At 71.8% G+C, this 54,978-nt stretch carries 42 protein-coding genes and 1 pseudogene; 28 read left to right on the top strand and 15 right to left on the bottom strand.

Going from position 1 to position 54,978, the window contains the following annotated elements:
* The first annotated feature begins 111 nt into the window (after nucleotides 1-111).
* The 3 genes from thiE (at nucleotide 112) to ACZ5ID_RS14825 (ending at nucleotide 2,728) form a co-directional block, all read left to right on the top strand.
* Entirely contained in the window at nucleotides 112-768 is a 657-nt protein-coding gene (thiE, locus tag ACZ5ID_RS14835) for a thiamine phosphate synthase (RefSeq protein ID WP_468897399.1), read from the top strand.
* 96 nt (nucleotides 769-864) lie between these two features.
* The gene (metF, locus tag ACZ5ID_RS14830) at nucleotides 865-1,782 is read left to right on the top strand and encodes a methylenetetrahydrofolate reductase [NAD(P)H] (RefSeq protein ID WP_468897397.1); all 918 of its coding nucleotides are present in this window, start codon (nucleotides 865-867) and stop codon (nucleotides 1,780-1,782) included.
* Between the two features lie 70 nt (nucleotides 1,783-1,852).
* The gene (locus tag ACZ5ID_RS14825) at nucleotides 1,853-2,728 is read left to right on the top strand and encodes a hypothetical protein (RefSeq protein ID WP_468897395.1); all 876 of its coding nucleotides are present in this window, start codon (nucleotides 1,853-1,855) and stop codon (nucleotides 2,726-2,728) included.
* A 42-nt stretch (nucleotides 2,729-2,770) separates the two neighbouring features.
* Here ACZ5ID_RS14825 and ACZ5ID_RS14820 read toward each other — a convergent pair whose 3' ends face one another.
* The 5 genes and pseudogenes from ACZ5ID_RS14820 to ACZ5ID_RS14800 all read right to left on the bottom strand — a co-directional run bounded on the left by ACZ5ID_RS14820 (nucleotide 2,771) and on the right by ACZ5ID_RS14800 (nucleotide 8,797).
* A complete protein-coding gene (locus tag ACZ5ID_RS14820) occupies nucleotides 2,771-4,285 on the bottom strand; it encodes a phytoene desaturase family protein (protein WP_468897393.1) in 1,515 nt (504 codons plus the stop codon).
* Between the two features lie 54 nt (nucleotides 4,286-4,339).
* Nucleotides 4,340-4,958 (bottom strand): annotated as a pseudogene (locus ACZ5ID_RS14815) (DUF4126 domain-containing protein).
* Between the two features lie 345 nt (nucleotides 4,959-5,303).
* A complete protein-coding gene (locus ACZ5ID_RS14810) occupies nucleotides 5,304-5,909 on the bottom strand; it encodes a TetR/AcrR family transcriptional regulator (RefSeq protein ID WP_358837143.1) in 606 nt (201 codons plus the stop codon).
* A 28-nt stretch (nucleotides 5,910-5,937) separates the two neighbouring features.
* A complete protein-coding gene (locus tag ACZ5ID_RS14805) occupies nucleotides 5,938-8,022 on the bottom strand; it encodes a YhgE/Pip family protein (RefSeq protein ID WP_468897391.1) in 2,085 nt (694 codons plus the stop codon).
* The gene (locus tag ACZ5ID_RS14800; RefSeq protein ID WP_468897389.1) at nucleotides 7,994-8,797 is read right to left on the bottom strand and encodes an ATP-binding cassette domain-containing protein; all 804 of its coding nucleotides are present in this window, start codon (nucleotides 8,795-8,797) and stop codon (nucleotides 7,994-7,996) included. Before ACZ5ID_RS14800 ends, ACZ5ID_RS14805 begins: the two co-directional genes overlap by 29 nt.
* A gap of 193 nt (nucleotides 8,798-8,990) precedes the next feature.
* On the opposite strand from ACZ5ID_RS14800, the gene ACZ5ID_RS14795 reads away from it, so the two are divergent.
* The 3 genes from ACZ5ID_RS14795 (at nucleotide 8,991) to ACZ5ID_RS14785 (ending at nucleotide 11,346) form a co-directional block, all read left to right on the top strand.
* Nucleotides 8,991-9,518 carry an SAV_6107 family HEPN domain-containing protein gene (locus ACZ5ID_RS14795; RefSeq protein WP_406553373.1) on the top strand — a complete coding sequence of 176 codons (528 nt, stop codon included), beginning with the start codon at nucleotides 8,991-8,993 and terminating at the stop codon, nucleotides 9,516-9,518.
* Nucleotides 9,519-9,647: 129 nt separating this feature from the next.
* Nucleotides 9,648-10,406 carry a class I SAM-dependent methyltransferase gene (locus ACZ5ID_RS14790; protein WP_468897387.1) on the top strand — a complete coding sequence of 253 codons (759 nt, stop codon included), beginning with the start codon at nucleotides 9,648-9,650 and terminating at the stop codon, nucleotides 10,404-10,406.
* A gap of 541 nt (nucleotides 10,407-10,947) precedes the next feature.
* Nucleotides 10,948-11,346, top strand: a complete 399-nt coding sequence (locus tag ACZ5ID_RS14785; RefSeq protein ID WP_406557367.1) for a DUF3040 domain-containing protein — start codon at nucleotides 10,948-10,950, stop codon at nucleotides 11,344-11,346.
* A gap of 524 nt (nucleotides 11,347-11,870) precedes the next feature.
* On the opposite strand, the gene ACZ5ID_RS14780 is transcribed toward ACZ5ID_RS14785, so the two are convergent.
* The 4 genes from ACZ5ID_RS14780 to ACZ5ID_RS14765 form a co-directional block, all read right to left on the bottom strand.
* Nucleotides 11,871-14,285: a transglutaminase TgpA family protein gene (locus ACZ5ID_RS14780; RefSeq protein ID WP_468897385.1), complete on the bottom strand. Its 2,415-nt coding sequence runs from the start codon at nucleotides 14,283-14,285 to the stop codon at nucleotides 11,871-11,873.
* Nucleotides 14,282-15,700: a DUF58 domain-containing protein gene (locus ACZ5ID_RS14775; RefSeq protein ID WP_468897384.1), complete on the bottom strand. Its 1,419-nt coding sequence runs from the start codon at nucleotides 15,698-15,700 to the stop codon at nucleotides 14,282-14,284. The genes ACZ5ID_RS14780 and ACZ5ID_RS14775 overlap by 4 nt, the downstream gene beginning before the upstream one ends.
* A complete protein-coding gene (locus ACZ5ID_RS14770) occupies nucleotides 15,700-16,710 on the bottom strand; it encodes an AAA family ATPase (protein ID WP_406556672.1) in 1,011 nt (336 codons plus the stop codon). Before ACZ5ID_RS14770 ends, ACZ5ID_RS14775 begins: the two co-directional genes overlap by 1 nt.
* 326 nt (nucleotides 16,711-17,036) lie before the next feature.
* Complete coding sequence (locus ACZ5ID_RS14765) at nucleotides 17,037-17,600, bottom strand: beta-class carbonic anhydrase (RefSeq protein WP_468897381.1); 564 nt, start codon at nucleotides 17,598-17,600, stop codon at nucleotides 17,037-17,039.
* Between the two features lie 409 nt (nucleotides 17,601-18,009).
* Here ACZ5ID_RS14765 and rsmH point away from each other — a divergent pair, with 409 nt between their 5' ends.
* The 16 genes from rsmH (at nucleotide 18,010) to ACZ5ID_RS14685 (ending at nucleotide 35,924) form a co-directional block, all read left to right on the top strand.
* Nucleotides 18,010-19,014, top strand: a complete 1,005-nt coding sequence (gene rsmH / locus ACZ5ID_RS14760) for a 16S rRNA (cytosine(1402)-N(4))-methyltransferase RsmH (protein ID WP_468897380.1) — start codon at nucleotides 18,010-18,012, stop codon at nucleotides 19,012-19,014.
* The gene (gene ftsL, locus ACZ5ID_RS14755) at nucleotides 19,011-19,616 is read left to right on the top strand and encodes a cell division protein FtsL (protein WP_468897378.1); all 606 of its coding nucleotides are present in this window, start codon (nucleotides 19,011-19,013) and stop codon (nucleotides 19,614-19,616) included. The genes rsmH and ftsL overlap by 4 nt, the downstream gene beginning before the upstream one ends.
* A gap of 4 nt (nucleotides 19,617-19,620) precedes the next feature.
* Complete coding sequence (locus ACZ5ID_RS14750) at nucleotides 19,621-21,552, top strand: peptidoglycan D,D-transpeptidase FtsI family protein (protein WP_468897376.1); 1,932 nt, start codon at nucleotides 19,621-19,623, stop codon at nucleotides 21,550-21,552.
* A gap of 13 nt (nucleotides 21,553-21,565) precedes the next feature.
* Nucleotides 21,566-23,251, top strand: a complete 1,686-nt coding sequence (locus tag ACZ5ID_RS14745) for a UDP-N-acetylmuramoyl-L-alanyl-D-glutamate--2,6-diaminopimelate ligase (protein WP_468897375.1) — start codon at nucleotides 21,566-21,568, stop codon at nucleotides 23,249-23,251.
* Nucleotides 23,248-24,669: a UDP-N-acetylmuramoyl-tripeptide--D-alanyl-D-alanine ligase gene (locus tag ACZ5ID_RS14740; protein ID WP_468897373.1), complete on the top strand. Its 1,422-nt coding sequence runs from the start codon at nucleotides 23,248-23,250 to the stop codon at nucleotides 24,667-24,669. The genes ACZ5ID_RS14745 and ACZ5ID_RS14740 overlap by 4 nt, the downstream gene beginning before the upstream one ends.
* On the top strand, nucleotides 24,666-25,736 hold the full coding sequence (gene mraY, locus ACZ5ID_RS14735; RefSeq protein WP_283143831.1) for a phospho-N-acetylmuramoyl-pentapeptide-transferase: 1,071 nt from the start codon (nucleotides 24,666-24,668) through the stop codon (nucleotides 25,734-25,736). Before ACZ5ID_RS14740 ends, mraY begins: the two co-directional genes overlap by 4 nt.
* Nucleotides 25,718-27,166 carry a UDP-N-acetylmuramoyl-L-alanine--D-glutamate ligase gene (murD, locus tag ACZ5ID_RS14730; protein ID WP_468897371.1) on the top strand — a complete coding sequence of 483 codons (1,449 nt, stop codon included), beginning with the start codon at nucleotides 25,718-25,720 and terminating at the stop codon, nucleotides 27,164-27,166. The genes mraY and murD overlap by 19 nt, the downstream gene beginning before the upstream one ends.
* Before the next feature lie 60 nt (nucleotides 27,167-27,226).
* Nucleotides 27,227-28,576 carry a putative lipid II flippase FtsW gene (ftsW, locus tag ACZ5ID_RS14725; protein WP_468897370.1) on the top strand — a complete coding sequence of 450 codons (1,350 nt, stop codon included), beginning with the start codon at nucleotides 27,227-27,229 and terminating at the stop codon, nucleotides 28,574-28,576.
* Between the two features lie 6 nt (nucleotides 28,577-28,582).
* Nucleotides 28,583-29,668, top strand: coding sequence for an undecaprenyldiphospho-muramoylpentapeptide beta-N-acetylglucosaminyltransferase (gene murG, locus ACZ5ID_RS14720; protein WP_406554170.1), 1,086 nt, complete (start codon nucleotides 28,583-28,585; stop codon nucleotides 29,666-29,668).
* A 24-nt stretch (nucleotides 29,669-29,692) separates the two neighbouring features.
* Nucleotides 29,693-30,499 carry a cell division protein FtsQ/DivIB gene (locus ACZ5ID_RS14715; RefSeq protein ID WP_468897368.1) on the top strand — a complete coding sequence of 269 codons (807 nt, stop codon included), beginning with the start codon at nucleotides 29,693-29,695 and terminating at the stop codon, nucleotides 30,497-30,499.
* Nucleotides 30,500-30,775: 276 nt separating this feature from the next.
* Nucleotides 30,776-31,969, top strand: coding sequence for a cell division protein FtsZ (ftsZ, locus tag ACZ5ID_RS14710; RefSeq protein ID WP_406554168.1), 1,194 nt, complete (start codon nucleotides 30,776-30,778; stop codon nucleotides 31,967-31,969).
* Between the two features lie 17 nt (nucleotides 31,970-31,986).
* Nucleotides 31,987-32,757: a peptidoglycan editing factor PgeF gene (gene pgeF / locus ACZ5ID_RS14705; RefSeq protein ID WP_468897367.1), complete on the top strand. Its 771-nt coding sequence runs from the start codon at nucleotides 31,987-31,989 to the stop codon at nucleotides 32,755-32,757.
* The gene (locus ACZ5ID_RS14700; RefSeq protein ID WP_468897365.1) at nucleotides 32,754-33,503 is read left to right on the top strand and encodes a YggS family pyridoxal phosphate-dependent enzyme; all 750 of its coding nucleotides are present in this window, start codon (nucleotides 32,754-32,756) and stop codon (nucleotides 33,501-33,503) included. Before pgeF ends, ACZ5ID_RS14700 begins: the two co-directional genes overlap by 4 nt.
* A 142-nt stretch (nucleotides 33,504-33,645) precedes the next feature.
* On the top strand, nucleotides 33,646-34,263 hold the full coding sequence (locus ACZ5ID_RS14695; protein WP_468897364.1) for a cell division protein SepF: 618 nt from the start codon (nucleotides 33,646-33,648) through the stop codon (nucleotides 34,261-34,263).
* Nucleotides 34,264-34,333: 70 nt separating this feature from the next.
* The gene (locus tag ACZ5ID_RS14690; protein ID WP_067158122.1) at nucleotides 34,334-34,624 is read left to right on the top strand and encodes a YggT family protein; all 291 of its coding nucleotides are present in this window, start codon (nucleotides 34,334-34,336) and stop codon (nucleotides 34,622-34,624) included.
* 55 nt (nucleotides 34,625-34,679) lie between these two features.
* Nucleotides 34,680-35,924 (top strand): DivIVA domain-containing protein, encoded by a 1,245-nt coding sequence (locus ACZ5ID_RS14685; RefSeq protein ID WP_406556722.1) that lies wholly within the window; start codon nucleotides 34,680-34,682, stop codon nucleotides 35,922-35,924.
* Nucleotides 35,925-36,305: 381 nt separating this feature from the next.
* Here ACZ5ID_RS14685 and ileS read toward each other — a convergent pair whose 3' ends face one another.
* Complete coding sequence (gene ileS, locus ACZ5ID_RS14680; protein ID WP_468897363.1) at nucleotides 36,306-39,455, bottom strand: isoleucine--tRNA ligase; 3,150 nt, start codon at nucleotides 39,453-39,455, stop codon at nucleotides 36,306-36,308.
* A 575-nt stretch (nucleotides 39,456-40,030) separates the two neighbouring features.
* Between ileS and ACZ5ID_RS14675 the strand changes: the two genes are divergently transcribed.
* The 4 genes from ACZ5ID_RS14675 to ACZ5ID_RS14660 all read left to right on the top strand — a co-directional run bounded on the left by ACZ5ID_RS14675 (nucleotide 40,031) and on the right by ACZ5ID_RS14660 (nucleotide 44,722).
* Complete coding sequence (locus ACZ5ID_RS14675) at nucleotides 40,031-41,389, top strand: TraR/DksA family transcriptional regulator (RefSeq protein ID WP_468897361.1); 1,359 nt, start codon at nucleotides 40,031-40,033, stop codon at nucleotides 41,387-41,389.
* 60 nt (nucleotides 41,390-41,449) lie between these two features.
* Entirely contained in the window at nucleotides 41,450-42,016 is a 567-nt protein-coding gene (lspA, locus tag ACZ5ID_RS14670; RefSeq protein ID WP_468897360.1) for a signal peptidase II, read from the top strand.
* 52 nt (nucleotides 42,017-42,068) lie between these two features.
* Nucleotides 42,069-43,010, top strand: a complete 942-nt coding sequence (locus tag ACZ5ID_RS14665) for an RluA family pseudouridine synthase (protein ID WP_468897359.1) — start codon at nucleotides 42,069-42,071, stop codon at nucleotides 43,008-43,010.
* A 125-nt stretch (nucleotides 43,011-43,135) separates the two neighbouring features.
* Complete coding sequence (locus tag ACZ5ID_RS14660) at nucleotides 43,136-44,722, top strand: Na+/H+ antiporter (RefSeq protein WP_468897357.1); 1,587 nt, start codon at nucleotides 43,136-43,138, stop codon at nucleotides 44,720-44,722.
* A 31-nt stretch (nucleotides 44,723-44,753) separates the two neighbouring features.
* Here ACZ5ID_RS14660 and ACZ5ID_RS14655 read toward each other — a convergent pair whose 3' ends face one another.
* Nucleotides 44,754-45,785 carry a mechanosensitive ion channel family protein gene (locus ACZ5ID_RS14655; RefSeq protein ID WP_468897355.1) on the bottom strand — a complete coding sequence of 344 codons (1,032 nt, stop codon included), beginning with the start codon at nucleotides 45,783-45,785 and terminating at the stop codon, nucleotides 44,754-44,756.
* A 30-nt stretch (nucleotides 45,786-45,815) separates the two neighbouring features.
* Here ACZ5ID_RS14655 and ACZ5ID_RS14650 point away from each other — a divergent pair, with 30 nt between their 5' ends.
* Nucleotides 45,816-46,385, top strand: coding sequence for a dienelactone hydrolase family protein (locus tag ACZ5ID_RS14650; RefSeq protein WP_468897354.1), 570 nt, complete (start codon nucleotides 45,816-45,818; stop codon nucleotides 46,383-46,385).
* Nucleotides 46,386-46,395: 10 nt separating this feature from the next.
* Here ACZ5ID_RS14650 and ACZ5ID_RS14645 read toward each other — a convergent pair whose 3' ends face one another.
* From ACZ5ID_RS14645 to ACZ5ID_RS14630, 4 genes are all read right to left on the bottom strand, one after another.
* Entirely contained in the window at nucleotides 46,396-48,045 is a 1,650-nt protein-coding gene (locus ACZ5ID_RS14645) for an alkaline phosphatase D family protein (protein ID WP_468897352.1), read from the bottom strand.
* 127 nt (nucleotides 48,046-48,172) lie between these two features.
* A complete protein-coding gene (locus ACZ5ID_RS14640) occupies nucleotides 48,173-48,985 on the bottom strand; it encodes a thioredoxin domain-containing protein (RefSeq protein ID WP_468897351.1) in 813 nt (270 codons plus the stop codon).
* Between the two features lie 84 nt (nucleotides 48,986-49,069).
* Complete coding sequence (locus ACZ5ID_RS14635) at nucleotides 49,070-49,759, bottom strand: hypothetical protein (RefSeq protein ID WP_468897349.1); 690 nt, start codon at nucleotides 49,757-49,759, stop codon at nucleotides 49,070-49,072.
* 46 nt (nucleotides 49,760-49,805) lie between these two features.
* Nucleotides 49,806-51,167 (bottom strand): DUF2252 domain-containing protein, encoded by a 1,362-nt coding sequence (locus tag ACZ5ID_RS14630; protein ID WP_468897347.1) that lies wholly within the window; start codon nucleotides 51,165-51,167, stop codon nucleotides 49,806-49,808.
* A gap of 225 nt (nucleotides 51,168-51,392) precedes the next feature.
* Between ACZ5ID_RS14630 and dnaE the strand changes: the two genes are divergently transcribed.
* On the top strand, nucleotides 51,393-54,932 hold the full coding sequence (gene dnaE / locus ACZ5ID_RS14625) for a DNA polymerase III subunit alpha (protein ID WP_468897346.1): 3,540 nt from the start codon (nucleotides 51,393-51,395) through the stop codon (nucleotides 54,930-54,932).
* The last annotated feature ends 46 nt before the right edge of the window (nucleotides 54,933-54,978 follow it).

The following is a 54,978-nucleotide window of genomic DNA, read 5'->3' as shown; positions in this document are numbered from 1 at the left end:
GGGGGCCCCCCCCCTCCCCCCCCCCCCCTCCCCCCCCCCCCCCCCCCCCCCTCCGTCCCCCCCCCCCCCCCCCCCCCCCCCCCCCCCCACCGCATCCCACGGGGGACCTTCATGCCCACGGCCCGTGAGCGGCTCGCCGACGCCCGCCTGTACCTCTGCACGGACGCGCGCAGGCGCCAGGGCGATCTGCCCGCCTTCTTGGACGCGGTGCTGTCCTCGGGCGTGGACATCGTCCAGCTGCGGGACAAGGGCATGGAGGCCGCCGAGGAGCTGGAGCACCTCGCCGTCTTCGCCGACGCCTGCCGCCGGCACGGCAAGCTGCTCTCGGTCAACGACCGGGCCGACGTGGCGCACGCCATCGGCGCCGACGTGCTGCACCTGGGCCAGGGCGACCTGCCCGTTCCGGCCGCCCGGGCGATCCTCGGCGGCGAGGTCCTGATCGGCCGCTCCACCCACGCCGACGCCGAGGCCTTCGCGGCGTCCGTCGAACCCGGCGTGGACTACTTCTGCACGGGCCCCTGCTGGCCCACCCCCACCAAGCCGGGCCGCCACGCCCCGGGCCTGGACCTGGTGCGCTACACGGCCTCGCTCGCCACCGCGCGCCCCTGGTTCGCCATCGGCGGTATCGACGCCGCCAACCTCGACCAGGTGCTGGACGCGGGCGCGGAGCGGGTCGTGGTGGTCCGCGCGATCACCGAGGCCGACGACCCCGCCGAGGCGACGGCGAACCTGGCCGGGCGCATACGTGAACGTCTGGTGGCCCGCTAGCGGCCGGTTGTCCGAAGGGTGGACAAGAGTCCGACAATGAGGACAATTTACCCTCGTCTTGTTGGGGGACCGCCAAGGCCTGGCTAACCTGCGGGTATGGCCCTTGGCACTGCTTCCACCAGGACGGACCACGCACGCACCGTGCGCGAGATGCTCGCGACCGGTGAGACGACGTACTCCTTCGAGTTCTGGGCGCCCAAGACCGAGAAGGGCGAGCGCAACCTCTGGAACGCGCTGCGCCGGGTGGAGGCGGTGGCCCCGAGCTTCGTCTCCGTGACCTACGGCGCGGGCGGCTCCACCCGCTCCGGCACGGTCAAGGCCACCGAGCAGATCGCCGCCGACTCCACGCTGACCCCGGTCGCCCATCTGACCGCCGTCGGTCACTCGGTGGCCGAGCTGCGCAACATGATCGGCCAGTACGCGGACGCCGGCATCCGCAACATCCTCGCGGTCCGGGGCGACCCGCCGGGCGACCCGATGGGCGACTGGGTCAAGCACCCCGAGGGCGTCACCTACGCCGCCGACCTGGTCCGCCTCATCAAGGAGTCCGGCGATTTCTGCGTCGGCGTCGCGGCCTTCCCGGAGATGCATCCGCGCTCCACGGAATGGGACACCGACGTACGGCACTTCGTCGACAAGTGCCGGGCCGGCGCGGACTACGCCATCACCCAGATGTTCTTCCGCCCCGAGAGCTATCTGCGGCTGCGCGACAAGGCCGCCGAGGCGGGCTGCACGACCCCGATCATTCCCGAGGTCATGCCGGTGACCAGCGTGAAGCAGCTGGAGCGACTGCCCCAGCTCAGCAACGCCGAGTTCCCGCCCGAGCTGAAAGAGCGGATCCTCGCCGTCAAGGACGATCCGGCCGCTGTACGCTCCATTGGCATCGAGTTCGCCACGGAGTTCTGCGCGCGGCTGCTCGCCGATGGCGTACCCGGGTTGCACTTCATTACCCTCAACAACTCCACGGCGACACTCGAGATCTACGAGAATCTGGGTCTGCACCAGCAGCCCTGATCAGTCGCATCCGGTGTACCGGCCGGCCGTCCCGACAAGGGGGGCGGCGGCCGTTGGGAGAGGGGCGTACATGGGCTGGGCGGTCCTCTACATCGCGTTCGGCGTCGTCGCGCTCTGGCTGCTCGGCGAAGTGCTCCTGCAGTACAAGGCGCGGCTGCGCTGGCGGCTGCTGGCCTTCACGGGCTTCATGGGCGTGGTCCTGGGCGTCCTTCTGCCCTCGGTGTTCGTGATCATCCTGGGGGCGCTGGCCTTCGCGGTCGGCCAGACCTATGTGACCCTCTCCTTCCGCCGGGGCTTCTCCACGGGGTGGGCGGTCGGCGGCAGGCCGGGCGCCAGCCGCCGTCGCCGCTCGGGCGCCGCGGCCCCGCTGAAGGACCCGGTGCTCCAGGTATCCGGCGTCCGGTACGAGGACGGCGAGGGCGACGCCCCGCAGGGCGCCCCGGCGGACGAGGGCGCCGACGCGGCGACGAGCGCCGCCCGGGAGTCCGTCTACGAGCCGCAGCCGCTGCCCGACGACACCGGCCAGTACGGCGTCTACAGCGAGACCGCCCCCGCGGGCGCCCAGCAGCAGTACGCCGGATTCGACGCCGGACAGCAGCAGTTCGCCGACCCGTACGCGGGCCAGTACGACTACGGCACGGACACCGGTCAGCAGAGCTACGCCGCGTACTCCGACCCGTACATCGGCAGCGGCACCACCCAGGGCTACGGCAGCTACGACAGCTATGCCGCACCCCAGCAGGCCTACGCCGACCCCTACGCCCAGAACTACGGCATGGACACCCCGCCCGGCGGGGTCTGGGTGCCGCAGCAGCGCGACAACGAGCCCCAGCCCTACGGCGAGGAGCAGCCCGCGCCGTACCCGTACAGCGGTGAGTACGGCAACGGGACGGGCGGCGGCACCGGATCCGGTTACCTCAACGAACAGCAGCCGTACCGCTATTGAGTGATCGCCGGGGTGGGTCGGCGGCCCACCCGGCCGTGCCGCTCACTGGGAGCCGCGGAAGTCGTCGCCCTCCACGATCAGGCCGCTGACCAGCGCCCCGGACATCCCGGCGTGCGCCAGCCCGCCACCGGGGTGGGCCCAGCCGCCCGCCAGATACAGCCCCGGCAGACCCGTGCGGTTGCCCGGGTGCAGCCGGGTGGCACCGGCTCCGGCCAGCGAGGGCGCGGGGACCGAGCCGCCCTCGGAGCCGGTCTCGGCCTCGGTGTCCGCGGGCGTGCGCACCACCCGCCACAGGACGCGCTCGGCCAGTCCCGGGACGGCCGCCGCGGCGGCCTGGACCAGTGTGTCCGCGTACCCCTCGCGGGTCTGCTCGTCGGTCCAGTCGACCGGGCCCTGCGGGGGCACCGTCGCGGTCAGGGTGACCGCCTCGTGGGCGTCGTCCGGGCGGGTGGCCGGGTCGTCGGGGCGCAGCACCGTGACCGTCGGAGGCGTCGCCGGGCGGCCGGTGGTGAAGACCGCCTCCGCCTCGGCGGCCGGGTCGGGGGAGTGGACGACCGTGCGGTGCACCGCGTCGGACGGGCGCCCGCCGCTCAGGGCGAGCAGCACCGTGAACCGCCCGGGGGCCAGGTCGGCGGCCGGGCGCACATCACCGGACCGCCACGGTTCGCGCCCGCGCAGCGGGCCCGAGCCGGTGCTCGGCCGGGCGCCGAGGACCACATGGTCCGCCTCCGCCACCTCGCCCGAGGCGAGCTCCACACCCGCCGCACGGCCGTCCTTCTCGACGATCCCGGTGACCTCGGCGTCGAAGACGAAGGCGACGCGCCGCTTCAGGCACCGCTCGTACACCGCGCGCGCCAGCTCCCGCATACCGCCGCGCACATACCAACTGCCGAAGCTCTGCTCCAGGTAGGGCAGCAGGGCGGCGCTCGCCGGGGCGGTGCGCGGATCCAGGCCCTCCGCCAGCGCGTAGCTGGTCAGGAGCGCGGCCAGACGGGCATCGCCCAGCTCCCAGGCGCCGACCTCCGCCAGCGTGGACGCCTGGCGGGGGGAGCGCAGCAGCCGGCGCTGTCTGAGCGCCGGATACGGGTCGCGGGCCAGCACCTGCCAGTCGGCCCAGAGCGGCTCCTCCAGGAGCGGGCGGCGCGAGCGGTCCCAGGCGTCCCGAGCGCGGCCCAGGAAGTCGCCCCACTTCTCGCCCGCGCCCACGCCGAGCGCCCCGTCCAGCGCCGAGACGACGCCCGCGCGCGAGGCGTTGGGCAGCGAGACGTCCGTACCGTCGGCGAAGAGGTGGCGGGCGGCGGGGTCGGTCGGTGTGAGCCCGACCCGGTCCTCCAGCGGCTCCTTGCCGGTCTTGAGGAACAGGTCGCGGTAGACCGCGGGCAGGCGCAGCAGACCGGGGCCGGTGTCGAACACGAACCCGTCCCGCTCGAACCTGCCCAGCGCCCCGCCGTACGTCGAGCCGCGCTCGTACACCGTCACCCGGTGGCCTGCCACGGCCAGCCGGGCGGCAGCCGCCATGGCGCCCATCCCGGCGCCGATCACCGCAATCCGTGCCATGCCAGGGACTTTATCGGCCGCCACCGACAACGCCGCCGCCCGGGCCGGGCGGCCTCACCGGGGCGGGCCCGCCTCCCGGGCCGCGGCCAGCCGCCGCTCCTCGCGGAGCTGGGCGCGGCGGCGCCGAAAGCGGCGGATCCGGCTCCAGAGGAAGGCCAGTATCGCCACACCGAGCAGCAGCAGCGTGCCCGCGACGACGGCCGCGGCGACCGGGTGGAAGATCGCGAAACTGATGATCGCGGCGACACCGAGGTCCTCGGCGGTGCTGAGCGCGATGTTGCTGAACGGCTCCGGCGAGGTGTTCACCGCCATCCGCGTGCCGGCCTTCACCAGATGGCTCGTCAGCGCCGTCGACCCGCCGATGGCGCCCGCCGCCAGATCCGGCAGCGACCCGCTCTGCCCGGCCAGCAGCGCGCCCACCACGGCGCCCGCCACCGGCCGGATCACCGTGTGCACGGAGTCCCAGACGGAGTCGACGTACGGGATCTTGTCGGCCACGGCCTCGCAGAGGAAGAGCACCCCCGCGACGATCAGGACGTCGGGGCGCTGGAGCGCGTCGGGCACCTCGTCGGTGACCCCGGTCGCGCCGAAGACGCCGAGCAGCAGGACCACCCGAGTACGCGTTGATCCCACTGGCCCAGCCGCTGGTGAACACCAGGGGGAGTACGGACACGGACGTGATCGTAACCAGTCGCGGCTTTTCCGGGCTGGGGTTGAGCACACAGGCCTGAGTATCCGTACTCAGAGGAGGAGATGAGTAATTGCGCGGATGGGGTCCCACCTGCGCGGACGGAAGAGTGGAGGACACGGAAGGGGCAGGCGCGCCCGTACCGCCGACACGGGGCGGCGGAACGAGCGCGGCTCCCCCCGACGTACGGGGCACGGAGGGTACGGGGGTACTGAAGTGCCCAGAGCGACGTACGGGGGACGTGTTCCGAAAGAAATACGCCGGTGCGGCGGGGCCCAGGGGGGATCGGGGCCCCGCCGCACCGGTGTGTCCACGCGCGCGTGGCGGCGGTCAGCGTCCGCTGACCCGCCCGTGCAGCAGCCGCGAGAGCGCCGCGTGCACCTCGTCGAGGGAGCGCTCGCTCTGGAAGGCCTGCCAGTCGAGCGCCGCCACCAGGACCATCCCGACCAGCGCCGCCGCCGTGAGCGGGATGTCGATCTCCTCGCTCAGCTCGCCCTCCGCGACGGCCTCGCGCAGCACCGTCTCGACGACGGCGACCGCTTCCCGGCGCACCACCATCAAGGTGGACTGCCAGGCCCGGTTGGTGCGCCACAGCTCCGCCACGTACAGCTGGGTGAAGGCCGGATAGCGGTGGATGAACTCCAGACCGGCCCGGATCATGGCGTCCAGCGCCTCGACCCTGCTGCCACCGCGCGCGTGGGTGACGTCGGCGGCCTCCTGGAGCGAGGCGGTGAGCAGCCCCACGCCGTGCCGCAGCAGCTCCTCGAACAGCTCGGTCTTGCTCTTGAAGTTGTAGTAGACGGTGCCCTTGGCGACACCGGCCCGCTCCGCGATCTCGTCGACGGTGGTCGCCGAGAACCCCTGCTCGGCGATGAGCGTCACCGCCGCCTCGTAGAGCTTCTGCCGGGTCGCCTGCCGTCTGGTGCTGGACTCCATGCGGTCGATTCTCACAGGTCCGGCGCTCCTAGAGGCTCAGCTCGGGGTGGAGCCGGTCCAGCGTCCAGACCTGCTTCCGCCTGGCCGACAGGGCCGTCAGCGCCAGCGAGCCCACCGTGAACGCCGCCAGCACCGCGCACCCCTGCCACACCGGCCCGAGCCCGCCGCCCGTGATGAGCCTGCGCAGCCCCTCGACCACGTAACTCATCGGCAGATACGGGTGGATCGCGTTGAAGAACGCCGGGCTCGTCTGCACCGGATAGGTGCCGCCCGCCGAGGTCAGCTGGAGCATCAGGAGCGCCAGCACCAGGATGCGTCCGGCCGCGCCGAAGCGGGCGTTGAGCCACTGCACGATCGCCGCGAAACAGCACGACACGAGGGCGAGGAAACCGATCGTCCCCGCGGCGCGTTCCATCTCCAGGCCGAGCCCGTAGTGCAGCACCGTCATCAGCGCGCCCACCTGGAGCACCCCGACCGCCGCCACCGGCAGCCAGCCCGCCAGCGCGATCCGCCACGCCGAGGCGCCCGCCGCGAGCGCCCGCCGGTTGAGCGGCTGGATCAGCATGTAGGCGACCATCGCGCCCACCCACAGGGAGAGCGGGATGAAGTACGGGGCGAAGCCGGTGCCGTAGTTCGGCGCCTTGTGCAGCGCCTGGGAGGCCAGCCTGACCGGGTCGGCCATCACTTCGGTGCGCTTGTCGCGGTCCTGCTTGTCGTAGTCGGGGATCTTGCCGACGCCGTCGTGCAGACCGCCCGCGAGCTGCGCGGAGCCGTCGGAGAGCTTGAGCAGGCCGCCGTCGAGGGTGCCCGCGCCCTTCTTGAGCTTGCCCACGCCGCTGTCCAGGTCGGTGGCGCCGGTCTTCGCCGCGGTCAGCCCCGTGTGCAGGGTGCCGGCGCCCTTGGCGACCTCCTTGGCGCCCTTGTTGAGGGCATTGATGTCACCCACGGCCTTGTCGAGGTCCTTGGCGAGCGTCGGCGCGTTCTTGGCGACCCGGCGCGCCTGCTTCTGGAGCTCCACGAGGTTCTTGTCGAGCGTCTTGAAGTCGCTGTTCTGGTCCTGGACCACCCGGTTGAGGTCCTCGGCGAGGGTGGCGGCGGTCGCCGCGGCCTTCTTGGCGCGCTTGAGCTCCGGGCAGCCGGGGCCCGGTGTCGCGGACGACTGGCACAGCTTGGCGTACACCTTGTCGAGGTCGTCGGAGGCCTTGCGGGCGCCGGTCGCGGCGGCGGGCGCCGCCCGGATCACGTCGGCCAGGTTGTCGCGCACCGGTCCCACCGAGTCGTCGACCAGCTTGGCCGCGTCCCCGATGGTCTTGGCGTTCTCCTTCAGGAAGGGACGCGCCTCGTCCGCCGCCGTGTTGACCCTGTTGGCCAGCGTCTGGGTGCCGGCCGCGACCTTGCGGGCGCCGGTCTCCAGGTCGGCGGAGCCGCTGTTGAGCTTTCTGATGCCGCCCGCCAGCTTGCCGCTGCCCGCCTTGGCGTCGCCCAGGCCGTCCGCGAGGTCCTTGGAGCCCTGCTTCGCCTTGCCCAGGCCGCCCTTGAGGTCGGCGGCGCCCTTGGCGGCCTTCTCGGTCTGGTCGTGCAGGTCGGAGAAGGAGATGAAGATCTTGTCCAGGAAGGAGCGCGAGGCCTTGGCGGAGGCCGCCGAGCGCACCTCGGAGAAGACCGTGCGGGAGATGGACCCCACGATGTAGTTGTTGGCGTCGTTGGTGCGCACCTGGAGGGCGCCCGTCTCGGGGGAGTCGCCGGAGCTCGACGCGATCCGCCGGCTGAAGTCGGCGGGCATGGTGAGCGACAGGTAGTACTTGCCGTCCTCGACGCCCTTGCGCGCCTCCTCGCCGCTGACCTCGTGCCAGTCGAACGTCTTGCTCTTGTGCAGCCCCTCCGCGATGCCGTCGCCCGCGGTGATCTTCTGGCCGCCGGCGGTGGCGCCCTTGTCCTCGTTGACCAGCGCGACCGGAACCCGGTCGAGCCGTCCGTACGGATCCCAGAACGACCACAGGTAGAGCGCGCCGTACAGCAGCGGCAGCAGCAGCAGCGCGACCAGCGCGGCCCGCGGCAGCTTTCCCCTGCCGAAGCGCCTCAGCTCAAGCGCGGCCAGTCGTGGCGAACGCATCCCCCGCCCCCTTCTCGTCCCCGTCTTCGTCGTCCCGGTCGTCCCGGTCGTCCCGCTCGCCGTGCTCGTCCTGCGTGCCCCGCGTGGTCCCCACGGTCAGGTCCGCCTCGGCGGGAGCCTGGCTGCAGACGGCCAGCACCGTCGTACCGGCGTCGGCTATCGACCGCAGCAGCGCCCACGCCTCGGTGCGCTCGGCGTCGGAGAGCTTCATGTCGGCGTCGTCGACGCCGAGCAGCCTGGGCCGTCCCATCAGCCCCAGCGCCACGGACAGGCGCAGCGCCTCAAGCCGTTCCAGATCGCGTACGTACGTGCGCTCGTCCTTCGGGAGGGTGGTGAGGTCGAGGCCCGCGGCCTTCAGCGCCTCGTCGATGGTGGCCCTGGCCGCGGTGCGGCGCTCGGCGGGCGTACGCAGCAGCGCGCGTACGGAACCGCCGAAGCGGTGCTGGAGCAGCGCCCGTTCGCGCAGGTGCTCGGCGACGGTCAGGGCGGGGTCGAGGTCGTTCACCTCCGGGACCGGGCCGAGGGCGCTGAACCGGCGGACGGCGGTCATCCGGCCCGGAAGCCGTTCGCCGCCGACCTCGGCATGCCCCTCGGTGGGTTTCATCCGGCCGGTGAGAGCCAGAAGCAGACAGGTACGCCCGGACCCGGAGGGGCCCTCGACGGCGACCAGCGAACCGGGTGCGGCCTCCAGCCGCACACCCCGGAAGACCCAGCCGCGCGGCCCCTTGAGCCCGAAGTCCTCGGCGGTGACGCCTGCCCCGTGCGGGCTGTCCACGTTCCCCCCCATTCGTTGAGCTGACGAATTCTTTGAACTGACTGGTCAGTACAAAAGTAACCCGGACCTGCGTTCGGGGCAAAGGGGCAGGTCAGGGCCGGGGGAGGAGCGGGCGAGGCCCGATTGTCAGTGGGGGCCCTCACGATGGACACATACGGCCACAGCGCCGTCACACGACGACAGGAGGTTCGTCATGGCCAGCCATCGCGCGGCAGCCGCCCACCGGCCCCGCCCCATCGGCCCTGCCCCCTCACTGAACGGTCCCGCGAGCGACATCCACCCGGTGCTCCGCAGGGGCGGCGCGCCACCCGCCGCCCTCGACCTTCTCGCCCAGGCCCGCAGCGGTCTGGACGAGGCCGCCGTGCTCGACACCCCCAACGAGCGGTACGCGACGGCGCATCTCGCCGCGCTGCGCACCGCCGCCGCCGTCCTCGCCGCCCGGGGCCGGCCCGAGACCGGACCGCGCCGGCGGCAGCGGATCCGAAGCGCCTGGGAGGTGCTGCCGGAGATAGCGCCCGAACTGACCGAGTGGAGCGCCCTGTTCGCCTCCGGCGCCACCCGCCGGGCGCGCGCCGAGGCGGGCATCCAGGGCGCCGCCACCGCCCGCGACGCCGACGACCTCATCCGCGACGCCGCGATGTTCCTGCGGCTCGTCGAGCGTCTGCTCGTCCTGCAGCCCGCGCTGCCCCAGCCGAGGACCCGGGAGCCGGACGCGGGGTGACGGGGCGGGGAGAGGCGGTGAGGTGCGGGGATGAGCGGGCGCGGGCCCCTGAGGCAATAGGGTGGACGGGCCTTCACCGTTCTTTGCCCCGCCGTCCCGCGGCGGCGCCGCGCCGAGGAGTCAACTGCCGTGCCGGACCCCATGCGCCCCCGCGCCTCTCTCCGTACCGCCGTGGTCTGGGAGGTCCTCAAGGACGCCCTCGACCGCCGGGTCAAGGCCACCGGGCGCGAGGCGCTGGACGTCCTGGACACCGGCGGCGGCTCGGGCAACTTCGCGGTGCCCCTCGCCCGCCTCGGCCACCGCGTCACCGTGGTCGACCCCAGCCCGAACGCGCTGTTCGCCCTGGAGCGCCGGGCCGCCGAGGCCGAGGTGGCCGACCGGGTCCGCGGTGTGCAGGGCGATGTGCTCGGCCTGTTCGACGTCGTGGAGCGCGGCGGCTACGACGCGGTGCTGTGCCACGGTGTCCTGGAGTACGTGGAGGACCCGGCCGAGGGTGTGCGCAACGCGGTGGACGCGCTGCGCGCCGAAGGGGCGCTGAGCCTGCTCGCGGCCGGTCTCGGCGGCGCCGTCATCGCCCGCGCGCTCGCCGGGCACTTCACCGAGGCCCGCCGGGCCCTGAGCGACCCGGCCGGGCGCTGGGGCGACGGCGACCCGGTGCCGCGGCGGTTCACGGCCGAGCAGCTCACCGAGCTGGTCGCGGCGACCGGTGCGGAGGTCGGGGCGGTGCACGGCGTACGGGTCTTCGCCGACCTGGTGCCCGGGGTCCTGGTGGACACCGAGCCGGGGGCGCTGGACGCCCTGCTCAAGCTGGAGGCGGCGGCGGCCGAGCTGCCCGCGTTCCACTCCGTGGCGACGCAGTTGCACGTGCTGGGCGAGAAGCGGGCCTGAAGGGGGGCGGTTTCTCCCGGGCGCCCGAGGCTTGGGTGCCCGAGGCCTGGGTGCCCGGGTGTACCCGTGCCTCCGCCGGTGTTTCGCCTGGCATCCGTCCGGCGTGCACTCGGCAGCCGCCCGTCATCGGCTCGGTATCCGCTCGGTATCCGCTCGCGTGGCGGCCTTCGACCGGCCGCCGGGACGGCCGACCGCGTGCCGTGCGGACCGCCGCCCGGACGGACGCGCCGCGGATGGTCGGTAGGCGGCCGGTCCCACGCCCGGACGTCCCCGCGCTGATCAGCGAAGCTGTCCCGGACGGAGTAGCGGCATGGAGTACGCCACAGGCCCCCCGATCGGCGGCTTCGCCCCGTATGATCGGGGTACAAGGTCCGGCATGGCGGGTCGTTCGATGGGGAATCCACTCCTCACCGGGCGGGCCGCCGTGGCGGCTCGGATTGGCGAATTGGCGTAGAGGGCGGGTTTCACGGGGGCGATTCCCTGCCTATCCTGAAGGGGCCGCATCCGGTCGCCCCCCGCGACCGACGAGTAGGAGGACTCCGTGCCGCTCTCGGAGCACGAGCAGCGCATGCTCGAGCAGATGGAGCGAGCGCTGTACGCCGAAGATCCCAAGTTCGCGACAGCGCTTGAGGGAAGCGGGCTGCGTACGTACACCCGGCGACGGGTCTACCAGGCGGTCGCCGGCTTTTTGGTGGGTATCGCGCTCCTCATGATTGGTATCGGGCAGGGGATCTGGATCAGCGTGGTCGGGTTCCTCATCATGCTCGGCTGTGCCGTGCTCGCGGTCACCGGTTGGCGCAAGGCGCCACGGCGTGGTGAGCAGCCGGTGGGCGGCGGTGTGGCGGCGCGGCCCGCGGCGCGCGCACGCGGCCCGAAGCGGTCGGTGATGGACCGCATCGAGCAGCGCTGGCAGCGGCGCCGCGACGAAGGCGGTCGCTAGGCCCGGCGGGCCTGTGTTCGAACGTGACTGAGGGGCGATCACCGATGCGGTGGTCGCCCCTCAGTGGTGTCACTCGGCCTGCGGCCGTCGCTCGTCCTCAAGCGCCGGACGGCTGAATTGATCGCGCCCTCGGGGGGTGGTTCTGTGCGTCCCGCTGTTCGGGTTCGTTGCCTCGGCCTGCGGCCGTCGCTCGTCCTCAAGCGCCGGACGGGCTGGATTGATCGCGCTCTCGGGGGTGGCTCTGTGCGTGCCGCCGTGCGGGCCGTTGCCTCGGCCTGCGGCCTTCGCTCGTCCTCAGGCGCCGGACAAGCTGGAGGTGCGCCCGTCCGGTCCTCGGAGGGGTGGCCCGGTGTCGCGCCCACGGGCGCCGCCCGGCGGGCCGACGCCGGACCCTCCCGCAGGCACCGGCAGGCACCGGCAGGCACCGGCAGGCACCGGCAGGCAAGGAGCCGGAGGGCCTGGCGAGGCGCGAGGGCTTGCCTCTCGCCTCGACCGGGGCCCGCCGGCACCCGCCCCTCACCCGCTCACACCGACCGCCCCCCGGTCGGCCTCCGCAGCACCGTCTGTCCCGCCGTCCTCAGTCGCCTCGCCGCCCGGGACGTCAGTGACTCCCACTTCGCCGTCGCCGTCCAGGCGAGCCGTGCCGCCGAGCGCGGGGCCAGGTCGGCTCGGAGGCGGGGCCAGGGCCGCAGGGACGCGCGCAGGCCCGCGCGGATGTCGTGGGCTGCCTCCGAAAGGCCCGTGGGGGGCCGGGGGGTGGGGGCGTACAGGACCTGTTCCACCGCGCTCGCCGCCCGGTGCACCGACTCCGCCGCCGGGCCGTCCAGACCGCCCAGCCGCACCATGCGGGCCGCCGCCTTGCGGGGCGTCAGCGAGTCGTCGGGAGCGATGCCGTGGTCCCAGGCCGTGTCGATGACCTCCCGCCACACCGTCAGCGTGGCGGTGACCGGGTCGGCGTCCGGGTGCCCGGCCCGGGCCAGCCGCCGGGACCGGACCCGTACCCGCCACAGCCACGGCAGCAGCGGCAGCACCAGCACCGCGAGCACGCCCAGGGCCACCGCGGCGACCGTGGCCGCGGACGTCCCGCCGCCGTCGCCGCCCAGGGGAGCCGCCGGGGCCACCTCGCCGCACTCGTTCTGCTTGCGCAGTTGCGCCGGGCAGGAGGAGGACGGGGCCGGCGCCGCGGAGGGCCGCGTCGAGGGGCCGTCGGAGGGCTTCACCGGGCTGCTGGGAGCGCCCGAAGGGGTGTCGGGGCGGGTGTAGTCGGGGGCCGAACCGCGCGAGGGGGTCGGCTCGAACCGGGTCCAGCCCACACCCTCGAAGTACAGCTCGGGCCACGCGTGCGCGTCCCGCAGCCCCACCGACATCGTCCCGTCCGAACGCGGCTCGCCGGGCGTGAAGCCCACCGCCACCCGGGCCGGTATGCCCAGGGTCCGGGCCATCGCGGCCATCGTGAAGGAGAAGTGGACGCAGAAGCCCTGCTTGTCCTTGAGGAAGCGGGCGATCGCCTCCGTACCGCTGCCGGACTCGACCTGGGTGTCGTACGTGAACCCGCCCTTCACCGCGAACCAGTCCTGCAGCATCACGGCACGCTGGTAGTCCGTGGTGGCGCCCTTGGTGATCCTGCGGGCCGTCGTGCCCACGATGCGCGGCAGGGTCTGCGGGACCTTCGTGTACTCCCGCGCCAGCGCCGGGGGAGCGGGCAGGGCGGCTGCCAACTGGTCCGCCGTCGGACGCACCTGGAGGCTGCTGACCTGGTACTGGACGCCCTGGGTGGTCTGGCCCCGGTCGCCCACCAGGGTCCGGCCGACCGGCTCGAAGCGCCAGTGCCCGCCGATGTCGACCTTGGTCGCCGGGTAGGGCATCGGCAGCCAGTTCTGGGTGTACCAGCCGGCGGCCGACACGCTCGTGCGGATCTCGGCGGTGCCGATCGCCGGGCTCAGCCCCTCGGGCTGCGGCAGCACGTCCGGCACGTCCTTGATCTTGCGCTCGGACGACTTCCAGGACGCCCCGTCGAACTGGTCGAGGGCCACGATCCGCAGATACAGGTCCTGGGTGTCCTGAGCGTTGGTGCGGTAGCGCAGGACCTCGCGGTCCTCGGGCTGGTTGAGGCTGTTCTGGAGCGAGACCAGCGGGTTGACCGCGGAGATCGTGCCTCCGCCGCCGCCCTCCCCGCTGCCGCCGCCGCTCCCGCCGAGCAGCCCGGTGCCCATGGCCGGCAGCGCGGCCGGGATCACCAGGGCGATGCCCAGGGCGAGCGCCCCGATCCGGCGGCCGGTACGGACCGGCGCCAGCGGACCGCTGTCCCCCTCGAACGGCGTCTGCGGCCGGTCCGACCGGGCAGCGCCGCCGAACATCCGCCCCCACTGCGAGAGCCGGTCACGCCCCTCGGCGAGCAGGAGCAGCAGATAGCCGCCCGCCGCCAGCAGGAACCACAGCCAGCTCGCCCCGCCGTTCGAGAGCCCGGCGGCCACCGAGTACAGCGCGAGGAGCGGCAGCCCGGCCGGGGCGGCGCTGCGGAAGGTCACCGCGAGCGCGTCCACCACCAGCCCGATCACCAGCGTCCCGCCCACCACCATCAGGCGGATGCCGTCCGTGGCGGGCGCCGGGATCGTGTACCGGCTGACGTCGTCGGCCCCCTGCCCGAGCAGCCCGGAGAGGTGCTCGAAGGCCTCCGGCCCCGGCAGCAGCCCGATCAGCGCCTGCTCCCGGGCGAACACCACGGTCAGCAGCACCAGGGTCACCACGGCCTGCACCAGCACCGTCAACGGCCGGGCCAGCGGCACCCGGCGGGCGAGCGCGCCCACCCCGGCCTGGAGGGCGAGGAGGAACGCGGCCTGCACGATCCAGGTCGCCCGGTCGACGAGCGGCAGCATGGAGCACGACGTCATCACCGTGGCGGCGAAGGCGCACAGCGCCAGCCGTCCGCGCCCGCTCATGACCACGCCCCTGACATTCCCGGTATCCCCGATGTTCCCGACGGCCACGGAGCGCCGCCGGAAGCGGCCCCTGTCCCCGTCGCCGTCCCCGTCCGTTCCTGGCCCGCCTGCCGCCACAGCTCGGCGAGCGAGGCGCCCGGCGGCACGGCCAGCGCCGTCCATCCGGCCTCGCGCAGCAGCCGCAGCGTCCGCTCGGCCGGGCCGAAGCCCCCGGGCGGCGGCGAGCCGTACGTCCACAGGTCGCTGTCCAGGACGAAGGCGACCGCGGCGCCGCTGCGCCGCCGCATCTTCGCCGCGACCGCGGCCTGTTCCTCGTCGAGGTCCCCGAAGAACCCCACCAGCAGTCCTTCGTTCCCGCCGCGCAGCACGTCGTACGCGTGCGAGAGGCCGCCGCCGTCGGAGTGGTCCACGACCGCGAGGGTGTCCATCATCAGTCCCGCCGCGTCCGAGGAGTCCTGGGTGGTTCCGGCGAACCCGCCCTCCCCCTCGCCCGGCACCGAGCTTCCGGTGTCGGTGAGCAGGCGCACCGAGTAGCCGCGCTCCAGCATGTGCACCAGCGCCGAGGCGGCGCCCGACACCGCCCACTCGAAGGCCGAGTCGGGGCCCGCGCCCGCGTACGCGAGGTCACGGGTGTCCAGGAGCACCGTGCACCTGGCCCGCTGCGGCTGCTCCTCGCGGCGCACCATCAGCTCGCCGTAGCGCGCGGTGGAGCGCCAGTGCACCCGGCGCAGGTCGTCGCCGTGCCGGTACAGCCGCGGGATCACGTCGTCCTCGCCGGCCAGCGCCAGCGAGCGGTGGCGGCCGTCGCCGTACCCGGCGGCCTCGCCGGACAGGCGCACCGGCGGCAGGGGTTCGGTGCGCGGTATCACCGTGAGGGTGTCCTGGGCGCTGAACGCGCGCGTGAGCTCGCACATCCCGAACGGGTCGGTCAGCCGCAGCTGGAGCGGGCCGAGCGGATAGCGCCCGCGCAGATCCGAGCGGACCCGGTAGGACACCTCGCGCCTGCCGCCCGCCTCCACCCGGTCCAGGACGAAACGGGGGCGCGGTCCCAGCACGTACGGCACCCGGTCCTGGAGCATGAGCAGGCCCGTGGGCAGCCGGGAGACGTTGTCGACGCGCAGGTGCACCCGGGCCTCGGCGCCCGCGGGCACGCGCGCGGGCGCCAGCCGCCTGCTGCCCGCGACCCGGTAACGCGTGCGGTACAGGACGGTCGTGCAGACCAGGGGCAGCACGGCGAGCAGCAGCCCGACCCGCAGCAGGTCCTCCTGGCCCAGGACGTACGCGCAGACCGCGGCGGCGATCCCGGCGGCCAGGAACGACCGGCCGCGGGTGGTCAGTCCGGACAGGGCCGCCCGGGCCCCGCCCCTGTCGCCCTCCTCCGGCCCCGCCCCCGCCGGGGGAGCCCCGGCCGCCATCACAGCCGCCGGGTGCCGGGCTGCTGCTGGCCGTAGAGCGGGCCGCCGGCCTGCGGCACGGGGGTGTGCTGGAGGATCTCCAGGACGACCTGCTCGGCGGTGCGGCGGTTCAACTGGGCCTGGGCGGTGGGCAGCAGCCGGTGCGCGAGGACGGCGACGGCGAGCGCCTGGACATCGTCGGGCAGTGCGTACTCCCGGCCGCTCAGGGCCGCCGCGGCCTTGGCGGCGCGCAGCAGATGGAGCGTGGCGCGCGGCGAGGCCCCGAGTCTGAGGTCGGGGTGGTTGCGGGTGGCTCCGACGAGCTGCACCGCGTACCGCCGCACGGCGTCGGCGACGTGGACCTTGCGGACCGCGTCGACGAGCTTGACGATGTCGTGCGCGTGCGCCACCGGCTGGAGGTCGTCGAGCGGCGAGACCGCGCCGTGCACGTCGAGCATCTGGAGCTCCGCCTCGGCCGACGGGTAACCGATCGAGACGCGGGCCATGAAGCGGTCGCGCTGGGCCTCGGGCAGCGGGTAGGTGCCCTCCATCTCGACCGGGTTCTGGGTGGCCACCACCATGAAGGGGCTGGGCAGTTCATAGGTCTGCCCGTCGATGGTGACCTGGCGCTCCTCCATGGACTCCAGGAGCGCCGACTGGGTCTTGGGCGAGGCGCGGTTGATCTCGTCGCCGATCACGATCTGCGCGAAGATCGCGCCCGGCTTGAACTCGAAGTCCCGCCGCTGCTGGTCGTAGATGGACACACCGGTGATGTCCGACGGCAGCAGGTCCGGTGTGAACTGGATGCGCCGCACCGAGCAGTCGATGGATTTCGCCAGCGCCTTGGCCAGCATGGTCTTGCCCACGCCCGGGACGTCCTCGATCAGGAGGTGCCCCTCGGCGAGCAGTACGGTCAGCGAGAGCCGTACGACCTCGGGCTTGCCCTCGATCACACCCTCCACCGACCTGCGGACGCGCTCCGCAGTGGCGGTCAGATCTGTGAGGCTCGCTCGCTCGTCATAGGTCGTCACCCGGCCCTCCTCGGCCCTTCCCCCCGCTCCGGGAGCGGGGGGTTACCCCAGTTGCCTGCGGGCCGGCGCACTGGAAACGGAACGGCCCACTTCGAAATAGGGACACCGCGTCCGAGACGTTCGGACGGATGCCACCCCCGCATTCTTGTTGCCGTCGCCGCGTCGTGTCACTCGCCTGTGGATAACTGGAGGGGATATGTCGGGGGTTGCCGTGTTTTTGTCTCCGAAGACGCCCCCAAGAGTCTCCGAAGAGATCCCGAAGCGACGCGGAATCGAGTCCGAACTCCCTCGGGGTGCGGACCGGTGCGGACCGGTCCGGTCCCGGACTAGGCCGCCGGGTCGATCTCGCGGAGCAGGCCGGTGGTGACGTCGAAGACGAATCCGCGCACGTCGTCGATGTGCGGCAGGAAGGGCGAGGTGCGGACCCGCTGCATGGACTGGCGTACGTCCTGGTCGACGTCGCGGAAGGACTCCACCGCCCAGGCGGGGCGCTGGCCGACCTCGTCCTCCAGCTCGTGGCGGAAGTCCTCGGTGAGCGACTCCAGGCCGCAGCCGGTGTGGTGGACGAGCATGACGCTGCGGGTGCCGAGCGCCCGCTGACTTATGGTCAGTGACCGGATGACGTCGTCGGTGACCACGCCGCCGGCGTTGCGGATGGTGTGGCAGTCGCCGAGTTCCAGGCCGAGGGCCGCGTGCAGGTCGAGGCGGGCGTCCATGCAGGCCACGACGGCGACGCGGAGGACCGGGCGGGCGTCCATACCGGGATCGTCGAACGCTTGTGCGTACCTGCGGTTCGCTTCGACGAGCCGGTCGGTGACGGTTCCCCCGTCACTGACCGCCAGGTGGGGGCGGACGGGGGGCTCTGCGGGGAGATGCGCAGGAGTCGACATGTCTATGACGTTAGTCGCCGTAGATCGTCCGGTCGCGTTGTGAGGACGGAAAAATCCCGTCAACTCGGTCCGCTGTGAGGTAACCCACAAGCGTGACAGTCGGCCGTCCGTTCGGGTGAAAAGCGCACCCCGCGACGCGCTGGGCCGTTGATTGACCGAAAGGACCGGTGGACTAAAGTGACGCGAAGTGGGTGGGGTGACACACCCCGGCCCGCTTGCGGGGACAGATCCCGTATCCGCAGAACAGAGCAGTTGCACAGTTTCCCCCCGCGTGCGCGGCGCGCGTACGGCTCGGCCTCCTCCCGCTCGCCGGTCGGCTGACGCCACTTCCCCGGCGCCGGCAGACCTTCCGAGCGGGTGGGGACCCGGCCGTATGCGCGGGGTGCCCGCCGGACCTGAGAGGGCCAAAGTGACAGGGCGCGAAGCGCTTCCCAGCGAGGGCGACGGCGGGCGACGGGAGGAGCGGATCCGGCACGTCCCGGTGATGCTCCAGCGGTGCCTGGACCTGCTGGCCCCGGCCCTGACGCAGCCCGGGGCGGTCGTCGTCGACTGCACCCTGGGCCTCGGCGGCCACAGCGAGGCCCTGCTCACCCGTTTCCCCGAGGCGCGCCTGATCGCCCTCGACCGGGACAAGGAGGCCCTGCGGCTCTCCGGCGAGCGCCTGGCGCCCTACGGGGAGCGCGCCACCCTGGTCCACGCCGTCTACGACGAGCTCCCCGAGGTCCTGGACCGGCTCGGCGTCCCGCGCGTCCAGGGCGTCCTCTTCGACCTCGGCGTCTCCTCCATGCAGCTCGACGAGGCCGACCGCGGCTTCGCCTACGCGCAGGACGCCCCGCTCGACATGCGCATGGACCAGACCACCGGTATGAGCGCCGCCGAGGTGCTCAACACGTACGCGCCGGGCGAGCTGGTACGCATCCTGCGCCAGTACGGCGAGGAGAAGCAGGCCAAGCGGATCGTCTCGGCGGTCGTCCGCGAGCGCGAGAAGGAGCCGTTCAGCAACAGCGCGCGGCTCGTCGAGCTGATCCGCGACTCGCTGCCGCAGGCCGCCAAGCGCACCGGCGGCAACCCCGCCAAGCGCACCTTCCAGGCGCTGCGCATCGAGGTCAACGGCGAGCTCTCGGTCCTGGAGCGGGCCATTCCGGCGGCTGTGGCGGCCCTGGACGTGGGCGGCCGGATCGCGGTCCTGTCGTACCACTCGCTGGAGGACCGCCTGGTCAAGCAGGTCTTCGCGGCCGGCGCCGCCAACACCGCCCCGCCGGGGCTGCCGGTGGTGCCCGAGCAGTACCAGCCGCGTCTGAAGCTCCTGACCCGCGGCGCCGAACTGCCCACGGAGGAGGAGATCGCCGAGAACCGGCGGGCGGCCCCCGCGAGGTTCCGCGGGGCCCAGCGCATCCGGGAGGACCTGCGGTGAGCGGACCGGCCAGGCAGCTGCGGGGGCGGGCCGCCCGGCTCGGCAGGCTGCTGCCCCCCGCGGGCACGGGCAGCGCCGCCCGCACCCCCTTCGTCCTGCTGGTCGTCGTGCTCCTCGGCGGCGGTCTGATCAGCCTGCTGCTGCTGAACTCGGCGCTGAACGAGGGCTCGTTCAAACTGAGCGAGCTGCGCCGCCAGACCACCGAGCTCACCGACGAGCAGCAGGCCCTCCAGCACGACGTGGACGGCCTCTCCGCCCCCGACGCGCTCTCCCGGCGGGCCACCGAACTCGGCATGGTCCCCGGCGGCAGCCCCCTCTTCCTCAACCCGGACGGCACGGTCAGGGGCGTGCCCGGCGCGGGCGCCGTCCAGCCCGCCCCGGCCCCCAGCCCCGAGCTGGTCCAGGGCGCGGCCGTGACCGCCCCCGCCCCGTCCCCCGAGACCCCGGCCGCCTCGCCCGCGCCCACCGCGCAGCCGACCGGCACCCCCGCGCCGGCCCCCGTGCCCGCGCAGACCCCCTCCGGTACGCCCCCGCGCGCCTCCACCCCCGCCGCACCCCAGGCGCCCGCCCCCGCGAAGACCTCCCCGACCCCCGGCAGGTGACGCAGTGAGCCCCCAGGAACCGCCGCGCCGCCGGGTGCCACAACCCGCGCGACCGCGCCCCCAGGTCCGCCCGGCGCAGCGGCGCCCCAAGCCCCCCGCCCGGATAAGGCTCGGCAGTCCGCGGCCCCGGCTGCGTCTGGTCAGCCTCGGGCTCACCCTGGTCATGATCGCGTTCGTGGTGCGGCTGCTCCAGGTGCAGGCGGTCGACGCCAGCGCGTACTCCGCCAAGGCGGAGAAGAACCGGTACGCGAGCTACGCGCTGCCCGCCGAGCGCGGCGAGATCACCGACCGCGACGGCGTCGCCCTGGCCACCAGCGTCGACGCGTACGACATCACCGCCGACCCGTCGATGTTCACCCCGGCGGCCAGCAAGGCCCCCGACGCCCCCCAGCAGGCGGCGGCCCTGCTCTCGCCGCTGATCGGCAAGGACCAGGAGGAGATCGCCAAGAAGCTGCGGACCCCCAGGAGCCGGTACGTGGTCCTCGCCCGCCGCCAGACCCCGCAGGTGTGGAACCAGATCAAGGACCTGAAGAAGGTCTTCGCCGAGAAGGCCCGCGCCGGCCTGGCCAAGGGCGGCACCGGCGCCAACGTGCTGGGCGGCGTCTTCAACGAGTCGAGCAGCAAGCGGGTGTACCCCAACGGCGACCTCGCCGCCGGAATACTGGGTTACGTCAACGCCGAGGGCCGCGGCGGCGGGGGACTGGAGTCCCAGCTCGACAAGGTCCTGGCCGGCCAGGACGGCAAGATCACCTACGCCCAGTCCGGCGGGCGCCGGGTGCCCACCGCGGGCACCCGCGAGACCCCGGCCGTCCCCGGCTCGGCGGTCGAGCTGACCGTGGACCGGGACATCCAGTGGATGGCCCAGAAGGCCATCACCGACCAGGTCCGCAAGTCCCAGGCCGACCGGGGCTATGTGGTGGTCCAGCGCACCGACACCGGCGAGGTCCTGGCCATGGCCAACGCGCCCGGCTTCGACCCCAACGACCTCTCCCACGCCAACGGGGCGGCGCTGGGCAACGCGGCCGTCCAGGACGTCTACGAGCCGGGCTCCACCGCCAAGGTCATGTCCATGGCCGCGGTCCTGGAGGAGAACGCGGCGACCCCGCTGACCCACGTCACCGTCCCCAACCGGCTGCACCGCGGCGACCGGCTCTTCAAGGACGACATCGACCACCCGACCTGGAACCTGACGCTCAACGGCGTCCTCGCCAAGTCCAGCAACATCGGCACGATCCTCGCCGTGGAGCAGCTCGGCAAGACCGACGCCGAGGCCGACCGGGTCCTCTACTCGTATCTGCGCAAGTTCGGCCTCGGCTCGCCCACCGGCCTCGGCTACCCGGGCGAGACCCCCGGCATCCTCGCGCCGCCGCAGAAGTGGTCCACCTCCCAGCAGTACACGGTCCGCTTCGGCCAGGGCCTCTCGCTCAGCGCCATGCAGGCCGCCTCGGTGTACTCGACGATCGCCAACGGCGGGGTGCGCGTGGAACCGACGCTGGTACGGGGCACCAGGGGCCCCGACGGCCGCTTCACCCCCGCCCCGGCGCCCAAGCAGTCCCGGGTGGTCAGCGAGAAGACCGCCAGGAGCGTGGCGCAGATGCTGGAGTCGGTCGTCGGCGACGAGGAGGGAACCGGAACCAAGGCCCGTATCCCCGGCTACCGGGTCGCGGGCAAGACCGGCACCGCCAACCGGGTCGACCCCAAGACCGGCCGCTACCACGGCTACACGGCGTCCTTCGCCGGTTTCGCCCCCGCCGACAAGCCCGCGATCACCGTCTACTGCGCCATCCAGAACCCCACCAGGGGCAGCTACTTCGGCGGCCAGATCTGCGGCCCGATCTACAAGCAGGTGATGGAGTTCGCGCTCAAGACGCTGCAGATCCCGCCGACCGGCGCCCAGCCGCCCAAACTGCCCGTCTCCTTCGGCGGCACCGACTGAATCCGGAACCATCGTGACAACCATCACCCCCGGCCCCGGGAACCAGGACCGCGAGCACCACGCCCCGCCCCCCTCTTTTGGCGACCCGGCGGGTGCGCCCGGTACGCTCACCGCCGTGCCACACGCTGATCAGTACCGAACCACCCCGCAGGACGCTCCCGCGCACCAGCCGGGAGCGCCCCGTCCGGACCGGGGCCACCCGACGACCCTGAGCGAGCTGGCCGAGCGGCTGGGAGCCGAGAGCCCGGGGGCGGGAGAGGTCACCGGGATCACCCACGACTCCCGCGCGGTGCGCCCCGGCGACCTCTACGCGGCCCTGCCCGGCGCCCGCTTCCACGGCGCCGACTTCGCGGCCCAGGCCGCGGGTCTGGGCGCCGCCGCCGTCCTCACCGACCCGGCGGGCGCCGAACGCGCCGCCGCGACCGGCCTGCCGGTCCTGGTCACCGAGGACCCGCGCGGCGTGATGGGCGGCCTGGCCGCCGAGATCTACGGCCACCCCGGCCGGGACCTGCTCCAACTGGGCATCACCGGCACCTCGGGGAAGACCACCACCGCGTACCTCGTCGAGGGCGGGCTGCGCGGGGCCGGGCACCGCACCGGTCTGATCGGCACGGTCGAGACGCGCATCGGCGACGAGCGCATCAAGTCCGAGCGGACCACCCCCGAAGCCACCGACCTCCAGGCCCTGTTCGCGGTGATGCGCGAGCGCGGGGTCGAGTCGGTCGCCATGGAGGTCTCCAGCCACGCCCTGGTGCTGGGCCGGGTCGACGGCTGCGTCTTCGACGTCGCCGTCTTCAACAACCTCAGCCCGGAGCACATGGAGTTCCACTCCGACATGGAGGACTACTTCCGGGCGAAGGCGCAGCTGTTCACGCGGCGGCGCGCCCGGGTCGGGGTGGTGAACCTCGACGACGAGTACGGCCGCAGGCTGGTGACCGAGTCCGAGATCCCGGTCACCACCTTCTCGGCCGAGGGCCACCCGGACGCCGACTGGCGCGCCGAGGACGTGGACGTGAACCAGGACAGCTCCACCTTCACGGTCGTCGGCCCCAAGGACGAGCGGATCTCCGCCACCGCCCCGCTGCCCGGCCCCTTCAACGTGGCCAACACCCTCGCCGCGATCGTCACGCTGGCCGTCGCGGGCGTGGATCCGCAGACCGCCGCCGACGGCGTGGCCGCCGTGCCCGGTGTGCCGGGCCGGCTGGAACGGGTGGACGCGGGCCAGCCGTTCCTGGCGGTGGTGGACTACGCGCACAAGACGGACGCCGTCGAATCGGTTCTGCGCTCGCTGCGCAAGGTCACCCGCGGCAAGGTGCACATCGTGCTCGGCTGCGGCGGGGACCGCGACCGGTCCAAGCGCGGGCCGATGGGCGCCGCCGCCGCCCGGCTCGCCGACACCGCCGTACTGACCTCGGACAACCCCCGCTCCGAGGACCCGCTCGGCATCCTCGCGGCGATGCTCGCGGGCGCCGCCGAGGTGCCCGCGCACGAGCGCGGCGACGTCCTGGTCGACGCCGACCGGGCCGCCGCCATCGCCGCGGCCGTGGCCCGCGCCGAGCCGGGCGACACCGTCCTGGTCGCGGGCAAGGGCCATGAACAGGGCCAGGACACCCACGGGGTGATCCGCCCCTTCGACGACCGTCTGGTCCTGCGGGCCGCGATCGAACACCGCCAAGAACAGTCAGGGATGAAGCAGTGATCGCCCTCTCCCTCGCCGAGATCGCCGAAATCGTCGGCGGGCAGTCGCACGACATACCGGATCCGTCCGTCCAGGTCACCGGATCCGTGGTCATCGACTCCCGCGCCGTGGCGCCCGGTTCCCTCTTCGCCGCCTTCGCGGGCGAGCGCGCCGACGGCCACGACTACGCGCGCGTGGCGTACGAGGCGGGCGCGGTGGCCGTACTGGCCACCCGGCCCGTCGGCGTGCCCGCGATCGTCGTCGACGACGTCCAGGGCGCCCTCGGCGCGCTGGCCCGCGAGGTCGTGACCCGGCTGGGCACCGACGTGGTGGCGCTCACCGGCTCCTCCGGCAAGACCTCCACCAAGGACCTGATCGCGCAGGTGCTCCAGCGGCACGCGCCCACGGTCTACACGCCGGGCTCGCTCAACAACGAGATCGGTCTGCCGCTGACCGCGCTCACCGCGACCGCCGAGACCCGCCACCTGGTCCTGGAGATGGGCGCGCGCGGGATCGGCCACATCCGCTATCTGACCGGTCTGACCCCGCCGCGGATCGGACTCGTCCTCAACGTCGGCTCCGCGCACATCGGCGAGTTCGGCGGCCGGGAGCAGATCGCCCAGGCCAAGGGCGAACTGGTGGAGGGGCTGCCGGAGGACGGCTGCGCCGTGCTGAACGCCGACGACCCGCTGGTGCGGGCCATGGCGTCGCGCACCAGGGCGCGGGTCCTGCTGTTCGGCGAGGCCGAGGACGCGGACGTACGTGCCGAGAATGTCCGGCTCACAGCAGCCGGACAGCCTTCCTTCAGGCTTCACACACCCTCCGGGTGCAGCGACGTGACCTTGCGCCTGTACGGTGAGCACCACGTGTCGAACGCGCTCGCCGCGACCGCCGTCGCCCATGAGCTGGGCATGTCCGCAGACGAGATCGCCCGCGCGCTCTCCGAGGCGGGCACCCTCTCCCGCTGGCGTATGGAGGTCACCGAGCGTCCGGACGGTGTGACAGTCGTCAACGACGCCTACAACGCGAACCCCGAGTCCATGCGAGCCGCCCTGCGCGCGCTCGCAGCCATGGGCGAGGCCGCCCGGGCCAGGGGGGGACGTACGTGGGCGGTGCTCGGTCCGATGGCCGAGCTCGGCGACGAATCGCTCGCCGAGCACGACGCGGTCGGACGGCTCGCCGTCCGGCTCAACGTCAGCAAGCTCGTGGCAGTCGGGGACCGGGAAGCGTCCTGGCTGCAACTGGGCGCATATAACGAGGGTTCGTGGGGTGAGGAGTCGGTGCACGTGTCCGACGCACAGGCGGCCGTCGACCTGCTGCGCAGTGAACTGCGCCCGGGCGACGTCGTGCTGGTGAAGGCATCGCGGTCGGTCGGCCTGGAACGGGTGGCACTCGCGCTGCTCGACGGTGGCGTCGAGGGCGAGGTCGCCGCCCGATGAGGCAGATCCTCTTCGCGGGAGCCATCGGTCTGTTCCTGACGCTGGTCGGCACCCCGTTGCTCATCAAGCTGCTCGCCCGCAAGGGCTACGGCCAGTTCATCCGCGACGACGGCCCGCGCGGCCACGCCGGCAAGAAGGGCACGCCCACCATGGGCGGCATCGCCTTCATCCTGGCGACGCTCATCGCGTACGCCGCGACGAAGGTGATCACCAGCGAGGACCCGACCTTCTCGGGTCTGCTGGTGCTCTTCCTGACCGCCGGCATGGGCCTGGTCGGCTTCCTGGACGACTACATCAAGATCGTCAAGCAGCGTTCGCTGGGTCTGCGGGCCAAGGCGAAGATGGCCGGCCAGCTGATCGTCGGTATCGCCTTCGCCGTGCTGTCCCTCCAGTTCGAGGACAAGCGGCACCAGACCCCGGCCTCCACCAAGCTCTCCTTCATCACGGACTTCGGCTGGTCCATCGGACCCGTGCTCTTCGTGATCTGGGCGCTGTTCATGATTCTCGCCATGTCCAACGGCGTGAACCTGACGGACGGTCTGGACGGCCTGGCCACCGGCGCGTCGGTGATGGTATTCGGCGCGTACACCTTCATCGGGCTGTGGCAGTTCCAGGAGTCCTGCGCCAACGCGCAGACCCTGACCAACCCCAACGCCTGTTTCGAGGTGCGCGATCCGCTGGACCTCGCGGTGGTCGCCTCGGCCCTGATGGGCTCCTGCTTCGGCTTCCTGTGGTGGAACACCTCGCCCGCCAAGATCTTCATGGGCGACACCGGTTCGCTCGCGCTCGGCGGCGCGCTCGCCGGTCTCGCGATCTGCTCGCGCACCGAGTTCCTGATCGCCCTGCTCGGCGGCCTCTTCGTGATGATCACCATGTCGGTGGTCATCCAGGTCGGCTCGTTCAAGATGACCGGGAAGCGCGTCTTCCGGATGGCCCCGCTCCAGCACCACTTCGAACTCAAGGGGTGGTCCGAAGTCCTTGTGGTGGTGCGGTTCTGGATCATCCAGGGCATGTGCGTCATCGTGGGTCTGGGTCTCTTCTACGCGGGATGGGCAGCCGACAAGTGAGTCAGAGCTGGCAGGGCATGCGGATCACCGTCGCCGGCCTCGGGGTGAGCGGCGTCAGCGCCGCCCGCGCCCTGGCCGGTCTCGGCGCCGTGGTGACGGTCGTGGACGGCGGCGACTCCGCGAGCCACCGGGAGCGCGCGGCCGGGCTGGCGGAGGAAGGTATCTCCGTACGCCTGGGAGACGCGGCCACCCTCCCCGAGGGGACCGGTCTCGTCGTCACCTCGCCCGGCTGGAAGCCCGACTCCCCGCTGTTCGCCGCCGCCGCCGAGGCGGGCGTGGACGTGGTCGGGGACGTGGAGATCGCCTGGCGGCTGCGGGACCTGGACGGCCGCAAGCCGGCCCCCTGGCTGGCGGTCACCGGCACCAACGGCAAGACCACCACCACGCAGATGCTGGCCTCCATCCTGCGCGCGGCGGGCCTGCGCACCGCCGCCGTCGGCAACATCGGCACGCCGATCATCGACGTGGTGCTCGGCGCGGAGCCCTACGGGGATCTCGACGTGCTCGCGGTGGAGCTCTCCAGCTACCAGCTGCACTGGGCGCCCTCGCTGCGCGTCCACTCGGCCGCCGTGCTCAACCTGGCGCCCGACCACCTCGACTGGCACGGCTCCATGGAGGCGTACGCCGCCGACAAGGGCCGGATCTACGAGGGCAACACCGTCGCCTGCGTCTACAACGCGGCGGACCCCGCCACCGAGGACCTGGTGCGCGCGGCGGACGTCGAGGAGGGCTGCCGGGCGATCGGCTTCACCCTGGGCACCCCCGGCCCCTCCCAGCTCGGCGTCGTGGAGGGCATCCTCGTCGACCGCGCCTTCGTCGCCGACCGGCAGAAGAACGCCCAGGAGCTGGCCGAGGTGGGGGACGTCACCCCGGCGGCCCCCCACAACATCGCCAACGCCCTCGCGGCGGCGGCCCTGGCCCGTGCCTTCGGCGTCGAGCCCAGGGCCGTACGGGACGGACTGCGGGCGTTCACGCCCGACGCCCACCGGATCGCGCACGTGGCGGACGTGGACTCGGTCGCCTACGTCGACGACTCCAAGGCGACCAACACCCACGCCGCCGAGGCCTCCCTCGCCTCCTACGACTCGATCGTCTGGATCGCCGGGGGCCTCGCCAAGGGCGCCTCCTTCGACGAGCTGGTACGCGCGTCGGCCGAGCGGCTGCGCGGGGTCGTCCTGATCGGCGCCGAGCGCCACCTGATCGCCGAAGCGCTGGCGCGACACGCCCCCGAGGTACCGGTGGTCGACCTCGACCGGACCGACACTGGGGCGATGTCCGCGGCGGTCCGCGAGGCGGCCGGGCTCGCGAAGCCCGGGGACACGGTCCTGCTGGCCCCGGCCTGCGCCTCGATGGACATGTTCACCAACTACAACAAGCGCGGCGAGGCCTTCGCGGAAGCGGTCCGCGAACTCGCCGCCGAGCGCGCCTAGCCGGCGGGAACCCGTCCCGCGGACCGGCGGCGCCGGGCACGACTGGAGGGGACAGCACACATGCCGGCCGAAGCGACCCCGCCCGGGCTCGTCCTGCGCAGCCGTGCCGCGGCCTCGCCGCGCCGCCCCGCGGTCCGGCGTGGCGGCGGCAGCGGCACCCCGCCACGGCCCCGCGGCGGCGGCCCCAGGCGGCTCCTGGAGCGGGCCCGGCGGGGCTGGGACCGCCCGCTGACCGCGTACTACCTGATCCTCGGCAGCGCGCTGCTGATCACCGTGCTCGGTCTGGTGATGGTCTACTCGGCCTCGATGATCAAGGCCCTGGAGCTGTCGCTGCCGGCCTCGTACTTCTTCCGCAAGCAGTTCCTCGCCGCCCTGATCGGCGGGGCGCTGATGTTCTCGGCCGCCCGGATGCCCGCCAAGCTGCACCGGGCGCTGTCGTACCCGCTGCTGGTGGTGACCGTCTTCCTGATGGTCCTGGTGCAGATCCCCGGGATAGGGATGTCGGTCAACGGCAACCAGAACTGGATCTACCTGGGCGGCCCGTTCCAGCTCCAGCCCAGCGAGTTCGGCAAGCTGGCGCTGATCCTGTGGGGCGCGGACCTGCTCGCCCGCAAGCAGGACAAGCGGTTGCTCACCCAGTGGAAGCACATGCTGGTGCCGCTGGTCCCGGTGGCGTTCCTGCTGCTCGGGCTGATCATGCTCGGCGGCGACATGGGCACCGCGATCATCCTCTGCGCGATCCTCTTCGGACTGCTGTGGCTCGCCGGGGCGCCCACCCGGCTCTTCGGCGGCGTCCTCGCGGTGGCCACGACCATCGCCGTGGTCCTCATCAGGACCAGCCCCAACCGGATGGGCCGGCTCGCCTGCATCGGGGCCACCGACCCCGGTCCGCAGGACCAGTGCTGGCAGGCCGTGCACGGGATCTATGCGCTCGCCTCGGGCGGATGGTTCGGTTCCGGCCTGGGTGCGAGTGTGGAGAAATGGGGCCAACTCCCCGAACCCCACACGGACTTCATCTTCGCCATCACCGGTGAGGAACTGGGCCTGGCGGGCACACTGTCGGTGCTCGCCCTGTTCGCGGCTCTAGGCTATGCGGGTATCCGCGTGGCCGGACGCACGGAGGACCCCTTCGTGAGGTACGCCGCGGGAGGTGTGACCACCTGGATCGTGGCCCAGGCCGTGATCAACATCGGTGCGGTGCTCGGCCTGCTGCCGATCGCCGGGGTCCCGCTCCCGCTGTTCTCCTACGGTGGGTCCGCCCTGCTGCCGACCATGTTCGCCGTGGGGCTGCTGATCGCGTTCGCGCGGGACGACCCCGCGGCGCGGGCGGCGCTGGCCATGCGGCAGCCTCGGGTGAGTTGGAAGTCGATGAGACGGCGCGTCAAGAAGCGTCCGTCCGGAGAGCGGTGAATTTCGGTGCATGTCGTACTCGCCGGTGGGGGGACCGCCGGCCACATCGAGCCCGCGCTCGCCCTCGCGGACGCCCTGCGCAGGCAGGACCCGACCGTGGGGATCACGGCCCTCGGTACGGAGAAGGGCCTGGAGACGCGGCTGGTCCCCGAGCGGGGCTATGAACTCGCGCTCATCCCGGCCGTCCCGCTGCCCCGCAGGCCCACCCCCGAACTGATCACGGTCCCGGGGCGGCTGCGCGGCACGATCAAGGCCGCCGAGCAGATCCTGGAGCGCACCAAGGCCGACTGCGTCGTCGGCTTCGGCGGCTATGTGGCGCTGCCCGGCTATCTCGCGGCCAAGCGCCTCGGGGTGCCGATCGTCGTCCACGAGGCCAACGCCCGCCCCGGTCTGGCCAACAAGATCGGCTCGCGGTACGCGGCCGGCGTCGCCGTCGCCACGCCCGACAGCAAGCTGCGCGGCGCCCGCTACATCGGCATCCCGCTGCGGCACTCCATCGCCACCCTCGACCGCGCCCGGGTCCGCCCCGAGGCGCGCGCCGCGTTCGGCCTGGACCCCAACCTGCCGACTCTGCTCGTCTCCGGCGGCTCGCAGGGCGCCCGCCGCCTCAACGAGGTGATCCAGCAGGTCGCTCCGGTCCTCCAGCGCTCCGGCATCCAGATCCTGCACGCGGTCGGCCCGAAGAACGAACTGCCGCGCGTCGACAACATGCCCGGAATGCCGCCGTACATCCCGGTACCGTACGTGGACCGGATGGACCTCGCGTACGCCGCGGCCGACATGATGCTCTGCCGCGCGGGCGCGATGACCGTCGCCGAACTCTCCGCCGTCGGGCTGCCCGCCGCCTACGTCCCGCTGCCGATCGGCAACGGCGAACAGCGGCTCAACGCCCAGCCGGTGGTGAAGGCGGGCGGCGGTCTGCTGGTCGACGACGCCGAGCTCACCCCCGGGTGGGTGCAGGACCAGGTCCTGCCCGTGCTCGCCGACCCGCACCGGCTGTACGAGATGTCCCGGGCCGCCTCCGAGTTCGGCCGCCGGGACGCCGACGACCTGCTCGTCGGCATGGTGTACGAGGCGATCGCCGCGCGCTGACGGAGCGGCAGAAGGCAGGGGACCGTGGCCGGACAGGCGACCGCACGACGCGGGGCGGGGCAGGCGGACACGTCCGGCCCGTCCGGCCCCCGGCGTCCCCTGCGGCGGCTGCGACCGCGGCTCCGGCTGCCCGCCCGGCGCCGGCTGGTGCTGATTCTGGCCACGGCGCTCGTCGTCGGCGCGGCCCTCGTCTGGGTGCTGTACGGCTCCACCTGGCTGCGGGTCGAACAGGTGGAAACCAGCGGCACGGAGGTGCTCACCCCCGCCGAAGTCGAGGCGGCGGCGGCCGTTCCGGTGGGGTCGCCGCTGGTCTCGGTCGACACGGAGGCGATCGAGGCGCGGCTGCTGCGCAAGCTGCCGCGGCTGGACTCGGTGGACGTCGGCCGCTCCTGGCCGCACGGAATCACCCTCGACGTCACCGAGCGCAAGCCCGTTCTGCTGATGAAGAAGGGCGCGAAGTTCACCGAAGTGGACGCCAAGGGTGTGCGGTTCGCCACGGTCGCCAAGGCGCCCGCACACGTACCCCTGCTCGATCTGAATCCGGACAACTCGACCTCCCTGCGCCGCTTTCCGGCCGACGTGCTGGTGCGTGCGGCGGTACGGGTGACGGGCGAACTCCCGCCCGCCGTCGCCAAGGAGACCCGCCTCGTGCGGGTCACCTCCTACGACGCGGTCTCCCTGGAGTTGGACCGCGGGCGTAACGTCCTGTGGGGCAGTGAGGAGGAGGGGGAGCTCAAGGCCCGTACGCTGGTCGCCCTCATGAAAGCGGCCCCCAGGGCCCGGTACTTCGATGTGAGCGCCCCCACCGCCCCAGCGGTATCGGGGAGTTGACGCACATATGCGCTGGCCAGCACCCTGGTTGGTCATCGCTACGGGTGATCACATAGGGTGAAAAGAAAAACGGGAGGTTCGGCGTGTTCGTTGAACGTGCGCCACTTGTCGACTTAGTGTCCTGTTCGGAAGAGTCCAGTGAACAGACACATTGGTAACCCTAAACTTCAACGTTAGGGTTCGGGTCGGCGTTCGGACCGTCCCACATCGGCATTCGTCGTCGCCGTGCGACACCCGCACGTGACGACCCGTAACTCGAGGCGAGAGGCCTTCGACGTGGCAGCACCGCAGAACTACCTCGCAGTCATCAAGGTCATCGGTGTCGGCGGCGGTGGTGTCAATGCCATCAACCGAATGATCGAGGTCGGTCTCAAGGGCGTCGAGTTCATCGCGATCAACACCGACGCACAAGCTCTGTTGATGAGCGACGCCGACGTCAAGCTCGACGTCGGCCGTGAACTGACCCGCGGCCTCGGGGCCGGAGCCAACCCGGCAGTCGGGCGCAAGGCGGCAGAGGACCACCGCGAGGAGATCGAGGAGGTCCTCAAGGGGGCCGACATGGTCTTCGTCACCGCGGGCGAGGGCGGCGGCACCGGCACCGGCGGCGCGCCCGTCGTGGCCAACATCGCGCGCTCGCTCGGCGCCCTCACCATCGGTGTGGTCACCCGGCCGTTCACCTTCGAGGGGCGCCGCCGCGCCAACCAGGCGGAGGACGGCATCGCCGAGCTCCGCGAAGAGGTCGACACCCTCATCGTCATCCCCAACGACCGGCTGCTGTCCATCTCGGACCGCCAGGTCAGCGTGCTCGACGCGTTCAAGTCGGCCGACCAGGTGCTGCTCTCCGGTGTCCAGGGCATCACCGACCTGATCACCACCCCGGGTCTGATCAACCTTGACTTCGCCGACGTCAAGTCGGTCATGTCCGAGGCCGGTTCCGCGCTCATGGGCATCGGCTCGGCGCGCGGCGACGACCGCGCGGTGGCCGCCGCGGAGATGGCGATCTCCTCGCCGCTCCTGGAGGCGTCGATCGACGGCGCCCGCGGTGTGCTGCTCTCCATCTCCGGCGGTTCGGACCTCGGTCTCTTCGAGATCAACGAGGCCGCGCAGCTGGTCAGCGAGGCCGCCCACCCCGAGGCCAACATCATCTTCGGCGCGGTCATCGACGACGCGCTGGGCGACGAGGTACGGGTCACGGTCATCGCGGCCGGGTTCGACGGCGGTCAGCCGCCCGCCCGCCGCGACACCGTGCTCGGCTCCACCACCGCCAAGCGCGAGGAGCCCGCGCCGGTCCGCGCGGCCGAGCGTCCGCTGGGCGGGCTCGGCACCGTGAGCCCGCGCGAGGACCCGCCGGCCCCGGCCCCGGTCGAGACGGCCCCGGCCGGCGAGTCCAGCCCGGCGCAGGTGCCGACGGCCCGCCCGTACCAGGACAGCCAGGCCGAAGAGCTGGACGTCCCGGACTTCTTGAAGTGATAGGGCGGCACTCCCTCGTGAGCGGCGCGCACTTCGCCTTCACCGACCGGTGGGGCGGGGTGAGCGCCGCTCCGTACGAGGAGCTCAACCTCGGCGGCGCGGTCGGCGACGACCCCGACGTGGTCCGGACCAATCGCGGACTCAGTGCGAAGGCGCTGGGGATCGACGCGGACCGGGTGGTCTGGATGCGCCAGGTGCACGGGCGGGACGTGGCCGTGGTGGACGGGCCCTGGGGCGCGGACACGGCCGAGAAGCGCAGTCCGGCGGTGGACGCGGTGGTGACGGCCCGTCGGGGGCTCGCCCTCGCGGTCCTGACCGCCGACTGCACACCTGTTCTCCTCGCCGACCCGGTCGCCGGGGTGGTGGCCGCGGCGCACGCGGGGCGGCCCGGGATGGTCGCGGGCGTGGTGCCCGCGGCGGTCGGGGCGATGGTCTCGCTCGGGGCCGAGCCCTCCCGGATCACCGCGCGGACCGGGCCCGCCGTCTGCGGCAGGTGCTACGAGGTGCCGGCCGAGATGCGGGACGAGGTCGCCGCGGCCGAGCCCGCCGCCTGGTCCGAGACCAGCTGGGGGACCCCCGCGGTGGACGTCACCGCCGGGGTGCACGCGCAGCTCGCGGCGCTCGGGGTGACGGACCGGCAGGCGTCCGGGGTGTGCACACTCGAATCGAAGGACCACTTCTCGTACCGCCGCGACCGCACCACCGGCCGGCTCGCCGGATACGTCTGGCTCGACGCGGCGCGGGCCGTGGGGGACGAAGCGGCCGAGGGGGAGGGAAGCGGGGCATGACGGACCTGACTGATCCGGCGGACCCGGCGGGTCGCAAGGCGGAGCTCGCCGCGAACCTGGCGCGGGTGGAGGAACGTATCTCCGCAGCCTGTTCGGCGGCCGGGCGCAAGCGGGAGGACGTGACCCTCATCGTGGTCACCAAGACCTACCCCGCGAGCGACGTCCGGCTCCTCCATGAGCTGGGGGTGCGTCAGGTCGCCGAGAACCGGGACCAGGACGCGGCGCCCAAGGCGGCCGAGTGCGCGGACCTGACCGGTCTGCGCTGGCACTTCGTGGGCCAGCTCCAGACGAACAAGGTCCGTTCCGTGGTGACTTACTCGGATCTGGTGCAGTCCGTCGACCGGGACCGGCTGGTCACCGCCCTGTCCGCCGCCGCCGTGAAGGCGGAGCGGGAGGTGGGGTGCCTCATCCAGGTCGCGCTGGACGCGGAGTCGGGTGCGCGGGGCGACCGGGGCGGCGTCGCCCCGGACGGGATCGAGCAGTTGGCCGGGCTCGTGGCCAACGCTCCCGGTCTGCGGCTGGACGGTCTGATGACCGTGGCCCCGCTGACCGGCGAGTACGCGGGCCGCGAACGTGCCGCGTTCGAGCGGCTGATGGATTTGTCGACTGACCTGCGCCGCGCTCATCCGGCTGCGAACATGGTGTCAGCAGGGATGAGTGGGGATCTGGAAGAGGCTGTCGCGGCCGGAGCGACACATGTACGCGTCGGTACGGCGGTACTCGGAGTCCGACCCCGGCTCGGGTAACGTCGCGAAGCAAGTCGGACCACAGCAGAAAATATGGTCATTCCCACTCTTCGGTGGGCAGACCTAGTGGATCGTGGGCACTTGGTGACACTGCGACAATTGGCGACAAGGGCGATCCACCACAGAGCGGAGGAATCGGAGCATGGCCGGCGCGATGCGCAAGATGGCGGTCTACCTCGGTCTCGTGGAGGACGATGGGTACGACGGCCCGGGGTTCGACCCCGATGACGAGTTCGAACCCGAGCCGGAGCCCGAACGGGACCGTCGGCGGCACCAGCCCCCGCATCAGGTCGAACGGGACGAACCGGTACGAGTCGCACAGCCGCCGGCCCCCCGCGAACCGGTCTCCCACGCAGCCGTGATGCCCGCGGAATCGGGGCGTCCGGCGCGAATCGCCCCCGTGGCATCCATCACACCTGAACGCCCGAGCCTGGAGAAGAACGCACCGGTGATCATGCCCAAGGTCGTGTCCGAGCGGGAGCCGTACCGCATCACCACGCTGCACCCGCGGACGTACAACGAGGCCCGTACCATCGGGGAACACTTCCGCGAGGGCACGCCTGTGATCATGAACCTCACCGAGATGGACGACACCGATGCGAAGCGACTTGTCGACTTTGCCGCCGGTCTTGTGTTTGGTTTGCACGGCAGCATTGAACGGGTGACGCAGAAGGTGTTCCTGTTGTCGCCTGCTAACGTCGATGTCACGGCGGAGGACAAGGCCCGTATCGCAGAGGGCGGTTTCTTCAACCAGAGCTGAGACACGACACCGGGAACGATCCGGCCACGAGGCCGGGGGCACAGAGAGCAAGGGGAGAGGGAAGCGCGGGATGGGCGTCGCACTGGATGTGGTCTACATCGCGCTGATGTGCTTCCTCATCGTGCTGATCTTCCGGCTCGTCATGGACTACGTCTTGCAGTTCGCACGTTCATGGGAACCCGGCAAGGCGATGGTGGTCGTTCTTGAGGCCACCTACACTGTCACCGATCCACCGCTCAAGCTTCTGCGGCGGTTCATTCCGCCGCTGCGTCTCGGGGGCGTGGCACTCGACCTGTCCTTCTTCGTTCTGATGATCATCGTGTACATCCTGATCTCCATCGTCACCAGCGTGGGGAGATAGATGTGAGCGACACGGTCCTGCCGACTGCCGACGACTACGTAGAGGTGAAGAAGAGATGCCGCTGACCCCTGAGGACGTGCGGAACAAGCAGTTCACGACCGTCCGGCTCCGAGAAGGCTACGACGAGGACGAGGTCGATGCCTTCCTGGACGAGGTCGAAGCCGAACTGACCCGCCTGCTTCGCGAGAACGAGGACCTGCGCGCCAAGCTGGCCGCCGCGACGCGTGCCGCCGCGCAGAACCAGCAGCAGCAGGGTATGCGCAAGCCGGAGCCGCAGGACCAGCGCGGTCCCGGCGCACCCGTGCCCGCCGCCATATCCGGACCTCCGCAGGTTCAGCAGCAGCAGCAGATGGGCCCGCCGCAGCTTCCGAGCGGCGCCCCGCAGCTGCCCGCCGGTCCGGGCGGACACGGCCCGCAGGGCCAGCACGGCCAGGGTCAGCACGGCCAGGGTCAGCACGGTCAGGGCCCCATGGGTCAGGGCCCGATGGGTCAGAACCAGCTCGGCCAGGGCCCCATGGGCCAGGGTCCGATGGGCCAGAACCAGATGGGTCAGAACCAGCTGGGCCAGGGTCCGATGGGTCAGGGCCCCATGGGTCAGGGTCCGATGGGTCAGAACCAGCTCGGCCAGGGCCCCATGGGTCAGCCGATGGGCGGCCCCATGGGCGGCCACGGTCCGCAGATGTCGCAGCCCGGCCAGGGCCCCGGCGGCGACAGCGCCGCGCGTGTCCTGTCGCTGGCCCAGCAGACCGCCGACCAGGCGATCGCCGAGGCCCGTTCCGAGGCCAACAAGATCGTCGGCGAGGCCCGGTCCCGCGCCGAGGGCCTGGAGCGGGACGCCCGCGCCAAGGCGGACGCGCTGGAGCGGGACGCGCAGGAGAAGCACCGCGTCGCGATGGGCTCGCTGGAGTCCGCCCGCGCGACCCTTGAGCGCAAGGTCGAGGACCTGCGTGGCTTCGAGCGCGAGTACCGTACGCGGCTGAAGTCCTACCTGGAGTCGCAGCTGCGCCAGCTGGAGACGCAGGCGGACGACTCGCTCGCCCCGCCGCGCACCCCGGCGACCGCGTCGCTGCCGCCGGCTCCGCAGATGAGCGGGTCGATGGCGTCGGCCGGCGCGGGCTCGATGGGCCACACGATGGGCGGCCAGCCGTCCATGGGTGGCGCGCCCTCGTACGGCGGCCAGCAGCAGATGTCGCCCGCGATGACGCAGCCGATGGCGCCGGTGCGGCCCCAGGGGCCGTCGCCGATGCAGCAGGCTCCCTCTCCGATGCGGGGCTTCCTGATCGACGAGGACGACAACTGACGGGCGGGTCGCGTGTGACACACGCGTAGCCTTCGGCAGGCTGAGGGCCGGGCCCCCGGATTTTTCCGGGGGCCCGGCCCTTTTCGCGCTACGGGGCCTGCGGCCCCTGTTGCGCCCCGGCTCTCTTCGTCCGCGGACCGTGGATGACCGGTCGCGCAGTTCCCCGCGCCCTTCAGGGGGACCACCGCAGCCGGGGAAACAGAGCTCGGGCCACGGGCCCTTGGGGGCGCGGGGAACTGCGCGTGGCCTCCGCCCAGGTGTGCCCGCACGGCCGCTCATCCGCCGGAGGCTTTCGGGAAGGGGCGGGGGCGGGGTGGGGGAAAGCGAGAAGCGGCCCGCCCCCCCGGCAGGGGAGACGGGCCGCTTCTGGGCTCGGCGGAGTTACGCCTTGCGCAGCCGGAACGTCAGCGACAGCCCCTCGTCCGTGAACGGAGCGCCGTACGCGTCGTCCGCGTCGTCCGCCGCCCCGGACGCGTAGTCCGTCGCGAGAACCTCCTCCGCGATCAGCCCCGCGTGCGCGGACAGCGCCGAGGCGACCTCCGCGTCCGTCGACTCCCACCGCACCGCGATCCGGTCCGCCACATCCAGCCCGCTGTTCTTGCGCGCCTCCTGGATCAGCCGGATCGCGTCCCGGGCCAGGCCCGCCAGCCGCAGCTCCGGCGTGATCTCCAGGTCGAGGGCGACCGTCGCGCCCGAGTCGGACGCCACCGACCAGCCCTCACGCGGCGTCTCGGTGATGATCACCTCGTCGGGGGCCAGCACCACCCGCTCGCCGCCCACCTCGACCGACGCCTCGCCGGTGTCCCGCAGGGACGCCGACAGCGCCGCCGCGTCCGCCGCCGCGACCGCCTTGGCCACGTCCTGGACGCCCTTGCCGAACCGCTTGCCCAGGGCGCGGAAGTTCGCCTTGGCCGTGGTGTCGACCAGCGAGCCGCCCACCTCGGAGAGCGAGGCCAGGGACGAGACGTTCAGCTCCTCCGTGATCTGCGCGTGCAGCTCCGGTGAGAGGGACTCGAAGCCCGCCACGGCCACCAGCGCGCGCGACAGCGGCTGGCGCGTCTTGACGCCCGACTCCGCGCGCGTGGCGCGGCCCAGCTCCACCAGCCGCCGCACGAGCAGCATCTGCTGCGACAGCGTCGCGTCGATCGCCGAGGTGTCCGCCTTCGGCCAGGAGGAGAGGTGCACGGACTCCGGCGCGTCCGGCGTCACCGGCACCACCATGTCCTGCCACACCCGCTCGGTGATGAACGGCGTGAGCGGCGCCAGCAGCCGCGTCACCGTCTCCACCACGTCGTGCAGCGTGCGCAGCGCCGCCTTGTCGCCCTGCCAGAACCGGCGCCGCGAGCGGCGCACGTACCAGTTGGACAGATCGTCCACGAAGGAGGAGAGGAGCTTGCCGGCGCGCTGCGTGTCGTACGCCTCCAGCGCCTGCGTCACCTGCTCGACCAGCGTGTTCAGCTCGCTCAGCAGCCAGCGGTCCAGGACCGTGCGCTCCGCCGGGGCCGGGTCGGCCGCGCTGGGCGCCCAGTCGGACGTACGCGCGTACAGCGCCTGGAAGGCCACCGTGTTCCAGTACGTGAGGAGCGTCTTGCGGACGACCTCCTGGATGGTGCCGTGGCCCACGCGGCGCGCGGCCCACGGGGAGCCGCCGGCCGCCATGAACCAGCGCACCGCGTCGGCGCCGTGCTGGTCCATGAGCGGGATGGGCTGGAGGATGTTGCCCAGGTGCTTGGACATCTTGCGGCCGTCCTCGGCGAGGATGTGGCCCAGGCAGACCACGTTCTCGTACGACGACTTGTCGAAGACCAGGGTGCCGACCGCCATCAGCGTGTAGAACCAGCCGCGGGTCTGGTCGATGGCCTCGCTGATGAACTGCGCCGGGTAGCGGCTCTCGAACAGTTCCTTGTTCTTGTACGGGTAGCCCCACTGCGCGAACGGCATCGAGCCCGAGTCGTACCAGGCGTCGATCACCTCGGGGACGCGGACCGCCGTGTGCGAGCAGCCCTCGGCCGTGCAGGTGAAGGTGACGTCGTCGATGTACGGACGGTGCGGGTCCAGCTCGCTCTGGTCGGTGCCGGACAGCTCGCTGAGCTCGGCGCGCGAGCCGACGCAGGTCAGGTGGTCGTCCTCGCAGCGCCAGATCGGCAGCGGGGTGCCCCAGTAGCGGTTGCGGGAGAGCGCCCAGTCGATGTTGTTGTTCAGCCAGTCGCCGAAGCGGCCCTGCTTGACGGAGTCCGGGAACCAGTTGGTCTTCTCGTTCTCCCGCAGCATCGCGTCCTTGACGGCGGTGGTGCGGATGTACCAGGACGGCTGCGCGTAGTAGAGCAGCGCGGTGTGGCACCGCCAGCAGTGCGGATAGCTGTGCTCGTACGGGACGTGGCGGAAGAGCAGACCGCGCTCGGCCAGGTCGGCGGTCAGCTTCTCGTCGGCCTTCTTGAAGAAGACGCCGCCGACCAGCGGGACGTCCTCCTCGAAGGTGCCGTCGGGGCGGACCGGGTTGACGACCGGCAGGCCGTACGCCTTGCAGACCAGGAGGTCGTCGGCGCCGAAGGCGGGGGACTGGTGGACCAGACCCGTACCGTCCTCGGTCGTCACGTACTCGGCGTTCACCACGTAGTGCGCGGGCTCGGGGAACTCGATGAGCTCGAAGGGGCGCTGGTAGGTCCAGCGCTCCATCTCGGCGCCCGTGAAGGTCTGCCCGGTGGCCTCCCAGCCCTCGCCGAGCGCCTTCTCCAGCAGCGGCTGGGCGACGACCAGCTTCTCGGCACCGTTGGTGGCCACCACATAGGTGACCTCGGGGTGGGCCGCCACGGCGGTGTTGGAGACCAGCGTCCACGGCGTGGTCGTCCACACCAGGAGCGCCGCCTCGCCCGCGAGGGGGCCGCCGGTCAGCGGGAAGCGGACGAAGACCGAGGGGTCGACGACCGTCTCGTACCCCTGCGCCAGCTCGTGGTCGGACAGGCCGGTGCCGCAGCGGGGGCACCAGGGGGCGACGCGGTGGTCCTGGGTGAGCAGGCCCTTGTTGAAGATCTCCTTCAGGGACCACCAGACGGACTCCACGTACTCGGGGTCCATCGTCCGGTAGGCGTCGTCCAGGTCGACCCAGTAGCCCATCCGGGTCGTGAGCTCGGCGAAGGCGTCGGTGTGGCGGGTCACCGACTCGCGGCACTTGGCGTTGAACTCGGCGATGCCGTACGCCTCGATGTCCTTCTTGCCGTTGAAGCCGAGCTCTTTCTCGACGGCGAGCTCGACCGGCAGGCCGTGGCAGTCCCAGCCGGCCTTGCGGGCCACGTGGTAGCCCTGCATGGTCCGGAAGCGGGGGAAGACGTCCTTGAAGACGCGGGCCTCGATGTGGTGGGCGCCCGGCATGCCGTTGGCGGTCGGCGGGCCCTCGTAGAACACCCACTCGGGGCGGCCCTCGGACTGCTCGAGGCTCTTGGCGAAGACCTTCGCCTCGCGCCAGAAGTCGAGCACGGCGTGCTCCAGCGCGGGCAGGTCGACCTGGGCGGGCACCTGGCGGTACTGCGACATCCGTTCATCCTCCGGCGGATCGTCGTACGTTTCCGTCGGAGGGACGAGAGCTGCGGCCGTCCTACGGCCCCGCGCTCCCGCGGTACCACCCTCCTTGGCGGTGTACGGGACACCGCCCCCTCATTGGGGTCGCGAAGCCGGTTCTACTCGCACCCGGAGGTGCTTTCTTCCGGCGGCTCCGGGGTGATCTTCACATCGCGCTCGCCTCCGGGCTCCCACCGTCCCCGGATCGCTCTTGGCTGCGTACGACGCTACTCGTCCCATTCACGCCTCTCGCTGCGCCCAGTGTAAGGGCCCGCACCGACAGCGGCCGACCGGATATTCGGCGGGGGCGCGCCGGGGCCGCCACGCCCGCGTGCATGACCCGAATGGGCATACGGGGCGGCACGGGGTCCGGCGCCGCCGGTGGGGCGGATTACGGGCCGGAGAGCTGGGCACAACGGATGCAGGTTCGTCTCCGGGCACGTCGGGTGGGGGCGGACCGGCGGCGTGCCCCGTTGCCGCGGGCCTGGGGTCGATTTATCGTCCCAGCACGATGCGCGAGCAAGATCACAATATGTGAAGGGGCCGCGGCCATGGTGGCAGGGAAGACCGCGTTGGCGTCCGAGGACGCAGTGGAGGCCGCGGCCACGAAGAGCGCGTCCGCGTCCGGGAGGAAGACGGTGGCCGGGAGGAAGACGGCGGCCGGGAGGAAGTCCGCGGCCAAGAAGGAGGCGGCCCCGAAGAAGGCCCCGGCGGGGAAGACGGCGGCGAAGAAGACGGCTGCCAAGAAGGCCGTGGCCAAGAAGCCCGCGGGCGATGAGACCGGTACGAAGAAGGCGGCGGCCAAGAGGGTGGCGCCCAAGGAGGCTCCGGCCAAGAAGGCCGCGGCCAAAAAGACCACCGCCAAGAAGGCTTCGGCCAAGAAGGCTCCCGCCAAGAAAACCGCAGCCGAGGAGGCCCGTGCCGAGAGGGCCGCGGTGAGGGAAGCCGTGGCTGAGAATCCCGTGGCCGAGAAAGCCGCCGTCGACAACGCGGCCCCGGCCAAGAAGGCTGCCACCAAGAAGACGGCGTCGGCCAAGAAGACCGCCGCTACGAAGAGCGCGTCGGCCGACAGGGCCGGCGCCGAGAAGACGGAGACCACCAAGAAGGCTGCCGCCAAGAAAACCGCGTCCGCCGACAAGGCTGCCACCAAGGAGACGGTGTCGGCCAAGAAGGCCACCGTTACGAAGACCGCGTCGGCCGACAAAACCAGCGCAAAGAAAACCGCGTCCGCCGACAAGGCCGGCGCCAAGGAGACGGCGTCGGCCAAGAAGACCGCCGCTACGAAGAGCGCGTCGGCCAAGAAGGCCGGCGCCACCAAGACCGCGTCAGCGGACAAGGCTGCCGTCGGGGCAGCGAAGACGGTCGCCACGGCGACCCAGGGGGCGGCCGAGGCCGCGGAGCAGAGGGGAACCGAGAACGTGGTTGCCAAGAACACGGCCGGCGAGGCCGCGGCCAGGAAGTCCACGGCGGCGTCGGCCGTACCGAAGGCCCGCGCGGTCGTCGCCGGGGTGCCCGGCGAGCTGCCGGTGCGGCCCGGGGAGGACCCCTGGACGCCCGAGGAGGTCGGTGAGGCGCGTACCGAGCTGACCGGCGAGGTCCTGCGGCTGCGGGCCGAGATCGAGGCCTCCGAGGCCGCTCTGAGCGGGCTGATGCGGGACTCCGGGGACGGCGCGGGCGACGACGACGCCGACACCGGGACCAAGAACATCACGCGCGAGCACGAGATGGCGCTCGCCGCCGTCGCGCGCGAGATGCTGGAGCAGACCGAACGGGCGCTGGAGCGGCTCGACGCCGGGACGTACGGCTACTGCGAGGTCTGCGGCAACCCCATCGGCAAGGCACGGATGCAGGCCTTCCCGCGCGCGACCCTCTGCGTGGAGGACAAGCAGAAGCAGGAACGCCGGGGCTGAGTCCGTACGCGTGTGTCGTACGCTCGTCCCCAGTCAGGTACCTAGGGTTGAGGGACTCACGTGGCAGAGGCGGAGCGCATCATCGGTACGCCGGACGTAGAAGGGCCCGACGGGGCCGCGGCCCCCGACGAGCGGCCCCGGGGCGGGCGCAGGATCGCCGTCCTGTTCGCGGTGGCGCTCTTCGCGTACCTGCTCGACCTCGGCAGCAAGATGCTCGTGGTGGCCAGGCTGGAGCACCACGAACCGATCGACGTCGTGGGCGACCTGCTGAAGCTGGAGGCGATCCGCAACCCGGGGGCCGCGTTCGGCATGGGCGAGGCCTTCACCGTGATCTTCACGGTGATCGCGGCGACGGTGATCGTCGTGATCGTCCGGCTGGCCCGCAAGCTCTACAGCCTGCCGTGGGCCATCGCACTCGGTCTGCTGCTCGGCGGCGCGCTCGGCAATCTGACCGACCGGATCTTCCGCTCCCCGGGCGTCTTCGAGGGCGCGGTCGTCGACTTCATCGCACCCGCCCACTTCGCCGTCTTCAACCTGGCCGACTCCGCCATCGTCTGCGGCGGCTTCCTGATCGTGATCCTCTCGTTCCGGGGCCTGGACCCGGACGGAACGGTCCACAAGGACTGATCCCGGCCCGCGTGGGGACGGGGATGTCGGTGGGGCAAGGCATACTCGACGGGTGAGTACGTTTCCCGAGGTCCGCACCCTGCCCGTTCCCGACGGCCTGGAGGGCGAGCGCGTCGACGCCGCCATCTCCCGCATGTTCGGGTTCTCCCGGACGAAGGCGGCCGAGCTCGCCGCGGCGGGGAAGGTCCAGGTCGACGGCTCGGTGGTGGGCAAGTCCGAGCGGGTCCACGGGGGCGCGTGGCTGGAGGTCGAGATGCCCCAGGCGCCCGCGCCGGTGCAGATCGTGGCCGAGCCGGTCGAGGGCATGGAGATCGTGCACGACGACGACGACATCGTCGTGATCGTGAAGCCGGTCGGTGTCGCCGCCCACCCCAGCCCGGGCTGGACGGGGACGACGGTCATCGGCGGCCTCGCGGCGGCCGGGTACCGGATCTCCACCTCCGGCGCCGCCGAGCGCCAGGGCATCGTCCACCGCCTCGACGTCGGGACCTCGGGTCTGATGGTCGTCGCCAAGTCCGAGCGGGCGTACACGTATCTGAAGCGCCAGTTCCACGACCGCGTCGTGGACAAGCGCTACCACGCCCTGGTGCAGGGCCACCCGGACCCGATGAGCGGCACGATCGACGCGCCCATCGGCCGCCACCCCAACCACGACTACAAGTGGGCGGTCACGGCCGAGGGCAAGCCGTCGGTGACGCACTACGACCTGATCGAGGCGTTCCGGGCGGCGTCGCTGCTCGACATCAAGCTGGAGACGGGCCGCACCCACCAGATCCGGGTGCACATGTCCGCCCACCGCCACCCGTGCGTGGGCGACCTGACGTACGGCGCGGACCCCACGATCGCCAAGCGGCTCGGCCTGACCCGGCAGTGGCTGCACGCGGTGCGGCTCGGCTTCGAGCACCCGTCGGACGGCGGCTGGGTCGAGTTCGAGAGCGGCTACCCGGACGACCTCCAGCGCGCGCTGGACGTGATCCGGGCGGAGAGCGAATGACGCCGTAGGCGTCCGGGCCCGGCGGGCTGTGCGATCGGCCACGCACGGCCCGCTGGTCGACGCCCGGGCGGGAGCCGCGTGGCAGGCTGGAGGTTCTTGATCGCCTCGCCGCCGGAGGGCCTTTCGTGGACCAGCTCGCCCTGATGTTCGTGCTTCTGCTCGGAGCCGTGGTCACGGTTCCGGTCGGAAACCGGCTCGGGCTGCCCGCGCCGGTTCTGATGACGCTCCTCGGCGGTGTCCTCGCCCTCCTGCCGTTCGTCCCGAACGTCGACGTGCCGCCGGACTTCATTCTTCCGCTCGTGCTGCCGCCGCTGCTGTACGCCTCCGTCCAGCGCACCTCCTGGCGGCAGTTCGCCGCCAACGTCCGGCCGATCCTGCTGCTCGCGGTGGCCCTGGTCTTCGTCACCACGGCCGCCGTGGCGGCCGTCGCGCACGCCATCGTGCCGGGCCTGCCGATCGCCGCGGCCGTCGCGCTCGGCGCCCTCGTGGCGCCGCCCGACCCGGTCGCCGCCACCGCCGTCGCGGGCTCGCTCGGGCTGCCCCGGCGGCTGGTGTCGATCCTGGAGGGCGAGGGGCTCTTCAACGACGTCACCGCGATCGTGCTCTACCACGTGGCCATCGCCGCGGCGGTCAGCGGCGACTTCTCCTGGCCGGACGCGGTGGGCAAGCTGGTGCTCTCCGCCGTGGTGGCGGTCGTGGTCGGTCTCGTCCTCGGCTGGACGGCCAACAAGCTGATGGGGCTGCTCGACGACGCCACCCTCCAGATCGGTCTCACCCTCCTCGTGCCGTTCGTCGGCTATGTGCTCGCCGAGGAGTTCGGCGGCTCGGGGGTGCTGGCGGTGCTCACCCTGGCGCTGTTCCTGGCCGAGCACGCGGTGGACGCCGACGACGTCCAAGGACGCCTCGCCGGGGCCACCTTCTGGCAGGTCGTCGACACCCTGGTGACGGGGATCGCGTTCGGGCTCATCGGTCTCGAACTGCACAACGTGTTCGGCACCGCCACCGGCCGCCTCGGCGAGATGGCGGGCTGGGGCGCGGTGGTGGTCGGGGTCGTCGTCGGCGTACGGCTGCTGTGGCTGCTCCCCGCCACCTGGCTCGCCAAACGGCTGCACAACCGCCGGGACTACGACGAGGAGATCCCCACCACCTGGCGGGAGACGATCGTCATGTGGTGGGCGGGGATGCGCGGGGTGGCCTCCGTCGCGCTCGCCCTCGCCATCCCGTTCACGACCGAGGACGGCTCGCCCTTCCCCGCCCGTGACGAGATCGTCTTCATCGCCTTCTGCGTGATCATGGCGACCCTGGTGGTCCAGGGGCTCACCCTGCCGTCCCTGGTGCGCCGGCTGGGCGTCCAGGCCGACACCGACGCCGAGCGGGCGCTGGAGCGCGCGCTCGCGGTCCGCGCGGCCAAGGCGGCCAAGCGGCGGCTGCGGGAGATCGAGGACGTGGAGGAGCTCCCCGAGGAGGTCATGGAGCAGCTCCTGCGGCGGGCGTACGACGTGGGGGCGCGGCTCAGCCCGGACATGGTCGACGAGGAGCGCCGCGAGGCGTACGCGAAGCGGGTCGAGCGGCTGCGGACCGTTCAGCGGATCCAGCGCGAGATGATGTCGGCGGCCCGGCACGAGGTGCTGTCGGCGCGCAGCGAGCCCGGTGCCGACCCCGAGATCGTGGACCGGGTGCTGCGCCAGCTGGACGTGCGCAGCCTGAAGTGAGGGGCGGGGGGCGCCGCCCCCCGCCCGGCGGTCATATCCGTTCGGTGTTGATGCGCGGCAGCGACTCGGGGTGGTGGTCGTGGAGCCAGGCCACCATCTCCTCACGGACGGTGCAGCGGACCGTCCAGAGGTCGCCCGAGTCCTGCGCGGTGACCGTGGCGCGCACCACGATCGTGGACGGGGTGGTGTCGGTCACGGCGAGGTCGCCCGACCGGCCGTCCCAGGCCGGGCACTCCTTCAGGATGTCGGTGAGCTTCTCGCGCATCAGGGCCACCGGGGCCGCGTGGTCGAGGTGGAAGAAGACCGTGCCGGTCATCTGCACACCGCCGCGGGACCAGTTCTCGAACGGCTTGCTGGTGAAGTACGACACAGGCATCGTCAGCCGGCGCTCGTCCCAGGTGCGCACGGCCAGGAACGTCAGGGTGATCTCCTCGACCGTGCCCCACTCGCCGTCCACCACCACCGTGTCGCCTATCCGCACCATGTCGCCGAACGCGATCTGCAGCCCCGCGAAGAGGTTGCCGAGCGTCGACTGGGCGGCCACACCGGCCACGATGCCGATGATGCCGGCGGAGGCGAGGATCGAGGTCCCGGCCGTCCGCATCGCCGGGAAGGTCAGCAGCATCGCGGCGACCGCGACGACGCCCACGATGGCCGTCACCACGCGCTGGATCAGCGTCACCTGCGTACGGACCCGGCGCACCCGTGCCGCGTTGTGCGCGGAGGCCGCGTAGCGCGCGTACGACGCCTCGACGACCGCCGTCGCGATCCGCACCACCAGCCACGCGCTCGCCCCGATGAGGACGAGCGAGAGGGTCTGGCCGAGGCCGGCCTGGTGGTTCTGGACGGGTGCCCATTTGATCTGGAGGTAGGTCCCTCTCAGCAGGGCGGTCAGGACGACGACCTGCAAGGGAAGGCGGCAGCGGCGCAGCAGGCCCCACAACGGGGTCTCGCTGTGCCGGGCATCGGTCTGGCGGAGCAGTCGGTCGGCCAGCCACACGAGGGCCAGCGTGAGCACGACCGAGCCACCGATGACGATCAACGGGCGCAGTACGTTCTCCATGCCCTCGACCGTAACTGGCACCATGGCCTCATGAACATCATGCTCTTCCATTCCGCCTATGGCCTGCGTCCCGCCGTGCGGGAGGCGGCCGACCGGCTGCGCGCCGCCGGACACCTGGTGCACGTGCCCGATCTCTACGACGGGCGCACCGCCGGGACGGTGGAGGAGGGCATGGCGATCCGGGACGGGATCGGCAACGACGAACTGCTGAAGCGGGCGGTCGTGGCCGCCGCGCCGCACTCGGACGAGGGCCTGGTCTACGCCGGGTTCTCGCTCGGGGGCTCGCTCGCCCAGACCCTGGCGCTGGGCGACGAGAAGGCCCGCGGCCTGCTCCTGTTCCACGGCACCGCCGACATCGCCGACGACGCCTCGGTGGACGAGCTGCCCGTACAGCTGCACGTGGCGGACCCGGACCCGTTCGAGACGCATGACTGGCTGAACACGTGGTACCTGCGGATGGGCAGGATCGGCGCCGACGCGGAGGTGTACAGATACCCGGGTGCCGGGCACCTGTACACCGACCGCGAACTGCCGGACTACGACGAGGCGGCGGCCGAGCGGAGCTGGACCACCGCGCTCGCCTTCCTCGCGTCGCTGTAGGGCGCGGGGATCAGACCACCGGCGAGTAGACCCGCTCGGCCTTCTGGCTGCCGTTGAGCGTCCGGTACGAGCGGGTCCACGAGGACGTGGCGTCCTGCTTGCGCTTGTCGGACACCACGTAGTAGTCCATCTGCGAGCGCTGGGCGTCGACGTCGAGCACGCCGTAGCCGTGCGAGTCCATGTCGACCCACTTCACATGGCGGTTGGCGGCCTTGATGGCCGCCGCCGCGACCAGCGACACGGTGTGCGGGGCGACGTGGAGCATCTCGTCGAGGTTGTCGGAGGTGACCGAGGTCACCACGAACTCGGTGCCCGCCGACTTCGACAGCGGGTAGGTGCCCGCCTTGAGGGGTACGTCGTTGGCCCACGCCATGTGGATGTCGCCGGTGAGGAAGACGGTGTTCTTGATGCCGTTGTCGACCAGGTGGCCCAGGAGTTCGCGGCGGTCGTCCGTGTAGCCGTCCCACTGGTCGACGTTGATGGCGATGCCCTCCTTGGGAAGGCCCAGCAACTCCGCCAGCGGCGCGGTCAGCTCGGCCGGCAGCGAGCCGAAGGCGACCGGGGAGATCATCACGGAGGTGCCGACCAGCTGCCAGGCGGCATTGGAGGCGGAGAGCCCCGACTTGAGCCAGTCCAGCTGGGCGCGGCCGGTGATGGTGCGCTCGGGGTCGTCCACCTTGCCGCTGCCCACGCTCGCCTGCTGCGAGCGGAAGGAGCGCAGGTCGAGCAGGTGCAGATCGGCCAGCTTGCCGTAGCGGATGCGCCGGTAGGTGGTGCCCGCGATGGACGGGCGGACGGGCATCCACTCGAAGTAGGCCTGTTTGGCGGCGGACACGCGCGCCGCCCAGTCGCCCTCGGTGGAGGGCGTGTGGTTCTCGGCGCCGCCCGACCAGGCGTCGTTGGCGAACTCGTGGTCGTCCCAGATCGCGATGACCGGGTGGGCCTGGTGCATCGCCTGGAGGTCGGCGTCCGTCCTGTACTTGCCGTGCCGGGTGCGGTAGTCGGCCAGGTCGAGGATCTCGTGGGCCGGCTCGTGCTGCCGTACGACGTACTTCGCCTCCGGATAGGCGCCCGAGGCGTATTCGTAGATGTAGTCGCCCAGGTGCAGCACCGCGTCCAGGTCGGCCCGTGCGGCGAGATGACGGTAGGGGGAGAAGTAGCCCGACTCCCAGTTGGCGCAGGAGACCACGCCGAAGCGGACGTTGGGGGCTGCCGCGTCCGTGGCGGGGGCGGTCAGGGTCCGGCCGACGGGGGACGGGACGCCGCCCGCGGTGAACCGGTACCAGTAGGCGGTCGCCGGGCGCAGGCCGCGCACATCGGCCTTGACGGTGTGGTCGGAGGCGGCGGTGGCGGTCGTGCGGCCCTGGGCCACGATCCGCGCGAACCCCTTGTCCTCGGCTATCTCCCAGGTGACTTCGGTGTCCGGGCCCTTGCCGGACCCCGGCACCGCGTCGGGAGCGGGGGTGACCCGGGTCCACAGCAGGATGCCGTCGGGCAGCGGATCGCCGGAGGCGACGCCGTGCAGGAACGCGGGGGCCGGAGCGGAGTCCGCGGCGGCGGCGGTCGCGCCGGCCACCAGGGGCGCGGCGACGACGGCGGTGGCGGCAGCGGCCTTGACGACCGTGCGGCGCGTGGGGGTTGAGGTGAATCGACTGGTCACAGCCGGACACCTTACTGATGGGTAGAGCGAACGGGCAGTCTCGCGGCAGATGTTTGTCCACCCGTTCGCTCGCGGCCACCTGAGCCCGCGTCGGGGTCGGGTGGCCGCGGCGGGTCCCCGAAGGGCCTCAGCCCTTCAGGGCCTTGTCGACGGCGGCGGTGAACGCGGCCGGGTCCTGCGGGGCGTTGTCGCTGCCCGGGCCGGTGATCTTCTTGCCGTCCATCTTCAGGGTCGGCGTCGCGGTCACCCCGCTGTCGTCGAACTTCTTCGACATGGTGAGCGCCCACTTGTCGAACGTGCCGTCCTGCACGTCCTTCTGGAACTTGGCGTTGCCCTTGAGCGCCGGGACGCTGTCGGCGACCTGGAGCAGGTAGTCGTCCTTGGCGAACTTGTCGCTGGTCTCGGCCGGGTGCCACTTGGCCGAGTAGAGCTGCGCCTTGTACTCCATGAACGCCTCGGGGCTCACGTTGAGCGCGGCGCCCAGCGCGCTGAGCGCGTTCTTGGAGCCGGTGCCCGGGCTGCCGTTGTCGATGAAGGTGGCGCCGATGAACTGGACCTTGTACTTGCCCGCGTCGACGTCCTTCTTGACCGTGGAGCCGACCTGCTGCTCGAAGACCGAGCAGACCGGGCAGCGCGGGTCCTCGTACATCTCCAGGGTCTTCTTGGCGGTGGGCTTGCCGATGACGACGGTGGTGCCGTCGGTGCCCGTGGTGTTGGCGGGCTTGACCAGCGTCTTGTCCTTGGCCGCGTCCCACTCGCCGGGCTTGTTGGCCTGCATGACCGCGTAACCGACACCGCCGGCTATCGCGAGGACGCCGACGATCGAGGCGGCCACGACCACCTGGCGGCGCACCTTGTCCTTCTTGGCCTGGCGCTCGCGCTCCAGTCGCAGCCGCTCGCGGGCGGCTGCCTTGTTGGCCTGGCTGTTGCGCTTGCTCATGATCGTTTTCTCCGTGTGGCAGGTAGGGCAGGTGAGAAGTACGGGGGCCCGGGTCCCGGGCCGGCGTGCTCGCGGGGCCGTCGCTCAGACGGCGGGGAGCAGCGCGGGGCGGGGCGGACCCCGCCGTCCCACCCAGTGCACGAGCAGCCGGGCGCGCGAGGACGGGCCCGCGCGCCGCACGGGCAGCACCCGCGCCCGTACGGGACGGACCGCGCCGCCCACCACGGCGACCGCGAGCAGCAGCGGCCGGAACGCCAGCACCCCGACCGTGCGCACCAGACGGGCGAGAGCGGCCTCGCCGCGTCGCAGCCAGGCCGCGGCCAGCAGCCCGACCGTCACATGGGCGGCGAGCAGCAGCCACGGCACGGCCGGACCGGGGCCGGCGAGCAGCACGGCCGCGCTCGCCCGGGACCCGGTGACGCCGGGCAGCTCGGCTCCCACGTCTCCGCCGCACAGCACATCCACGCCCACCGACCGCAGCGCGCCCGCGACCGGGCCGCCGGACGGCCCGTAGCAGACGTGCTGGCCGGTCGAGAAGACGGTGTCGGCGGCCAGCTCCAGCGGGACGAGCAGCCCGGCGATCGACCAGAAGCCGCGCTCACGGCCGGCCAGCGCGTACGCGATCAGGAACACGGCGCCGGCCGCGCCGGCCACCCACGGCACCGGCAGCGGGACGCGGGAGAGCAGGACGTGGGACGCGCTGGACAGCGCCACGACGAGCGCCGTGAAAAGCGCCGCGCGTGCCGCTCTGAGCCGGGTCCCTGATACGTCCATCGGTGCTGAAGTCTGCCACGGCCCGCTGTCGGCGGAGCCTAAGAATTCAGTGAGACCCAAGACCCGGGATCCGACCGTTACGGAACAGGTCGACGAAGATCTGGTGGTCCGCCCGCGCCCGCGCCCCGTAGCCGTGCGCGAAGTCCACGAGCAGGCCCGCGAAGCCCTCCTCGTCGGCCGCGATCGCCGCGTCGATGGCCCGCTCGGTGGAGAACGGCACCAGCTCCGAGTGGCCGCTCTCGTCGTCCGCCGCCGCGTGCATGGTCGCGGTGGCGCGGCCGAGGTCGGCGACGACCGCCGCTATCTGCTCCGGGTCGTCGATGTCCGACCAGTCCAGGTCCACCGCGTACGGCGACACCTCGGCGACCAGCTGGCCCGCGCCGTCCAGCTCGGTCCAGCCCAGCCACGGATCGGCCGCGGCCTGGAGGGCGCGCTGCGAGATCACCGTGCGGTGCCCCTCGTGCTGGAAGTAGCCGCGCACCGCCGGGTCGGTGACATGGCGGGAGACCGCCGGGGTCTGGGCCTGCTTCATGTAGATCACGACGTCGTTCTCCAGCGCGTCGCTGTGGCCCTCCAGAAGGATGTTGTACGAGGGCAGACCGGCCGAGCCGATCCCGATGCCGCGCCGCCCCACCACGTCCTTGACCCGGTAGGAGTCCGGGCGCAGCAGGCTGGAGTCCGGCAGCGTCTCCAGATAGCCGTCGAAGGCGGCCAGGACCTTGTAGCGGGTGGCCGCGTCCAGCTCGATCGAGCCGTCGCCCTCGGCGAAGCGGCGCTCGTACTCGCGGATCTCGGTCATGGAGTCGAGCAGCGAGAAGCGCGTACGCGCGCGTGCCGAGCGCAGGGCGCCGAGCAGCGGGCCCTCGGCGGTGTCCAGCGTGAAGGAGGGCACCTCGTCGCCCTTGGCGCCGGCGGCCAGCGCGTGGATCCGCTCGCGGTAGGCGCCGGCGTAGATCCGCACCAGCTCGGTTATCTGGTCGTCGCTGAGCGCCTTGGCGTGGCCGATCAGGGCCAGGGAGGCGGCGAAGCGCTGGAGGTCCCAGGTGAAGGGGCCCACGTACGCCTCGTCGAAGTCGTTCACATTGAAGATCAGCCGGCCGTTGGCGTCCATGTACGTACCGAAGTTCTCGGCGTGCAGATCGGCGTGGATCCATACCCGGCCGGTGCGCTCGTCGAGGTACGGGCCGCTGTGTATGCCCCCGGCGCCCCGCCCGGCGCCCTCCGCGTCCAGGTCCGCGTAGAACAGGCAGGCCGTGCCCCGGTAGAAGGCGAAGGCGGAGGCCGCCATCTTGCGGAACTTGACCCGGAACGCGGCCGGGTCGGCGGCCAGGAGCTCTCCGAAAGCCGTGCCGAAGACGGAGAGGATCTGCTCGCCGCGCTCATCGGCGGTGTGCTGCGGGACCGACATCGCCGGGTGCCTCCTGGTGCGTACGTGCGGGTGGTGACGGGCTACGGATGGGACGGGTGGTTCCGCCCCTACCAACGCGTGACCGTACCCCGGAGTGCCCGCCCGTCGCCCGGCCGCCTCCCCCCGCCGGGAGGCTGCGCGCCGCAGCGGTTCTCACTCCGGCTGTCAGTCGGGCGACGTAGACTTCCGGGCTGTCCCCCTCTCCCCGCCATGGAGGCCCCCACCGTGTCGAAGCCGCCGTTCACGCACCTTCACGTACACACCCAGTACTCGCTGCTGGACGGTGCCGCGCGGCTCAAGGACATGTTCGACGCGTGCAACGAGATGGGCATGACGCACATCGCGATGTCCGACCACGGCAACCTGCACGGGGCGTACGACTTCTTCCACTCGGCGAAGAAGGCGGGGGTCACGCCGATCATCGGCATCGAGGCGTACGTGGCGCCCGAGTCCCGCCGCAACAAGCGCAAGATCCAGTGGGGCCAGCCGCACCAGAAGCGCGACGACGTGTCCGGGTCGGGTGGTTACACCCACAAGACGATCTGGGCGGCGAACGCGACGGGGCTGCACAACCTCTTCCGCCTCTCCTCCGACGCGTACGCCGAGGGCTGGCTCCAGAAGTGGCCCCGGATGGACAAGGAGACCATCTCCCAGTGGTCGGAGGGCCTGATCGCCTCCACCGGCTGCCCCTCCGGAGAGCTCCAGACCCGGCTGCGCCTGGGGCAGTACGAGGAGGCCCGCCAGGCCGCCTCCGACTACCAGGACATCTTCGGCAAGGACCGGTACTTCCTGGAGCTGATGGACCACGGCATCGACATCGAGCGCCGGGTCCGCGACGACCTGCTGAAGATCGGCAAGGAGCTGGGCATCCCGCCCCTGGTCACCAACGACTCGCACTACACGTACGCGCACGAGGCCACCGCGCACGACGCGCTGCTGTGCATCCAGACCGGCAAGAACCTCTCGGACCCCGACCGCTTCAAGTTCGACGGCACCGGCTACTACCTGAAGTCGACCGACGAGATGTACGCGATCGACGCCTCCGACGCCTGGCAGCAGGGCTGCGCCAACACCGCCCTGGTCGCCGAGCAGGTCGACGTCACCGGCATGTTCGAGGCGAAGAACCTCATGCCGAAGTTCGACATCCCCGAGGGCTACACCGAGGTCACCTGGTTCCGCGAGGAGACCCTGCGGGGGCTGCACCGCCGCTTCCCGGGAGGCATCCCGGAAGACCGGATGAAGCAGGCGGAGTACGAGATGGACACCATCATCTCGATGGGCTTCCCCGGCTACTTCCTCGTGGTCGCCGACTTCATCATGTGGGCCAAGAAGCAGGGCATCGCGGTCGGCCCCGGCCGTGGCTCCGCGGCCGGCTCGATCGTGGCGTACGCGATGGGCATCACCGACCTCGACCCGATCCCGCACGGCCTGATCTTCGAGCGGTTCCTCAACCCCGAGCGCGTCTCGATGCCCGATGTCGACATCGACTTCGACGAGCGCAGGCGCGTCGAGGTGATCCGGTACGTGACGGAGAAGTACGGCGCCGACAAGGTCGCCATGATCGGCACCTACGGAAAGATCAAGGCCAAGAACGCGATCAAGGACTCCGCCCGCGTCCTCGGCTATCCGTACGCGATGGGCGACCGCCTCACCAAGGCGATGCCGGCCGACGTCCTGGGCAAGGGCATCGACCTCAACGGCATCACCGACCCCAAGCACCCGCGCTACAGCGAAGCGGGCGAGATCCGCTCGATGTACGAGAACGAGCCGGACGTGAAGAAGGTCATCGACACCGCCAAGGGCGTCGAGGGCCTGGTCCGGCAGATGGGTGTGCACGCCGCCGGCGTGATCATGTCCAGCGAGCCGATCGTCGACCACGCGCCCCTGTGGGTGCGCCACACCGATGGCGTGACCATCACGCAGTGGGACTATCCGAGCTGTGAGTCGCTCGGCCTGCTGAAGATGGACTTCCTGGGTCTGCGCAACCTGACGATCATGGACGACGCCGTCAAGATGGTGAAGTCCAACAAGGGGATCGACATCGATCTCCTCGGGCTGCCGCTCGACGACGCCACGACCTTCGAACTGCTCCAGCGCGGCGAGACCCTCGGCGTCTTCCAGTTCGACGGCGGCCCCATGCGGTCCCTGCTGCGGCTGATGAAGCCCGACAACTTCGAAGACATCTCCGCCGTGTCCGCGCTCTACCGCCCGGGCCCGATGGGCATGAACTCGCACACGAACTACGCGCTGCGCAAGAACAAGCAGCAGGAGATCACCCCGATCCACCCGGAGCTGGAGGAGCCCCTCAAGGAGGTCCTCGGCGTCACCTACGGCCTGATCGTGTACCAGGAGCAGGTGCAGAAGGCCGCCCAGATCATCGCCGGGTACTCGCTGGGCGAGGCCGACATCCTGCGCCGCGTCATGGGCAAGAAGAAGCCCGACGAGCTGGCGAAGAACTTCACCATCTTCCAGGCCGGCGCCAAGAAGAACGGCTACAGCGACGAAGCCATCCAGAAGCTGTGGGACGTCCTGGTCCCCTTCGCCGGATACGCCTTCAACAAGGCGCACTCCGCCGCGTACGGCCTGGTGTCGTACTGGACCGCCTATCTGAAGGCGAACCACCCCGCCGAGTACATGGCGGCCCTGCTGACCTCGGTCAAGGACGACAAGGACAAGTCCGCGGTCTACCTCAACGAGTGCCGCCGCATGGGCATCAAGGTGCTGCCGCCCAACGTCAACGAGTCCGAGTCCAACTTCTCGGCGCAGGGCGACGACGTGATCCTGTTCGGTCTGACCGCCGTGCGCAACGTCGGTCAGAACGTGGTGGACTCGATCATCAAGTCCCGCAAGGCGAAGGGGAAGTACACCTCCTTCCCCGACTTCCTCGACAAGGTCGAGGCGGTCGTCTGCAACAAGCGGACCGTCGAGTCGCTGATCAAGGCCGGCGCCTTCGACGAGATGAAGCACACCCGCAAGGGCCTCACCGCGCAGTTCGAGCCGATGATCGACAACGTGGTGCAGGTCAAGCGCAAGGAGGCCGAGGGGCAGTTCGACCTCTTCGGCGGAATGGGCGACGAGGTCACCGACGAGCCGGGCTTCGGTCTGGACGTGGAGTTCTCCGACGTGGAGTGGGAGAAGTCCTATCTGCTCGCCCAGGAGCGGGAGATGCTCGGCCTGTATGTGTCGGACCACCCGCTCTTCGGTCTGGAGCACGTGCTCTCCGACAAGTCCGACGCCTCCATCCAGCAGCTCACCGGAGGTGAGCACGCGGACGGCGCGGTCGTCACCATCGGCGGCATCATCTCGGGCCTCCAGCGCAAGATGACCAAGCAGGGCAACGCCTGGGCGATCGCCACCGTCGAGGACCTGGCCGGCTCCATCGAGTGCATGTTCTTCCCGGCGACCTACCAGCTGGTCTCCACCCAGCTCGTCGAGGACGCGGTGGTCTTCGTCAAGGGCCGGCTCGACAAGCGCGAGGACATCCCGCGCCTGGTCGCCATGGAGCTGATGGTGCCGGACCTGTCGTCGGCGGGGACCAACGCGCCGGTGGTACTGACCATCCCGACGGTGAAGGTGACACCGCCGATGATCAGTCGGCTGGGGGAGATTCTCGGCCACCACAAGGGCAATACCGAGGTGCGCATCAAACTCCAGGGGCCGCGCAAGACCACGGTGCTGCGGCTGGACCGGCACCGGGTCCAGCCCGACCCGGCGCTCTTCGGTGATCTGAAGGTGCTGCTCGGGCCGTCCTGTCTGGCGGGCTGAGATCCGGCGAGCGGTTTAATTCCCTACGGAAGGGGCGCGTCCAATA

The sequence above is a fragment of the Streptomyces sp. NPDC031670 genome (assembly GCF_055580545.1).
This window is presented reverse-complemented; position numbering and strand designations above follow the sequence as displayed.

Bases quoted from the DNA above. Each gene is read 5' to 3' on its own strand.
- ACZ5ID_RS14810 (WP_358837143.1), bottom strand. From the start codon at position 5,909: ATGGAGTCCAGCACCAGACGGCAGGCGACCCGGCAGAAGCTCTACGAG.
- ACZ5ID_RS14805 (WP_468897391.1), bottom strand. From the start codon at position 8,022: ATGCGTTCGCCACGACTGGCCGCGCTTGAGCTGAGGCGCTTCGGCAGG.
- ACZ5ID_RS14820 (WP_468897393.1), bottom strand. From the start codon at position 4,285: ATGGCACGGATTGCGGTGATCGGCGCCGGGATGGGCGCCATGGCGGCT.
- ACZ5ID_RS14765 (WP_468897381.1), bottom strand. From the start codon at position 17,600: ATGTCGACTCCTGCGCATCTCCCCGCAGAGCCCCCCGTCCGCCCCCAC.
- thiE (WP_468897399.1), top strand. From the start codon at position 112: ATGCCCACGGCCCGTGAGCGGCTCGCCGACGCCCGCCTGTACCTCTGC.
- ACZ5ID_RS14780 (WP_468897385.1), bottom strand. From the start codon at position 14,285: ATGAGCGGGCGCGGACGGCTGGCGCTGTGCGCCTTCGCCGCCACGGTG.
- murD (WP_468897371.1), top strand. From the start codon at position 25,718: ATGGGCAGCCGACAAGTGAGTCAGAGCTGGCAGGGCATGCGGATCACC.
- ACZ5ID_RS14700 (WP_468897365.1), top strand. From the start codon at position 32,754: ATGACGGACCTGACTGATCCGGCGGACCCGGCGGGTCGCAAGGCGGAG.
- ACZ5ID_RS14685 (WP_406556722.1), top strand. From the start codon at position 34,680: ATGCCGCTGACCCCTGAGGACGTGCGGAACAAGCAGTTCACGACCGTC.
- ACZ5ID_RS14690 (WP_067158122.1), top strand. From the start codon at position 34,334: ATGGGCGTCGCACTGGATGTGGTCTACATCGCGCTGATGTGCTTCCTC.
- ACZ5ID_RS14650 (WP_468897354.1), top strand. From the start codon at position 45,816: ATGAACATCATGCTCTTCCATTCCGCCTATGGCCTGCGTCCCGCCGTG.
- ACZ5ID_RS14675 (WP_468897361.1), top strand. From the start codon at position 40,031: ATGGTGGCAGGGAAGACCGCGTTGGCGTCCGAGGACGCAGTGGAGGCC.
- ACZ5ID_RS14825 (WP_468897395.1), top strand. From the start codon at position 1,853: ATGGGCTGGGCGGTCCTCTACATCGCGTTCGGCGTCGTCGCGCTCTGG.
- ftsW (WP_468897370.1), top strand. From the start codon at position 27,227: ATGCCGGCCGAAGCGACCCCGCCCGGGCTCGTCCTGCGCAGCCGTGCC.
- ACZ5ID_RS14695 (WP_468897364.1), top strand. From the start codon at position 33,646: ATGGCCGGCGCGATGCGCAAGATGGCGGTCTACCTCGGTCTCGTGGAG.
- ACZ5ID_RS14795 (WP_406553373.1), top strand. From the start codon at position 8,991: ATGGCCAGCCATCGCGCGGCAGCCGCCCACCGGCCCCGCCCCATCGGC.
- mraY (WP_283143831.1), top strand. From the start codon at position 24,666: ATGAGGCAGATCCTCTTCGCGGGAGCCATCGGTCTGTTCCTGACGCTG.
- ileS (WP_468897363.1), bottom strand. From the start codon at position 39,455: ATGTCGCAGTACCGCCAGGTGCCCGCCCAGGTCGACCTGCCCGCGCTG.
- metF (WP_468897397.1), top strand. From the start codon at position 865: ATGGCCCTTGGCACTGCTTCCACCAGGACGGACCACGCACGCACCGTG.
- ACZ5ID_RS14775 (WP_468897384.1), bottom strand. From the start codon at position 15,700: ATGGCGGCCGGGGCTCCCCCGGCGGGGGCGGGGCCGGAGGAGGGCGAC.
- ACZ5ID_RS14655 (WP_468897355.1), bottom strand. From the start codon at position 45,785: ATGGAGAACGTACTGCGCCCGTTGATCGTCATCGGTGGCTCGGTCGTG.
- ACZ5ID_RS14640 (WP_468897351.1), bottom strand. From the start codon at position 48,985: ATGAGCAAGCGCAACAGCCAGGCCAACAAGGCAGCCGCCCGCGAGCGG.
- ACZ5ID_RS14630 (WP_468897347.1), bottom strand. From the start codon at position 51,167: ATGTCGGTCCCGCAGCACACCGCCGATGAGCGCGGCGAGCAGATCCTC.
- ACZ5ID_RS14635 (WP_468897349.1), bottom strand. From the start codon at position 49,759: ATGGACGTATCAGGGACCCGGCTCAGAGCGGCACGCGCGGCGCTTTTC.